Annotated in this window: 16 protein-coding genes and 1 rRNA gene; 7 read left to right on the forward strand and 10 right to left on the reverse strand. The window is 60.4% G+C overall.

The annotated features are described in order from the left end of the window. Nucleotides 1-10 precede the first annotated feature (10 nt). The 6 genes from ACWIKB_RS28360 to ACWIKB_RS28385 all read right to left on the reverse strand — a co-directional run bounded on the left by ACWIKB_RS28360 (nt 11) and on the right by ACWIKB_RS28385 (nt 8,022). Complete coding sequence (locus ACWIKB_RS28360; RefSeq protein ID WP_475270811.1) at nt 11-874, reverse strand: ABC transporter ATP-binding protein; 864 nt, start codon at nt 872-874, stop codon at nt 11-13. Nucleotides 875-879: 5 nt separating this feature from the next. Next, a complete protein-coding gene (locus ACWIKB_RS28365) occupies nt 880-1,905 on the reverse strand; it encodes an ABC transporter substrate-binding protein (RefSeq protein ID WP_475270812.1) in 1,026 nt (341 codons plus the stop codon). A 17-nt stretch (nt 1,906-1,922) separates the two neighbouring features. Continuing rightward, on the reverse strand, nt 1,923-2,810 hold the full coding sequence (locus ACWIKB_RS28370; protein WP_475270813.1) for a TauD/TfdA dioxygenase family protein: 888 nt from the start codon (nt 2,808-2,810) through the stop codon (nt 1,923-1,925). Nucleotides 2,811-3,113: 303 nt separating this feature from the next. Further along, nucleotides 3,114-4,481, reverse strand: coding sequence for an HlyD family type I secretion periplasmic adaptor subunit (locus ACWIKB_RS28375; RefSeq protein WP_475270815.1), 1,368 nt, complete (start codon nt 4,479-4,481; stop codon nt 3,114-3,116). Continuing rightward, on the reverse strand, nt 4,471-6,627 hold the full coding sequence (locus ACWIKB_RS28380) for a type I secretion system permease/ATPase (protein WP_475270816.1): 2,157 nt from the start codon (nt 6,625-6,627) through the stop codon (nt 4,471-4,473). The genes ACWIKB_RS28375 and ACWIKB_RS28380 overlap by 11 nt, the downstream gene beginning before the upstream one ends. A 42-nt stretch (nt 6,628-6,669) precedes the next feature. Continuing rightward, nucleotides 6,670-8,022, reverse strand: a complete 1,353-nt coding sequence (locus ACWIKB_RS28385; RefSeq protein WP_475270829.1) for a TolC family outer membrane protein — start codon at nt 8,020-8,022, stop codon at nt 6,670-6,672. Between the two features lie 359 nt (nt 8,023-8,381). On the opposite strand from ACWIKB_RS28385, the gene ACWIKB_RS28390 reads away from it, so the two are divergent. Then, nucleotides 8,382-27,614 carry an immunoglobulin-like domain-containing protein gene (locus ACWIKB_RS28390; protein WP_475270817.1) on the forward strand — a complete coding sequence of 6,411 codons (19,233 nt, stop codon included), beginning with the start codon at nt 8,382-8,384 and terminating at the stop codon, nt 27,612-27,614. A gap of 148 nt (nt 27,615-27,762) precedes the next feature. Further along, the gene (locus ACWIKB_RS28395; RefSeq protein ID WP_054050336.1) at nt 27,763-28,101 is read left to right on the forward strand and encodes a hypothetical protein; all 339 of its coding nucleotides are present in this window, start codon (nt 27,763-27,765) and stop codon (nt 28,099-28,101) included. 368 nt (nt 28,102-28,469) lie between these two features. On the opposite strand, the gene lapD is transcribed toward ACWIKB_RS28395, so the two are convergent. After that, nucleotides 28,470-30,416, reverse strand: coding sequence for a cyclic di-GMP receptor LapD (gene lapD, locus ACWIKB_RS28400; protein WP_475270818.1), 1,947 nt, complete (start codon nt 30,414-30,416; stop codon nt 28,470-28,472). 14 nt (nt 30,417-30,430) lie between these two features. After that, on the reverse strand, nt 30,431-31,123 hold the full coding sequence (gene lapG, locus ACWIKB_RS28405; protein WP_475270819.1) for a cysteine protease LapG: 693 nt from the start codon (nt 31,121-31,123) through the stop codon (nt 30,431-30,433). Nucleotides 31,124-31,390: 267 nt separating this feature from the next. Between lapG and ACWIKB_RS28410 the strand changes: the two genes are divergently transcribed. The 5 genes from ACWIKB_RS28410 to ACWIKB_RS28430 all read left to right on the forward strand — a co-directional run bounded on the left by ACWIKB_RS28410 (nt 31,391) and on the right by ACWIKB_RS28430 (nt 38,503). Further along, nucleotides 31,391-32,101: a GntR family transcriptional regulator gene (locus ACWIKB_RS28410; RefSeq protein WP_475270820.1), complete on the forward strand. Its 711-nt coding sequence runs from the start codon at nt 31,391-31,393 to the stop codon at nt 32,099-32,101. Between the two features lie 785 nt (nt 32,102-32,886). Next, a complete protein-coding gene (locus ACWIKB_RS28415) occupies nt 32,887-33,663 on the forward strand; it encodes a DUF3050 domain-containing protein (RefSeq protein ID WP_054050343.1) in 777 nt (258 codons plus the stop codon). Then, entirely contained in the window at nt 33,660-34,589 is a 930-nt protein-coding gene (locus ACWIKB_RS28420) for a diiron oxygenase (RefSeq protein WP_475270821.1), read from the forward strand. The genes ACWIKB_RS28415 and ACWIKB_RS28420 overlap by 4 nt, the downstream gene beginning before the upstream one ends. Before the next feature lie 13 nt (nt 34,590-34,602). Beyond that, entirely contained in the window at nt 34,603-38,013 is a 3,411-nt protein-coding gene (locus ACWIKB_RS28425) for an amino acid adenylation domain-containing protein (protein ID WP_475270822.1), read from the forward strand. 22 nt (nt 38,014-38,035) lie between these two features. After that, the gene (locus tag ACWIKB_RS28430; RefSeq protein ID WP_475270823.1) at nt 38,036-38,503 is read left to right on the forward strand and encodes an SRPBCC family protein; all 468 of its coding nucleotides are present in this window, start codon (nt 38,036-38,038) and stop codon (nt 38,501-38,503) included. Nucleotides 38,504-38,562: 59 nt separating this feature from the next. Here ACWIKB_RS28430 and ACWIKB_RS28435 read toward each other — a convergent pair whose 3' ends face one another. Further along, the gene (locus tag ACWIKB_RS28435; protein WP_475270825.1) at nt 38,563-40,443 is read right to left on the reverse strand and encodes a methyl-accepting chemotaxis protein; all 1,881 of its coding nucleotides are present in this window, start codon (nt 40,441-40,443) and stop codon (nt 38,563-38,565) included. Between the two features lie 303 nt (nt 40,444-40,746). Beyond that, nucleotides 40,747-40,862, reverse strand: a 5S ribosomal RNA gene (gene rrf, locus ACWIKB_RS28440). Nucleotides 40,863-40,867: the final 5 nt, after the last annotated feature.

Raw genomic sequence — 40,867 nt, forward strand, 5'->3', positions numbered from 1 at the left:
TCTCAATGGCTCAATAAGCGATGCGAATGTCGGAGAAATCCAGCTCGCGCTCGGTTTCCGGGGACTGGCCTTCATCGAACAACAACCGATGAATGCGCCGCGCCGACTCCTGGAACGCCACGCCGCCGAGGCTGTGCAAATCGTATTGATGGCTATGGACTTCCGCCCGCACCCGCCCCGGATGCGGCGACAGCAGCAGGATGCGATTGCCCACCACCAGCGCTTCTTCGATGGAGTGGGTTACAAACAGCAGCGTGAACCGCACCTCCTCCCAAAGCAGTAGCAATTCCTCCTGCATCTTGCGTCGGGTCAGGGCATCGAGGGCGGCGAAGGGTTCGTCCATCAAGAGGATTTTCGGTTGCATGGCCAACGCGCGGGCAATCGCCACCCGCGCCTTCATGCCGCCGGACAAGGTGTGCGGATAGGCATCGGCAAACGCCGCCAACCCGACCTTATCCAGATAGTGCAACGCCCGCTCTTCAGCCTCTTTGCGCTTGAGGGTTTTCGAGGCCAACAGTGGAAACATCACGTTCTGTTTGACGGTTTTCCACGGTGGCAGTTGATCGAACTCCTGGAACACCACGATCCGGTCCGGGCCCGGTGCGTGGACGGTTTGCCCCTGAAGACGAATCTCGCCCTCGCACGGCTGTATAAACCCGGCGACCGCTTTGAGCAGCGTCGATTTACCGCACCCCGACGGGCCGAGCAGCACAAAACGGTCCGCGGGATCGATCTCGAAACTGACTTGGTGGGTGGCCCGAACTACGCGCTGCGGCGTGCGGTATTCGAGGCTGACGTGATCGACCGACAGCAGCGCTTCGACTGCCGGTGCGATCGGGTTGCTGGCCGTGTGGCCTTGCAAGGGGGCGTTCATGTCGATCAGCTCCCTTGCAGCGGCTTGGCGTCCTGGAAGAAGTAGTCCTTCCACGAATCCGGTTTGTTTTTGATCGCGCCGACGCGGTAGAGGAATTCGGCCAGCGGGTAGGTATTTTTCGGCGTGACGCTGAATTCGAACTGCGGGTTATCGATGATTTTCAGCAGCGCAGCACGGTCGATTTTGGCCTTGGTTACGCGGATGTAGGTGTCAGCCGCCGCGCCTTTATCGTTCTGGGCGAACTCGGCCGCTTCGGTCAGGGCTTCGACGAAGGCCTTGTAGGTTTTCGGGTTCTCGTCGCGGAATTTCTCGGTGGCGAACAGCACCGTCGGCGAGTTCGGACCCAGCACGTCATAGGAGTTGAGCACCACGTGCACGTTCGGGTTTTCCAGCGCCTGATCCTGGAACGGAGGGTTGGAGAAGTGCCCGGTCAATTCGGTGCCGCCGGCAATCAGCGCAGCGGTTGCATCCGGGTGCGGAACGGCGATGGTGTACTTGTCGAGGCGATTGAATTCCTTGTCACCCCACTGCTTGGCCGCCGCGTATTGCAGGAAGCGCGACTGCACCGAGACGCCGACCGCCGGCACCGCGATGCGGTCCTTCTCGGTGAAGTCGGCGATGGTTTTGACCTTGGGATTGTTGCTCACCAGGTAGTACGGGAAGTTACCGAGGGACGCCACGGCTTTGACGTTCTGCTTGCCGTGGGTACGGTCCCAGATGGTCAGCAGCGGACCGACGCCGGCACCGGCAATGTCGATAGAGCCGGAGAGCAACGCATCGTTGACCGCCGCGCCGCCCGAGAGCTGAGTCCAGTCGACCTTGATGTCGATGCCTTCCTGCTTGCCGTACTTCTCGATCAGGTTTTGATCGCGCACTACGTTGAGCAATAAATAAACAATCCCGAACTGCTCGGCGATACGGATTTCACCTTCAGCGTGGGCCACGGTCGGCGCCACCAGGCTGCCGGCGATCAAGCTGAAACCCAGACCGATGGCCGCCGCCAACGGCGCGAATGGAAGACGTTTGGACATGATGGTTCTCCGGCAAATCAGAAAGGCGCGTCGCCCTGGATGGTGGTGCGATACAACTTGCGGCGCAGGTAGCTGGGGCAACCGGCGGCAAGGTGGATCAGCGAACGGTTGTCCCAGAACACCAGGTCGTGGGGCTGCCACTGATGGCGGTAGATGTTTTGCGGCAACACGCTGTGGGCGTAGAGCTCGTCGAGCAGTTGTTTGCTCTCGTCTTCCGGCAAGCCAACGATGCGCGTGGTGAAGCCTTCGCTGACGAACAACGCCTTGCGCCCGTTTTCCGGATGGGTGCGCACGATCGGGTGCACGACTTCGGCCACCTGAGCCAGTTGCTCCGGGGTCAGGGTCGGGCGCCAGTTGCCTTCGAATTTGGTTTCGCTGTAGCGCGCGGTGTAGGAATGCGCAGCGGACCGGCCCTCGACGGCTTTACGCAGCGCGTCGGGCAGGCCGTCCCAGGCCTTGTGCATGTCGGCGAACAGGGTGTCGCCGCCTTCGGACGGCAGCTCCTGGGCGTGCAGCATCGAGCCCAGGCTCGGCAACTCTTTATAAGAGAGGTCGGAGTGCCAGAACTTACCGGCGTCACCGAGGCCGACGGACACGCCGTTTTCGATGATGTTGGAAACGATGAGGATTTCCGGGTGCCCGGCCAGCAGGAACTGCTTAAGCACATGAATCTGCAACACGCCGAAGCGGCGGCTGAAGGCGATCTGCTGTTCGGGGGTTATGCGTTGGTCGCGAAATACAACGACGTGATGATCCAGGTGCGCGCGGTGGATGCGCGCGAAATCCTGGTCATTGATCGGGCGGGACAAGTCCAGGCCGATGATTTCGGCACCGACGGCGCCGCTGAATGGGCGGATGTCGAAGGTTTGCGGCGCGATGCTTTGAGATGCAGAGACTGCTGACATTTAAATCACTCCCACGCACGGCACGCTCAAGGGCGCGCGCGTCGATCAGAAACTCACGGAGGTCCCGTGTTGGTTCGTGTCGTGCGGCGCGCCGATTGGTCGGCAGGTACGCAGGAGAGTGACTTTATAGTCATAAGAATTGAAATTTAAATACCGTTAGCGAATAACGATATGGCTTTTGGGCTGTAGCGCATTTTAGGCCGCCATCGCGAGCAAGCTCGCTCCCACAGGGGTTATCTGTCGGACACAAAACCCTGTGGGAGCGAGCTTGCTCGCGATGAGGCCATCAGCCTCAGCCAAGATCTACCGCTCGTGCAAAGCCTCAGCCCGCGCCCGAATAATCGGTTTCAGTAGATAGCTGAGCACGGTCTTCTTGCCCGTGATGATATCCACCGACGCCACCATCCCCGGAATGATCAGCAACGGCTTCTCATCCGTCCCCAAATGGCTGCGATCCGTGCGCAGCTTGATGATGTAGTAGGTGGTCTTCTTGTCTTCATCGGTGATGGTGTCAGCACCGATCTGCTCAAGCTTGGCTTTGAGCCCACCATAAATGGTGTAGTCATACGCGGTGAATTTCACCGTCGCTTCCTGCCCAGGGTGCAGGAAGGCGATGTCTTGCGGGCGAACCTTGGCTTCCACCAGCAAGGTGTCGTCCAGCGGCACGATCTCTACCAGGTCGCTGCCCGGCTGGATTACGCCGCCGATGGTGTTCACCAGCAATTTGTTGACGATGCCGCGCACCGGCGATGTCACCAGCGTGCGGCTGACCCTGTCTTCCAGCGCCTTGCCGGTGGCTTGGGCCTTGTTCAGGTCGGTGCGCGCTTCGTTGAGTTGGGTCAGGGCTTCGCTGCGGAATTTGCCGCGAGTCTCGTCGATCTTGCGCTGCACTTCCTTGATCGCGGATTCAGCGCGGGGAATCGCCAGGGTGGTCGCGTCCAGTTGCCCGCGGGTTTCCACTTCGGCGCGTTTGAGTCGCAGCACTTCCACCGGCGATACCGCGCCCTGAGCCACCAGCGGCTCGGACATGTTGATTTCCTGGCGTTGCAACGCCAGGCCACTGCGGTATTGCGCCTGCTTCGAGGAAAATTCGCGCAGCTCTTGCTGACGCTGGATCAACTGCTCCTGCAAGCCGCCGATTTCATCGTGCAACTGCTGGCGACGGCTGGTGTACAGCGACTCTTCGCTGGCGGCCTGGCCAGGCACGGCTTTAAGCACGTCGGCCGGGAAATTCAGCGGACGGTCATCCACCTCGGCGCTCAAGCGCTCAACCCGCAGCAGCATCGACAGGCGATCGGCCTCGGTTTCGCCAACGTTGGAGGCAAACCGGGTGTCGTCCAGACGAATCAGCGGCGCGCCAGCCTCGACGATCTGCCCTTCCTTGACGAACAGTTCGGAGACGATACCGCCCTCAAGGTTCTGGATTTTCTGGATCTTCGACGATGGAATCGCCTTGCCGTCGCCCTTGGTCACTTCGTCGATCACCGCAAAGTTGGCCCAGAGCATCAGAAAGACGAAGAAGCCAATGATCGCCCAAATGGTCAGGCGCACCACACGCGGTGCGTCTTCGATCAGCGCCTTGTTCACTTCCGGCAACGGTTGGCCTTGCAGCGAGGCGGAGCCTTTGAAGTAACGGCGGATAGAGTCCTTGAAACCCGACTTAAGCAACACTGATCTGCCCCTTCTTCAACGCTTCCATCACAACGGCTTTCGGCCCATCGGCGAGAATCTGCCCACGGTCGATCACCAGCAAGCGATCCACCAGCGACAGCAGCGACGCCCGGTGCGTCACCAGCACTACGGTTTTGCTTTCGATCACCGCGGCAAGGCGTTGCTTGAGGCGTTCTTCGCCAGTGTTATCCATGGCGCTGGTCGGTTCGTCGAGCAGCAGGATCGGTGGGTTGAGCAGCAGCGCACGAGCGAGTGCCACGTTCTGCCGTTGGCCGCCGGACAGGTTCTGCCCACGCTCGCCGACTTGCAGCTCGTAACCTTGCGGGTGCAAACGGGCGAATTCGTGCACGCCGGCCAATTCGGCGGCTTGCAGCACCAGTTCGTCTTCTACATAACGCGCACCGGACACCAAATTGTCGCGCAGGGTGCCGGCGAGCAATTGGATGTCTTGAGGCACGTAGCCGATGTTGTGGCGCAATTCGCTGACATCGATCTGACGGATATCAACGCCATCCACCAGTAACGCGCCATCGTCCGGCTGATAGAGGCCCACCAGCAGTTTGGCCAGGGAGCTTTTGCCCGAGCCGCTGCGACCGATGATGCCGATTTTCTCGCCAGGCTTGATGATCAGGTTGATGTTCTTCAGCGCCGGGTTTTGCTGATTCGGGTAGGTGAAGTTCAGTTGACGGCACTCGATGGCGCCTTGCAGCACCTTGCGGCTCAGTGGTCGCTCGTCGAAATTGCGCTCTTGCGGCAATTCCATCATCTGGTCTACCGAAACCATCGTCACCTTCGCTTGCTGGTAGCGGGTCAGCAGGCCGGACAACGAAGCCAACGGGCTAAGCGCGCGACCGCTGAGCATATAGCAGGCAATCAGACCGCCCATGCTCAGGTGGCCGTCGATGATCTGGTACACGCCGAAGACGATCATGATCACCCCGGCCAGTTGCTGGATCAGCAGGGTGATGTTCATCGCCAGGCCGGAGAGCATTTTCACCCGCAGTTCGAGGCGGCTGAGGGTGCCGATGGTCTGTTCCCACTGGTACTGACGCTCGCTTTCGGCGTTGTTGACCTTCACCGCATCAAGACCGGCGAGGGTTTCGATCAGGCTCGACTGACGCTCGGCGGCAAGGGCCATGGTTCGTTCCATGGTCGCCACCAATGGCTTCTGCAGCGCGTAGCCGATCAGCAGGGCAATCGGGAACGCCAACACTGGAATCCACACCAGGTGGCCGCCAAGGATCGCGATGACCATAAAGATCAGCAGCGTAAACGGCAGGTCGATCAGGCTGGTCAGCGTCAGCGACGCGAGGAAGTCGCGCAGGCTCTGAAACTCGTGGATGTTCTGGGCAAAGCTGCCGACCCGGGCCGGGCGGTACTTCATCGCCATACCGACGATGCGCTCGAACAACGTAGCCGAGATGATCAGGTCGGTTTTCTTGCCGGCAAGGTCCAGGCACAGACTGCGCAGGCTCTTGAGGATCAGGTCGAACAGGTAGGCGCCGGTGATGCCGATTGCCAATACCCACAGGGTCGATTCAGCCTGGTTCGGCACGACGCGGTCGTAGACGTTCATCACGAACAGCGGCGCGGCCATGGCGATGATGTTGATCAGGAAGCTGGCGGCGATGGCATCGGCGTACAGCCAGCGCGAACGCTTGAGGGTGTCACGGAACCATGAACGCGCACGCGGGATCAGCGTGCCGTGGTTCACATCGAATTTGTGTTGAGGTTGTGCGAAGAAGACTTTGCCAATGTAGTCGTCGGCCAGCAGCTCACGACTGACGATACTTTCGCCACCATCGGTTTCGCTGAGTAGCACGCGGGCCTGGTCGTCACCGTGCCAGCCAAGCAGCACCGCACTGCGGCCATCCTTGAGCAGCAACAGCGCCGGCATCGCAATCGCCGGAATATCTTGCAGCTTGCGTTGCAGCACCCGACCTTGCAGACCGGCGCGAGCGGCGGCGCGGGGCAGCAACTCGATGCTCAGTCGCTGCTTGGGCAACGGCAGGCCGGTGGTGAGCATGGCGGCGCTGGCCGGTTTCTGGTGCAGGGTGCACAGGGCCAGCAGACCATCCAGTAACGGATCGTCATGCAGCGCGCGTGGATCATGAATGAGTTGAACTCGACTGACTTCTGATTCCACGCTCGGCACTCTTGGCTAACAATTGAACAATGAAGGTTCTGCTCAATTCATACCGGGCAGTTGGACCTTTGGCTTCACGTCGTTCTGCACAACGGATGCCAACGGCGCGACCACTCCCTGGCTCTTGAGCAACTCGCCCATGGTCGCCTTGATTCGGTACTGAGTAAATAACTGAATGTTTTTGATGTCCGCCAGACGACGGGACGCGGTGAACAGTTCGTTTTCACTGTCGAGCAAGTCGAGCAAAGTGCGCTGACCGAGGCTGAACTGCTTCTGATAAGCCGTGCGCACCGCGGTGCTGTGATCAACATATTGCTGGGCGATCGGCACTTGGGCATTCGCATTGTTCAGCGCGTTCCAGGCCAGACCCAGCTCTTCGTTCAATACACGCAAGGCGTTGTTGCGGATGTCCAGCGCCTGGTTGGACAGGTAGGACTTGGATTCCAGGTCAGCCTTGTTGCTGCCACCGGCAAACAGGTTGAAGCGCATGCGCAGCATGGCTTGCCACTCGTTGCTGTGACCGTTCTGACCGTCGAGGTCGTTGTCGGCGGTGCGGCCCAACTCAGCGTCGAAGCGCGGGTAGAACGTTGATTTTGCAGCTTCGTACTGCTTCTCGGCAGCGGCGATGTCGGATTCAGCGGAACGCAAGATCGGGCTGTTCTCCAGCATCTGCGTACGCGCTTCATTCAGGTTGGCCGGCAGCAGCGCCATGAAAGGCGCAGGACGCTCGAGCTGATCGGGCATCTGGCCCACGGCGCTGAGGAAGTTGGTTTCGGCGTCGGCCAGGTTGGTCTGTTCGGTGATCAGGTTGTTGCGGGCCTGGGCCATACGGGCTTCAGCCTGATCGAGGTCAGCACCGCTGCCCACGCCGCGCGAGGTGCGCAGTTTGATCTGGTCAAAGATCCGCTCGTGGCTCTTCAGGTTCTCTTCGGCCAGGCGCACGAATTCGCGGCGGGTCAGCACGTCGAGATAAACCTGGGCCACGGTCAGCGCGGTGCGTTCCGACGTCCCCAGCAAGGAGTAGGCGCGGGAGTTAACGGTGGCTTGTTGACGCCCCACTTCACTGGACGTCGCAAAACCGTCAAAAACCATTTGCGACAGACGCAAACTTGACTCGCTGCGGTTCAGGGTTTCCCAGTGATTGTTCCCGGTATCGGCACGAGTGGTGACGTTATCGGTGCCTTCGCGACCATAACCGCCCAGCAGATCGACCCTTGGCAGGTATCCACCTTTGGCGGCCTTTAACTGATAATCCGCAGCCAATCGGCTATTCACCGCAGCCTGGATTTCCGGATGGACATCCAGTGCCTGTTGCATGGCTTCAGGCAGGGATTGTGCCTGGACGAAACTGGCGGCGAGGGCGAAGGGTAAGGCCTTGAGCAAATACGAACGCATGTAGGAAATATCCCAGAACTTCTTGTCTTGAATCACAGCAAATAGTGGCGCTGCGTCGGATGATGGCAACCGGAATGACCGTATGTCGGAAAGTTCAAAACAGGAACTGGATCACACGCTGTAGGACAGGTCGCCGCTTAAATATCAATGTGACATTACTGGGGCGATTGTTTAGGATGGCACCCATAAGGTCAATAGTTTGGCATAAACTAAATAGCGAAAAAATATAGCCAAATTATTGACGAATCGTAGCGTCAAGCTTATGCGTTAATTTTTTAAAAGTACGTCCAGACTGCTTTGGCAAGTTCGCCATCAGGTCCATGGAAGTCAACTGAACGTGACACCCCGGAGAGTCTTCAATGAGCAGTGTTGTTGCCATCGTCAAAAGCATTGTTGGTCAGGTTTTCGCGGTGTCCCCAGAGGGCGTCCGCCGCGTACTCGTTGAAGGCGACCGGCTGTTTGTCGGCGATCAGGTAGACACCGGTGCCGCTGGCGCCGTCACGCTCGAATTGGCCGATGGCCGGACCCTGGACCTGGGGCGCGACACTCAATGGAGTGGCACCGACCCGGATTCCAGCACTGACCTGGCAGAAGCCACTGCACAAGCCGCGCCATCGGTTGAAGAATTGCAGCAAGCCATCGCTGCCGGCGCCGACCCGACCACCGATCTTGAAGCCACCGCAGCCGGCCCGACCGCTGCAGGTACTGGCGGCGCGGCCGGCGGCGGCCACAGCTTCGTGCTTCTGGACGCGACCGCTGGCCGGGTAGACCCGACCATTGGTTTCCCGACCGCGGGTATCGGCTCCGCAGGGGCCGCCACACAGAACACTATCGGCGGCCAGACCACCAACAACGCCAACATTGTGCAGGCGTCGACCCTGAGCCTGAGCGCCACGCCGACCATCACCGAAGCCGGTGGCGTACTGGTTTACACCGCGACCCTGACCCAGGCACCGACCAGCGACCTGACCATTACCCTGTCCAACGGCTCAGTGATCGTGATTCAGGCTGGTCAAACAACCGGCACCGTCAACGTACCATTGGCGCCGAACGACACCGTCTATAACGACCCGACCCAGATCGACGTTACCGTCACTGGCATCGCTGGCGGCGCCGGCATCGTGGTTACCACGCCGACCGTGCCGGCCACGACCCAGGTCACCGACACCATCGACACCACCACTGTCACTCTGACGGCTGGCGGCAGTGTCACTGAAGGCGGCCAGATCACTTACACCGCCACGCTGACCAACCCGGCGCAGACGCCCGTTACCGTCACGCTGTCCAATGGTTCGACAATCACCATTGACGCCGGCAAGACCACGGGCAGCGTGAACGTTCCGACGCCTGCCAACGACGTCTATAACAATGGCAGCACGGTCACCACGACCATTACTGGCGCAACGGGCGGCAACTTCGAACAGTTGACTCCGAACCCGACTCCGGCCGTGACAACCATCGTCGATTCTGTCGACACCACCACCGTCACTCTGACGGCGGGTTCCACCGTCACTGAAGGCGGCCAGATCACTTACACCGCGACCCTGACCAACCCGGCGCAGACGCCGGTGACCGTCACCCTGTCGAACGGTTCGACCATTACCATTGACGCCGGCAAGACCACGGGCAGCGTGAACGTTCCGACGCCTGCCAACGACGTCTATAACAATAGCAGCACCGTCAGCACCACGATCACCGGCACCACCGGCGGCAATTTCGAGAACCTGGCACCGAACCCGGCCCCGGCGGTCACGAACATTACCGACTCGGTCGACAACACCGGGCTGACCCTGACCGCGACTGGCAGCGTCACTGAAGGTGGCCAGATCACCTACACCGCAACCCTGACCAATCCGGCCCAGACGCCGGTAACCGTCACGCTGTCGAACGGCTCGACCATCACCATCGAAGCCGGTAAAACCACGGGGTCGGTGAACGTCGACACTCCGGCCAATGACGTTTATCAAAACGGCAGCACCGTTAGCACCACGATTACCGGCGCCACCGGCGGCAACTTTGAACAGTTGACCGCGAACCCGACTCCGGCCGTGACGACCATCACCGACTCGATCGACAATACCGGCCTGAGCCTCACCGCTACCGGCACGGTCGTCGAAGGCGGCCAGATCACCTACACCGCGACCCTGACCAACCCGGCGGGCACGCCGATGACCGTGACCTTGAGCAATGGCTCGGTCATTACCATCGAAGCGGGCAAAACCACGGGCAGCGTCACCGTCGATACCCCGCCGAACGACGTCTATAACAATGGCAGCACCGTCAGCACCACGATCACCGGCACCACTGGCGGTAATTTCGAGCAGCTGACCCCAAGCACCGAGCCGGCGCTGACCACCATCACCGACTCGAAAGACACCACCACGCTGAGCCTGTCGGCTACCGATTCGGTCGCCGAGGGCGGTTCGATTGTCTACACCGCCACCCTGACCAACCCGGCTGGCACGCCGGTAACCGTGACCCTGAGCAACGGCGCGGTAATCACCATCGCCGCCGGCGCCACCAGCGGTAATGTCACCGTCGCCGCTCCGGCCGATGACGTCTATAAAGACGCCGGCAAGGTTGAAGTCACCGTTAAAGATGCCACCGGTGGCAACTTCGAAAACCTGGCCACTGACCCGGCTCCAGCGGTGACCAACGTCACCGACACCATCGACACGTCGGTGGTGACTTTGACCGCGACGTCGACCGTTGCCGAAGGCGGCACGGTGGTTTACACCGCGTCCGTCGGCGCTCCAGTGACCGGTGCCCCGGTCATCGTGACCCTGGCCAACGGCCAGACCATCACCATCGACATCGGCAAAAGCTCCGGCACCGTCAACGCCGTGGCACCGAACGATGTGCTCAATGGCCACGCCCCGCTGAGCAACTCGATCACCGACGTGAGCGGTGGCAACTACGAGAACCTGGTCGCCAACAAGACCCCGGTTTCGACCGAAGTTACTGATACTGCCGACACCACTACCCTGAGCCTGAGCGCAACTGACTCCGTGGCTGAAGGCGGTTCAATTGTCTACACCGCTACCCTGACCAATCCGGCTGGCACGCCGGTAACCGTGACCCTGAGCAACGGCGCGGTGATTACCATCGCCGCCGGCGCCACCAGCGGTAACGTCACCGTCGCCGCCCCGGCCGATGACGTCTATAAAGACGCCGGCAAGGTCGAAGTCACCGTTAAAGATGCCACCGGTGGCAACTTCGAAAACCTGGCCACTGACCCGGCTCCAGCGGTGACCAACGTCACCGACACCATCGACACGTCGGTGGTGACCTTGACCGCGACGTCGACCGTTGCCGAAGGCGGCACGGTGGTTTACACCGCGTCCGTCGGCGCTCCAGTGACCGGCGCCCCGGTCATCGTGACCCTGGCCAACGGCCAGACCATCACCATCGACATCGGCAAAAGCTCCGGCACCGTCAACGCCGTGGCACCGAATGACGTGCTCAATGGCCACGCCCCGCTGAGCAACTCGATCACCGACGTGAGCGGTGGCAACTACGAGAACCTGGTCGCTAACAAGACCCCGGTTTCGACCACGGTCACTGATACCGCCGACACCACTACGCTGAGCCTGAGCGCTACTGACTCCGTGGCTGAAGGTGGTTCGATTGTCTACACCGCTACCCTGACCAACGCCGCTGGCACCCCAGTGACCGTGACCCTGAGCAATGGCGCGGTTATTACCATCGCCGCCGGCGCCACCAGTGGCAACGTCACCGTCGCCGCCCCAGCCGATGACGTCTACAAAGACGCCGGCAAGGTTGAAGTCACCGTTAAAGATGCCACCGGTGGCAACTTTGAAAACCTGGCCACTGATCCTGCTCCAGCGGTGACCAACGTCACCGACACCATCGACACCTCTACCGTGACCCTGACCGCCACCAGCAGCGTGGCCGAAGGCGGAACTGTCGTTTACACCGCATCCGTCGGCGCTCCAGTGACCGGCGCCCCGGTCATCGTGACCCTGGCCAACGGCCAGACCATCACCATCGACATCGGCAAAAGCTCCGGCACCGTCAACGCCGTGGCACCGAATGACGTGCTCAATGGCCACGCCCCGCTGAGCAACTCGATCACCGACGTGAGCGGTGGCAACTACGAGAACCTGGTCGCTAACAAGACCCCGGTTTCGACCACGGTCACTGATACCGCCGACACCACTACGCTGAGCCTGAGCGCTACTGACTCCGTGGCTGAAGGTGGTTCGATTGTCTACACCGCTACCCTGACCAACGCCGCTGGCACCCCAGTGACCGTGACCCTGAGCAATGGCGCGGTTATTACCATCGCCGCCGGCGCCACCAGTGGCAACGTCACCGTCGCCGCCCCAGCCGATGACGTCTACAAAGACGCCGGCAAGGTTGAAGTCACCGTTAAAGATGCCACCGGTGGCAACTTTGAAAACCTGGCCACTGATCCTGCTCCAGCGGTGACCAACGTCACCGACACCATCGACACCTCTACCGTGACCCTGACCGCCACCAGCAGGGTGGCCGAAGGCGGAACTGTCGTTTACACCGCATCCGTCGGCGCTCCAGTGACCGGCGCCCCGGTCATCGTGACCCTGGCCAACGGCCAGACCATCACCATCGACATCGGCAAAAGCAGCGGCGCCGTCAATGCCGTGGCCCCGAACGACGCGCTGACCGGTCACGCACCACTGACCAACTCGATCACCAACATCAGCGGCGGCAACTACGAAAACCTGGTTGCCGATAAAACACCGGTCAGCACCACTGTCACCGATACCCCGGACACCACGACCCTCAGCCTGAGCGCGACTGACTCCGTGGCTGAAGGCGGCTCGATCGTTTACACCGCCAGTTTGACCAACGCCGCCGGCACCCCGGTAACCGTGACCCTGAGCAACGGCGCGGTGATCACCATCGCCGCTGGCGCCACCAGCGGTTCCGTGACCGTCGCCGCACCGGCGGATGATGTCTATAAAGACGCCGGCAAAGTCGAAGTGACCGTCAAGGATGCAGCGGGCGGCAACTTCGAAAATCTGGTCACCAATCCAGCGCCAGCCGTCACAGATGTGACGGACACCATCGACACGTCGACCGTCAACCTGACGGCCACCAGCACAGTGGCTGAAGGCGGAACTGTCGTTTACACCGCTTCCGTTTCTGCACCGGTCACTGGCTCGCCAGTGGTCGTCACCCTGTCCAATGGCCAGACCATTACCATTCCAGTTGGCGCGAGCAGCGGTTCCGTCAACTTCGTGGCGCCGAACGACGCCTTGGCGGGCGGTGGTTCCCTGAGCGTCAAGATTGATGATGCGAAGGGCGGCAACTACGAGAAACTGGACGTTGACGGCAAACCAGCTGAAACCTCGGTTACAGACACGCCAGACACCACCACCCTTAGCCTGAGCGCAACTGACTCCGTGGCTGAAGGCGGCCAGATCACTTACACCGCGACCCTGACCAATGCGGCGGGCACTCCTGTGACTGTCACGCTGAGCAACGGCGCCGTGATCACCATCGACGCTGGCAAAACCACCGGCACCGTGACCGTCGCAGCGCCAGCCGATGACGTCTACAAAGACGCCGGCAAAGTTGAAGTCACCGTCAAAGATGCCGCTGGTGGCAACTTCGAAAACCTGGCCACGAACCCGGCGCCAGCAGTGACCACCGTCACCGACACCATCGACACCTCGACCGTGACTCTGACCGCCACCAGCAGCGTGGCTGAAGGCGGCACGGTGGTTTACACCGCATCGGTCGGCGCGCCTGTGACTGGCGCCCCAGTCATCGTGACCCTGGCAAACGGCCAGACCATCACCATCGACATCGGTAAAACCACTGGCACGGTCAACGCTGTTGCCCCGAACGATGCACTCAATGGCCACGCGCCGTTGACCACCTCGATCACCGACGTGAGCGGTGGCAACTACGAAAACCTGGTCGCTGACAAAACACCGGTCAGCACCACCGTCACCGACACCCCGGACACCACGACCCTCAGCCTGAGCGCGACTGACTCCGTAGCTGAAGGTGGTTCGATCGTTTACACCGCCAGCCTGACCAACGCCGCTGGCACGCCAGTGACCGTCACCCTGAGCAACGGTGCCGTCATCACTATCGCAGCTGGCGCCACCAGCGGCTCTGTCACCGTCGATGCACCGAAAGATGACGTCTACAAAGACGCTGGCAAAGTTGAAGTCACCGTCAAAGATGCCGCCGGTGGCAACTTCGAAAACCTGGCCACTGACCCGGCGCCAGCCGTGACCAACGTCACCGACACCATCGACACCAGCACTGTTTCGCTGACTGCTACATCTACCGTCGCTGAAGGCGGCACGGTGGTTTACACCGCGTCCGTCAGCGCTCCAGTGACCGACGCGCCTGTCGTCGTAACCCTGTCCAACGGTCAGACCATCACCATTCCGGTCGGCGCGAGCAGCGGTTCCGTCAACTTTGTAGCCCCGAACGACGCCTTGGCGGGCGGTGCTTCCCTGAGCGTCAAAATTGATGATGCGAAGGGCGGCAACTACGAGAAGCTGGACGTTGACGGCAAACCAGCGGAGACCTCGGTAACCGACACGCCAGACACCACCACCCTCAGCCTGAGCGCAACTGACTCGGTCGCTGAAGGCGGTTCGATTGTTTACACCGCGACCCTGACCAATGCGGCCGGCACACCAGTTACCGTGACCCTGAGCAATGGCGCGGTGATCACCATCGATGCCGGTAAAACCACTGGCACCGTGACCGTTCCAGCGCCAGCCGATGACGTCTACAAAGACGCCGGCAAAGTCGAAGCAACGATTTCTACCGCTACCGGTGGCAACTTCGAGAACCTGGTGCCGAGTACCGCTCCAGCGGTGACCAATGTCGCCGACACCATCGACACCTCGACCGTCACCCTGACCGCCACCAACAGCGTCGCTGAAGGTGGCACTGTGGTTTACACCGCGACTGTCGGCCAGCCAGTAACCGGCAGCCCAGTCACCGTGTCGTTGGCCAACGGCCAGACCATCACTATCGACATCGGCAAAACCACTGGCACCGTCAATGCAGTCGCGCCGAACGACGCGCTGACCGGTCACGCGCCACTGACCAACTCGATCACCAACGTCAGCGGCGGCAACTACGAAAACCTGGTCGCTGACAAAGCACCCGTCAGCACCACCGTTACCGATACAACCGACACCACCAACCTGTCGCTGACCGCGACCGGCGCAGTGGACGAAGGCGGCCAGATCACCTACACCGCAACCTTGACCAATGCTGCCGGCACACCTGTGACCGTGACGCTGAGCAACGGCGCCGTGATCACCATCGACGCCGGTAAAACTACCGGCACCGTAACCGTCGATGCACCGAAGGACGACGTCTACAAAGACGCCGGCACCGTTGAAGCGACCATCAAGGGCGCGACCGGTGGCAACTTCGAGAACCTGGTCAGCAGCGACACCCCGGCGGTCACCACCGTCAATGACACCATCGATACCAGCACCGTATCGCTGACCGCCACCGCGAACGTCGCCGAAGGCGAAACCGTGGTCTACACCGCGTCCGTCACCGCTCCGGTGACCGGCGCACCGGTTGTGGTGACCCTGTCCAACGGCCAGACCATCACCATCCCGGTGGGCGAAACCAGCGGCAGCGTGAACTTCATCGCGCCGAACAGTCCGCTGGCGGGCGGCACGTCCCTGAGCGTCAAGATCGACGGCGCCACCGGTGGCAACTACGAAAAACTGGAAGTGGACGGCAAGCCTGCGGACACGGCTGTCAGCGACACGCCTGACACCACGACCCTGAGCCTGAGCGCAACCGATACCGTGGCCGAGGGCGGCTCGATCGTCTACACCGCCACCCTGACCAACGCTGCCGGCACTCCGGTAACCGTGACCCTGAGCAATGGCGCCGTCATCACCATCGCCGCCGGCGCCACCAGCGGCACCGTGACCGTCGCCGCCCCGGCCGATGACGTCTACAAAGACGCCGGCAAGGTTGAAGCGACCATCAAGGACGCCAGCGGCGGCAACTTTGAAAACCTGGCGACCAATTCGACGGCGGCCGTGACCAACGTCACCGACACCATCGACACCTCGACGGTCAACCTGACCGCGACGTCGACCGTTGCCGAAGGCGGCACCGTGGTCTACACCGCGTCCGTCACCGCACCGGTGACCGGCGCGCCAGTCGTCGTCACCCTGTCGAATGGCCAGACCATCACCATCCCGGTCGGCGCGAGCAGCGGCAGCGTGAATTTCGTTGCTCCGAACGATGCGTTGGCGGGCGGCGGTTCCCTGAGCGTCAAGATTGATGATGCGAAGGGCGGCAACTACGAGAAACTGGACGTTGACGGCAAACCAGCAGAGACCTCGGTTACCGACACACCAGACACCACGAACCTGAGCCTGAGCGCGACTGACTCGGTAGCTGAAGGTGGTTCGATTGTTTACACCGCGACATTGACCAATGCGGCCGGCACTCCGGTGACCGTGACCCTGAGCAATGGCGCCGTGATCACTATCGACGCGGGCAAAATCACTGGCACCGTGACCGTTCCAGCTCCGGCTGATGACGTCTATAAAGACGCCGGCAAAGTCGAAGCGACGATCTCTACCGCTACCGGTGGCAACTTCGAGAACCTGGTACCGAGCACGGTTCCGGCAGTGACCAATGTCGCTGACACCATCGACACCTCGACCGTCAAACTGACTGCCACCGAGAGCACTGCTGAAGGCGGGACCGTCGTTTACACCGCGACTGTCGGCCAACCAGTAACCGGTTCGCCGGTCACCGTGACCTTGGCTAACGGCCAGACCATCACCATCGACATCGGCAAAACCAGCGGCACCGTTAACGCTGTCGCGCCGAACGATGCACTGACTGGTCATGCGCCACTGACCAACTCGATCACCAATGTCAGCGGCGGTAACTACGAAAATCTGGTTGCCGACAAAACCCCGGTCAGCACCACCGTCACTGACACTCCGGACACCACCAACCTGTCCTTGAGCGCTACCGATTCGGTCGCTGAGGGCGGTTCGATTATCTACACCGCGACACTGACCAACGCTGCTGGCTCGCCGGTCACCGTGACTCTGTCGAACGGCGCCGTGATCACCATCGATGCTGGTAAAACCACTGGCACCGTGACCGTTCCAGCTCCGGCTGATGACGTTTACAAAGACGCCGGCAAAGTCGAAGCAACCATTTCCACCGCTACTGGCGGCAATTTCGAGAACTTGGTACCGAGCACTGCTCCTGCGGTGACCAACGTCTCCGACACCATCGACACCTCAACCGTCAAACTGACTGCCACCGAGAGCGCTGCTGAAGGCGGGACCGTCGTTTACACCGCGACAGTCGGCCAGCCAGTCACTGGCTCGCCGGTCACCGTGACCTTGGCTAACGGCCAGACCATCACCATCGACATCGGCAAAACCAGCGGCACCGTCAACGCTGTCGCGCCGAACGATGCACTGACTGGTCATGCGCCACTGACCAACTCGATCACCGAAGTGAGCGGCGGTAACTACGAGAAACTGGTTGCCGACACGACACCTGTTTCGACCACTGTCACTGACACTGCTGACACCACCAACCTGACCTTGAGCGCTACCGATTCGGTCGCTGAGGGCGGTTCGATTATCTACACCGCGACACTGACCAACGCTGCTGGCTCGCCGGTCACCGTGACTCTGTCGAACGGCGCCGTGATCACCATCGATGCTGGTAAAACCACTGGCACCGTGACCGTTCCAGCTCCGGCTGATGACGTTTACAAAGACGCCGGCAAAGTCGAAGCAACCATTTCCACCGCTACTGGCGGCAATTTCGAGAACTTGGTACCGAGCACGGTTCCAGCGGTGACCAACGTCGCTGACACCATTGATACCTCGACCGTCAAACTGACTGCAACCGAGAGCGTTGCTGAAGGCGGAACCGTGGTTTACACCGCGACTGTCGGCCAGCCAGTCACTGGCAGCCCGGTCACTGTGACCCTGGCCAACGGCCAGACGATCACCATCGACATCGGCAAAACCAGCGGCACTGTCAACGCTGTTGCGCCGAACGATGCATTGACTGGTCATGCGCCACTGACCAACTCGATCACCGAAGTGAGCGGTGGTAACTACGAGAACCTGGTGGCTGATAAGACGCCGGTTTCGACCACGGTCACTGACACTGCGGACACCACCAACCTGTCCTTGAGCGCTACCGATTCGGTTGCTGAGGGCGGTTCGATTATCTACACCGCGACACTGACCAACGCTGCTGGCTCGCCGGTCACCGTGACTCTGTCGAATGGCGCCGTGATCACCATCGATGCCGGTAAAACCACTGGCACCGTGACTGTTCCAGCGCCAGCCGATGACGTTTACAAAGACGCCGGCAAAGTCGAAGCAACCATTTCCACCGCTACTGGCGGCAATTTCGAGAACTTGGTACCGAGCACGGTTCCGGCAGTGACCAATGTCGCTGACACCATCGACACCTCGACCGTCAAACTGACTGCCACCGAGAGCGCTGCTGAAGGCGGGACCGTGGTTTACACCGCAACTGTCGGCCAGCCAGTCACTGGCAGCCCGGTCACCGTGACCTTGGCCAACGGCCAATCGATCACCATCGACATCGGCAAAACCGCCGGCACCGTCAATGCTGTCGCACCTAATGACGCACTCAATGGCCATGCGCCGCTGACCAACTCGATCACTAACGTCAGCGGCGGCAACTACGAAAACCTCGTAGCCGACAAGACGCCGGTCAGCACCACCGTGACCGATACCCCGGACACCACGACCCTCAGCTTGAGCGCGACTGACTCCGTGGCTGAAGGCGGTTCGATTGTCTACACCGCGACCCTGACCAATGCGGCCGGCACTCCGGTGACCGTGACCTTAAGCAACGGCGCCGTCATCCTCATCGCCGCCGGCGCCACCAGCGGCAATGTGACCGTCGCGGCTCCGGCCGATGACGTCTACAAAGACGCCGGCAAGGTTGAAGCAACGATCAAGGACGCCACCGGCGGCAACTTCGAAAACCTGGTCAAAGACCCGTCGGCTGCCGTGACCAGCGTCACCGACACCATCGACACCAGCACCGTATCGCTGACCGCCACGTCGACCGTCGCTGAAGGCGGCACCGTCGTCTACACCGCGTCCGTGAGCGCGCCAGTGACCGGCGCCCCGGTTGTCGTGACGCTGTCCAACGGCCAAACCATTACCATCGACATCGGCAAAAGCAGCGGCACGGTCAATTTCGTCGCGCCAAACGATGCCCTGGCTGGCGGCGGCTCGCTGAGCACCACCATCAAGGACGCGACCGGCGGCAATTACGAAAAACTGGACGTCAACGGTGACCCGGCTAAAACCACCGTCACTGACACGGTGGATAACACCACCCTGTCGCTGACGGCGACCGACACCGTAGCTGAAGGTGGCCAGATCACCTACACCGCGACCCTGACCAATGCGGCCGGCACACCTGTGACCGTGACGTTGAGCAACGGCGCCGTGATCACCATCGACGCGGGCAAAACCACCGGCACCGTGACCGTCGCGGCCCCGGCTGATGACGTTTATAAAGATGCGGGCAAGGTTGAAGTTACCGTCAAAGATGCAACCGGCGGCAACTTCGAAAGCCTGGTGCCGAGTACTGTCCCGGCAGTAACCAACGTCACCGACACCATCGACACCTCGACCGTCAAACTGACGGCGACCGGCACTGCCGCTGAAGGTGGCACCGTCACCTACACCGCGACTGTTGGGCAGCCAGTAACTGGCTCGCCAGTGACCGTGACCTTGGCCAATGGCCAAAACATCACCATCGACATCGGTAAAACCACCGGTACCGTCACCACCATCGCGCCGAACGATGTACTCAATGGCCATGCGCCGTTGACCAACTCGATCACCAACGTGAGCGGCGGCAACTACGAAAACCTGGTCGCTGACAAAACCCCGGTCAGCACCACCGTGACCGATACTGTCGACACCACGAATCTCAGCCTTTCCGCTACCGGTTCTGTCGCTGAAGGCGGTTCGATCGTCTACACCGCGACACTGACTAACGCTGCTGGCACTCCGGTAACCGTGACGCTGAGCAACGGCGCCGTGATCACAATCGACGCCGGCAAAACCTCCGGCACCGTGACGGTTGATGCGCCGAAAGACGACGTCTACCTCGACGCCGGCAAGGTCAGCGCCACCATCAGCACCGCAACCGGCGGCAACTTCGAAAGCCTGGTGCCGAGTACTGTCCCGGCAGTGACCAACGTCACCGACACCATCGACACCTCGACCGTCAAACTGACCGCCACCGGCACTGCCGCTGAAGGTGGCACCGTCACCTACACCGCCACCGTCGGCCAGCCAGTGACTGGCTCTCCAGTGACCGTGACCTTGGCCAACGGCCAAAACATCACCATCGAAATCGGTAAAACCACCGGTACCGTCACCACCATCGCGCCGAACGATGTACTCAATGGCCATGCGCCGTTGACCAACTCGATCACCAACGTGAGCGGTGGCAACTACGAGAACCTGGTCGCTGACAAAACCCCGGTCAGCACCACCGTGACCGACACCGTCGACACCACCAACCTGTCGCTGAGCGCAACCAACTCGGTGGCCGAAGGTGGCCAGATCACTTACACCGCGACCCTGACCAACGCTGCTGGCACCCCGGTGACCGTGACGCTGAGCAACGGCTCGGTGATCACCATCGACGCGGGCAAGACCACTGGCACCGTGACCGTTCCCGCTCCGGCTGATGACGTCTACAAAGACGCCGGCACTGTTCAGGCAACGATCACCAAAGCCACCGGCGGCAACTTCGAGAATCTGGCTACCAGCAGCACGCCTGCTGTAACCAACGTTACCGATACCATCGATACCTCGACGGTGAAACTGACAGCCACCGGTACTGCGGCTGAAGGTGGCACCGTCACCTACACCGCCACCGTCGGCCAGCCAGTGACTGGCTCTCCAGTGACCGTGACTTTGGCCAACGGCCAAAACATCACCATCGAAATCGGTAAAACCACCGGTACCGTAACGACGATCGCGCCGAACGATGTGCTCACCGGTCACGCACCGTTGACCAACTCGATCACCAACGTGAGCGGCGGCAATTACGAGAACCTGGTCGCCGATAAAACACCGGTTTCGACTACCGTCACCGACACTGTCGACACCACAAACCTGTCGCTGAGCGCTACGGGCTCCGTCGCTGAAGGTGGTTCGATCGTTTACACCGCGACACTGACCAACGCTGCCGGCACTCCAGTGACCGTCACGCTGAGCAACGGCGCCGTGATCACTATCGACGCAGGCAAAACCACCGGTACCGTGACGGTTGATGCGCCGAAAGACGACGTCTACCTCGACGCCGGCAAAGTCAGCGCCACGATCAGCACCGCTACCGGCGGCAGTTTCGAGAAGCTGGTGTCTAGCGATAGCCCGGCAGTCACCAACGTTACTGACACCATCGACACCTCGACCGTCAAACTGACCGCCACCGGTACTGCGGCTGAAGGTGGCACTGTCACCTACACCGCCACTGTCGGCCAACCAGTGACTGGCTCGCCGGTCACCGTGTCCTTGGCCAACGGTCAGACGATCACCATCGACATCGGTAAAACCACCGGCACCGTGACCGCCATCGCGCCGAACGACGTGCTGACCGGTCACGCTCCGCTGACTAACTCGATCACCAACGTCACTGGCGGCAACTACGAAAACCTGGTTGCCGACAAGACGCCGGTTTCGACGACTGTCACCGATACCGTCGACACCACCAACCTGTCCTTGAGCGCTACCAACTCGGTGGCCGAAGGCGGTCAGATCACTTACACCGCGACCTTGACCAATGCCGCTGGCTCGCCAGTGACCGTCACCCTGAGCAATGGCTCGGTGATCACCATCGACGCGGGCAAAAACACTGGTACTGTCACCGTTCCGGCCCCGGCTGATGACGTGTACAAAGACGCCGGCACCGTTCAGGCGACGATCAAAACTGCGACTGGCGGTAGCTTCGAAAGCCTGGTGCCAAGCACGGCACCAGCGGTCACCAACGTTACTGACACCATCGACACTTCGACCGTCAAACTGACGGCGACCGGCACTGCCGCTGAAGGTGGCACCGTCACTTACACCGCGACTGTTGGGCAGCCAGTGACCGGTTCTCCAGTGACCGTATCCTTGGCTAACGGCCAGACGATCACTATCGACATCGGTAAAACCACCGGCACCGTGACGACTGTTGCGCCGAACGACGTGTTGACCGGTCACGCACCGCTGACCAACTCGATCACCAACGTCACTGGCGGTAACTACGAGAACTTGGTTGCCGACAAGACGCCGGTTTCGACGACTGTCACCGATACTGTCGACACCACTAACCTGTCGCTGAGTGCAACCAACTCCGTGGCCGAAGGTGGCCAGATCACCTACACCGCGACCCTGACCAACGCCGCTGGCACGCCAGTGACCGTAACCCTGAGCAACGGCTCGGTGATCACCATCGACACCGGCAAAACCACCGGCACCGTGACCGTTCCAGCTCCGGCTGATGACGTTTACAAAGATGCGGGTACCGTTCAGGCAACGATCACCACTGCAACCGGTGGCAACTTCGAGAGCCTGGTGCCGAGCACTGTTCCGGCCGTGACCAACGTGACCGACACAATCGACACCTCGACCGTCAAACTGACGGCGACCGGCACCGCAGCGGAAGGTGGCACCGTCACCTACACCGCGACTGTCGGCCAACCAGTGACTGGCAGCCCGGTCACCGTGACCTTGGCCAACGGCCAGAACATCACGATCGACATCGGCAAAACCACCGGCACCGTGACCACTATCGCGCCAAACGATGCGCTGACTGGCCACGCCCCGCTGACCAACTCGATCACCAACGTGAGTGGTGGTAACTACGAAAACCTGGTCGCCGATAAAACGCCGGTCAGCACCACCGTCACTGATACCGTCGACACCACCAACCTGTCGTTGAGCGCAACCGGCTCGGTCGCCGAGGGTGGCCAGATCACCTACACCGCGACCCTGACCAACGCCGCTGGCACGCCAGTGACCGTGACCCTGAGCAACGGCTCAGTGATCACCATCGATGCGGGTAAAACTACTGGCACCGTCACCGTCGCGGCGCCAGCCGATGACGTGTACAAGGATGCCGGCACCGTTCAAGCGACAATCACCAAAGCCACCGGTGGCAGCTTCGAAAACCTGGCCACCAGCAGCACGCCTGCCGTGACCAACGTGACCGACACCATCGACACGTCGACCGTCAAACTGACTGCAACCGGCAGCGCCGCTGAAGGTGGCACCGTCACTTACACCGCGACGGTCGGTCAACCAGTGACGGGCTCTGCGGTCACCGTGACCTTGGCCAACGGCCAAAACATCACGATCGACATTGGCAAAACCACCGGCACCGTCACCACCATCGCGCCAAACGACGCGTTGACCGGTCATGCACCGCTGACTAACTCGATCACCAACGTGAGCGGCGGTAACTACGAGAACCTCGTAGCCGACAAGACGCCGGTGAGCACCACCGTCACTGATACCGTCGACACCACCAACCTGTCGTTGAGCGCAACCGGCTCGGTCGCCGAGGGTGGCCAGATCACCTACACCGCAACCTTGACCAACGCCGCTGGCACGCCAGTGACCGTGACGCTCAGCAACGGCTCGGTGATCACCATCGACGCCGGCAAAACCACCGGCACCGTCACCGTTCCAGCTCCGGCTGATGACGTATACAAAGACGCCGGCACCGTCCAGGCGACGATCACCAACGCCACCGGCGGCGGCTTCGAGAATCTGGCGACCAACAACACGCCAGCCGTGACCAACGTCACTGACACCATCGACAAGACCGAAGTCAGCATCACCGGCAGCACCTCAGTGACCGAAGGCCAGACCGCCAGCTACACCGTCAGCCTGACGCACCCGGCGCAAACCGACGTGACGCTGAAAATCGTCTACAGCGGCACCGCCGCCGACGGGTCGGACTTCACCGGTGTGTACACCGTGAAAATCCCGGCCGGCGCCAGCAGCGCCAACTTCAACGTCGCGACCATTGACGACAAGATCACCGAAGGCACCGAAAACTTCGTGGTCAAGATCGACTCGGCCACTGGCGGCAACTTCGAGAACCTCGCGGTCAGCGCCACCAATGGCAGCGTCAGCACCTCGATCATCGACAACGATGCGCCGCCGGTCATCGACCTGGATGCCAACAATTCCAGCGGCGCCACCGGTGCCAATTACAACGTGACCTTCACCGAAAATACCCCGGGTGCGGGCGTGTCGATTGCCGACACCGACCTGAAAATCACCGACCCGGACAGCACCATGCTGACCGGCGCCACCGTGGTACTGACCAACCGTCAGGATGGCGATGCGCTGAACCTGGGCAACAGCGTCAACGGCATCACCATTAATGCCAACAGTACCAATGGCACCGTCACGCTGACCTTGTCGGGTAACGCGACGCTGGCCGACTACATGCAGGCGATCAAGAACATCAGCTTCACCAACAGCAGTGAAGACCCAAGCACCGTGCCGCGGATCATCACCGTGACCGTGACCGATGGCGGCAACTACTCCAACGTCGCGACCACCACCGTCAACGTGGTGGCCGTGAACGATGCGCCGACCGCTGCGCCGGTTAACGTCACCGGCACCGAAGACACCCCGCTGATCCTCGGCTGGTCGACCTTCGGCGTCAGCGATGTCGACAGTCCGGCAGCGAGCCTGGGCGTGAAAATCACCGGCCTGCCGGGCGAAGGCAAGTTGCAGTACCTGAACGGCTCGACCTGGACCGACGTCACCAACAACCAGACCTTCACCAAGGCTGACATCGACGCCGGCAAGCTGCGCTTCACCCCGGACGCCAACGAATCCGGCACCAATGGCTACGGCGGCACCGGGCTGGGCAACAATCAGGCGGACTACGCGCAGATCAAGTTCCAGCCAACCGACGGCCAACTGCTGGGCAACACCGGCACAGTGAAAATCGACATCACGCCAGTGGCCGATGCACCGTCCTTGACGGTTGCAGATAACAGCGTCAAATCCACCGGGTTGATCAAGGAAGTCTGGACCGGTCTGTCGGGCCTGGGCACCGATGGCAGTGGCGCACCGACCAGTACGCTCAAATCGGTTATCGACGCGGCGGGGACACCGAACTCCAGCAGCACCGTGACCAACGTACAGTCCGACGGCGGTGTCGCGGCTGGCACCGCCTCGAAAACCTCCGGCCTGATTTACCTCGAAGCCGGCAAGACCTACACCTTCAGCGGTTCGGGCGATGACAGCTTGCTGGTGACCATCGGCGGCAAGAACGTCGCGTCCGCCCTGTGGGGTTCGGGCGGCGGCCTGAGTGGTTCGTTCACCCCGACCACCAGTGGCTACTACACCCTGGACATCTACCACCACAACCAAAGTGGCCCGGGCAGCTATGACGTCAACCTGTCGGTCAATGGCGGCGCCGCCATCGACCTGAGCAGCGCCGGCGTGCCGCTCTATACCGGCGTGGCCGATCTGGCCGCATCCGGCGTGATCGTCTCCGACCTGCACGGTACCGGCGGTGAGGGTTACTACGACGGCTACAAACTCAATACCGGCTTCGAAGGCACCAGCGTTCACCTGTCCGCGATCAACACGGCACTGACCGACACCGACGGCTCCGAAAGCCTGAGCGTGAAAATCAGTGGGATCCCCGCAGGCTCGGTCCTGACTGACGGCGCGGGTCACACCTTCACCGCCACCGCGACGTCCGGCGAAGCCAACGTCACCGGCTGGAACCTTGGCACCCTGACCGTCACCCCGCCGACCTACTACAACGGCCAGTTCAACCTGACCGTGACCTCGACCTCCACCGAGGCACTGGGCGGTTCGGCGATCACCACGGCGCAGATCCCGGTCACCGTTTACCCGGCGACTTACAACGCGATCACCGCCACCTCGGCCAGTGACACCGTCACCGGTACCGACGGCAACGACATCATCGTCGCCGACATCGGCGGCCTGACCGTGGTGCCGGGCACCAACTACAACATCGCCTTCATGGTCGACAGTTCGGGCAGCATGAGTGCGTCATCGATCAGCGCCGCGAAAGACTCGCTGACGTCGGTGTTCAACACCCTCAAGCAAAGCATGGGTGGCAACTCGGGCACCGTGAACATCTTCCTGGTGGACTTCGATACCCAGGTCAACAAGTCGGTGTCGGTCAACCTGAACGATCCGAACGCGCTGACCTTGCTCAAATCGGTCCTGGACTCGATGTCGTCCGGCGGTGGCACCAACTATGAGGACGTGTTCAAGACCACGGCCAACTGGTTCCAGAGCGCTGATGCGGTGGCTAACACCGGGGCGAAGAACCTGACCTACTTCATCACCGACGGCCAGCCGACCTACTACCAGAATGGCGAGCAGACCAACCCGACGCTGTTCGGCAACGTGAAACTCGATGACGTGGTGAAAACCAGCAACTACAAACCGGGCGATACGTTCTCCACGACCATCGACAGCACGCACATTCTGAACATCAACAGTGCGGGCGTCGCGACGCTGCAAACCTACAATTCGTGGTGGGGCTGGAGTTCCAGCAACCTGGGCACCGTTCACGCACAGGGCGATGGCACCTACGAGTTGTCGAGCCTGGCGGGCAGCGGCAACAGCACCAGTTCGACCACCACCGACAACGCCAACAGCAGTTTCGCGCTGCTGGGTAACCTGTCGAATGTCGAGGCCATCGGTCTCAACAGCGGTGTGAGCCTCAACGACCTGAAGCCATACGACACGGACAAAACGCCGCAAACCAACATCGATCCGAAAGACCTGGCCAACTCGATCATCGGTCACACCGAAGCGACGCTGCCAGGTTCCGACACGGTCAGCGGCGGCGACGGCAACGACATCCTGTTCGGCGACCTGGTGAGCTTCAACGGCATCGCCGGCGAGGGTTACCAGGCCATGCAGGCGTTCGTCGCCCAGCAAACCGGCGTGGACGTCAGCAAAGTCACCACCAGCAACGTGCATCAGTTCATCACTGAGCACTACACCGCGTTCGACGTGTCCGGTGCCCACGATGGCAACGACACGCTGCTGGGCGGTGCAGGCAATGACATCCTCTTCGGCTCGGGCGGTAACGACACACTCGATGGCGGCAAGGGCAATGACATCCTGCTCGGTGGTACTGGCAACGACACGCTGATCGGCGGTTCGGGCAACGACATCCTGATTGGCGGCTCGGGCGCTGACACCTTTGTGTGGAAGGCGGGCGACACCGGCAGCGACGTGATCAAGGACTTCAAGGCCAGCGAAGGTGACCGTATCGACCTGCGCGATCTGCTGCAGGGCGAAACCGGCAGCACCATCGACAACTTCCTGAAGATCACCACCGTCGATGGCGTGTCGTCGTTGCAAGTCAGCTCTGCCGGCAAGTTCAACTCGGCAGATACCGCTGCGGCCACGCCGGATGTGACGATCAAGCTGGAAGGCAACAACTGGTCCACCGCCAACATTCACTCGTTGATTGCCGGCAGCGACCCGACCATCAAAGTCGATCACAACAACAGCTGATCCAACGCAAAACGGCCGCCCTTATGGGGCGGCCGTCACGTTTGCGCCTATCTCACCGGTGACGATTTCGTCGCCGCACCGCATACTCGCCTGCAGTTGGCCTATGCTGCTGACAGCATGACGCTGGTCCATTTCTGAGGGATGCTCAATGTTTTACGTGCAACGCGATGCGCAAGGCCAATTGGTGCGCGTGGAAGCCGCGGCCTACGCCGAGGCCACGGAAACACTGCCGGCCGACAACCATGAAATCCAGGCCTGGTACGCCAACGAAGTGATGGAAACCAGCCTCAAGCAGCTCAAGCAGAGCGACCTGGAAATGATCCGGGTACTCGACGACTTGATCCAGGTACTGACCAGCAAAGGAGTGATTCGTGTCACCGACCTGCCGGCTGCTGCTCAGGCCAAACTGATGGACCGGACCCAGGCCCGGGAAGCGTTGGGTGGGTTGAGTCATTTGATCGATGATGATGAGACGGGGTTGATTTAGTCCGCGGCGAGTGGCTTGCTCCCTCTGCGCAATGTTTCTTTGCTTGAACCTAAATCTCCCTTGGCCTGAAGAGCCACCCCTCACCCCAACCCTCTCCCCAGAGGGGAGAGGGGGAAAGGGGGCAGATCTCCATGGCTTTCAAATCCTGAGTTCAACGCGATATTTCAGGTCTATGTAGCTCGAAGAACAACACGGTCAGTCCCCTCAACCCTCTGGGGAGAGGGGAAAGGGAAAGGGAGCAGATCTTCATGCTTTTCAGGACCTGAGTTCGGCTCGATATTTCAGGTCGATGTAACTCTAAGAACAACTCGGTCAGTCCCCTCGCCCCTCTGGGGAGAGGGTTAGGGTGAGGGGTGGATCTCAATGACTCACTGCCAAGGCTTGGGCTCACCAAACAACTGCCCCTGAACCCCATACAGCCCCATCTCGCGAATCACCGACAGCTCCCCTTCGGTCTCGACCCGCTCGGCAATCAGCGGCAGGTCAATGCTGTGCGCCGCTCGCTGGATGGCCTCGATGAACAGGCGCTTGTCGCTCTCCTGATCGATCGCCCGGATGTAGCTGCCATCGATCTTCAGATACGCCAACCCAAGCCGCGCCAGATTGCCGATCATGCTGAACCGCCCGCCAAAGCGTTGCAGGCTCAGGGAGAATCCAAGCTCGCGCAGACGCCGCGTCAACTGCTCCAGCACCGCTTGCTCAGGCAACTGCTCTTCACCGATTTCCAGGGTCAGGCGCTCGCCCAGATTCGAATGCTGACGCAAGATCTCGAAGACTCGATTCAGCGCCTGCGGGTCCGCCAACGTCGCCGAAGACAGGTTCAACGCCAGGGATTCTTCATGCCCGGCCATTTGCCCAAGCACTAGTTCCAACATCAGCCGGTCCAGCCGCGCCGTCCAGCCGAAGCGCTCCAGCCACGGCAGGAAACGTCCGGCGGGAATGGTCTGGCCCTGATCGTCGATCAAGCGCGACAGCACCTTGTAATGCAGCACCAGCGCGGTGTCCTGACTCGCCACCACCGGTTGGAAGTACAACTCGAACCGCTGCTGATTCAACGCCTGATCCAACAGTGTGTGCCACGCATGATGGTCATCGCCCACGCTGGCCGAGGCGCTGTGATCCAGGCACGCCCAGCTCGATTCGCCCTGACCTTCGGCCTGCGCCAACGCCTGATCTGCCAGGCCGAGCACCGCTTGCGGCGAGTCGCCGTGAACAAACGGCGCCAGCCCGATGGACGCCACCGAGGCCACGTCGGTCGCACCGGTCGCATGCAAACTCGCCAGCGCACTGTCGAGGTTCTGCGCCAGTTGCAGTGCTTCTTCGCGCACCAACCCCGGCGCCAGCACGGCGAATTCACCGCCGCGAATCCGCGTGACGAGATTCTGGGTTTCCGGGTATTTGGCGCACTCGCGGGACAACTGCTCGCCCACCGCTTTCAATAAATCATCGGTACGTTGCCCGCCCAGGCGCTGGTTCAAGCCCGCCAGGTCCTTGACTCGCAACAGCAGCAGGTAACCGGAACTGGCCTGCTCCGGGTTGCTCACCCGGGCATTCAATTGCATTTCGAAATAACGCCGGTTAGCCAGGCCCGTGAGGTTGTCCTGATAGGACTCGACCCGCAGTTTTTCACTGCGCTCGGCCTGTTCCTGGAACAACGCCTTGAGCTTCTCGACCATCTGATTCATGGCCTGCACCACCCGGCGAAGTTCCGGGGTGCGCGGCAGTTCCGGCAGGCTGAGGAATTCCCGGCGCGCGATGGCGTGGGATTGCTTGACCATGTAGTCCAGCGGCTTCAATTGCCGACGCAGCAATAGCGCGCCCAGCACCGCACTCACCGCGCCGCAAATCAGCAACCAGCCCAGGCTCCCGAGCGCGCTCTGCCACAGCTTGGCCAGGGCGAACATCGGATGGCTGACCACCTCGACCCGCGCCGCCTGCTCCCAGCCACGGCTGACCAGTGCATCGCCGCCGGCCGCCTCCAGCCCGATCATTTTGACGAACCAATCGGGTACGTTGTTCACCGCCGGAATGCCGCTGCGCTCGACGATGGTCTGATCGGTCTTGAGGTCGACCACGCGGATGCTCGCGTAGTAGCCGCTGTCGAAGATCGAGCTGACCAGCAACTCAACCATCGCGGGGTCGTCGATGTTTGGCGTCAGGGACAGCGCCAGCGCCGTGGCGGCGTCCTGAGCGTGGGAGCGCAACTGGTTGACGTACTGGGTGCGCGAGCTCTCCAGGCTGACCATGAAGCTGCCGGTGAAGGCGACGACAAGGAACAGACAGATAGCGATCAACAGCTGTTTGAACAAGGACATCTGAGCGCGTGCTCCTAGTTAGTCGTCTCGACCGGAAATCCTTCGGCCTGCATTTTTTTCAACACATCCTGCCAACGGGACAGGCGCTTGGTGTCACCGACTTTCTTGTTGCCCTTGGCACCGGGCAGGTACAAGCCTTCGGCATTGAAAGAGTAGACCGGCAGCAAATCGTTTCGTTGGCTGGCCGGCTTGATCTCGTTGATCAGGCTGTCGAGCACCAGCGGCATGGCCTCGGGCGTTGAATAGTAGGTCAACACCATGTGCGCCCGGTTCAGGCGCAACGCCTTGACGTAGGTGATGCGCAGCTTGTCACTGGAAACACTGAGGTGGCGCAGGCTGAAATATTTGGCGATGGCGTAGTCTTCGCAGTCGCCGGCGCCTTTCCACAAGGCTTCGATGGGGGTTGCCCAGTAATCTTCCTGATGCCACAGGTCGATGTCTTCTTCGTAACGCATCTGCTTGTTGAAGAACTGGTTGACCACTTTGAGCTGATCCAGCTCGCTGACCTGCTTTTGTGTCGCCAGCAAATGCTGCCAGGCATCGATGCGTTGTTGCCCCTCGCCCAACGGCCCGTAGATGGCCTGGGCACGACGGCTGATCAGGGAAAAATCCCAATCGGCATGCAACCCGCCCAGCATGACACCGGCCAGCAGCAGCGCGCAGCACAGCCAGCGCATCATCCGAGGGATTGCGAAACGTACCGCCAATGCGAGGCATCCAGGGTAGGCAGGTGGAAATCGGTTGATGGTGCAGGTTAGCCCGATAAAAGACAATGGCACGGTGAGATCACTTCCCGCGCGCTAGACTTGGTATGAGGGTAATCATAGAAAGTTTGCAGCCTGCGATAGATCCTGCAAAGTGGCGGACTTGCGTTATTGTCGCAGCGATCTTTTACAAGGTTTGACAACCTGTACAACAGTCACTAGTGTCCATTTGGATCCAAAAACAACTTCAGTCATTCAGGGTGCGTAGTAGTGACACAGAAGCCCAATCCTCTGAACAGCATCAAGGTCAACGGGCCGATTCCCGCTCATCTGGCGCGTTCAGTGATCGAAGAAACCTTGCGGTCAGCCATTCTCGACGGGCGCATCCCGTGCGGCACCGCCCTGCGCCAGCAAGACCTGGCGGACCTGTTCGGCGTTAGCCGGATGCCGGTGCGCGAAGCCTTGCGCCAGCTTGAAGCGCAAGCCTTGCTCAATGTCGTCGCCCACAAAGGCGCCGTAGTCGCTGCGCTGGTGCAGGGTGATGCCACCGAAACCTATGAGCTGCGGATCCTGCTGGAATCCGAAGCGTTGCGTCGCTCGATTCCTTTGCTCAAAACCGACGATTTCGAACTGGCTGCCCGCTACATCGACGAATTGGAAACCGAACACAACTACACCGAGATCGGCCGGCTCAATCGCCTGTTCCACATGGCGCTGTACAGCAAGGCGCCCAATCGCCGACTGCTACGACTGGTCGAGGACGGGTTGAACGAAGAGGAGCGCTTTCTGCGCTTCAACCTTGAGGCGATGGGCCTCGGCAAACTGTCCCAGGAAGATCACCGAAATTTGTTGCGCGCCGTTGAAGACCGGAACATCGAGCTCTCGGTCGAACTGCTTGAGCATCACCTCAATCGCGGTGTCGAGGTCATTACGCGCTACCTCGAAAGCACCACCGCCCAAGGCAAGAAAACCTCGAAGTAATCTGTAACTCCCAGCCTGCGCGAGCACATCGAATGTGCTCGCCTGCGCTTACCACCCCTTACAGCTGAGCCCGTCCCTTTTTTTCGGCGAATAATCCTCTTACAAATCCCTCGTTCGCTCATACCTGCCTGGTAGAGCGATGCCGTTCCTGCCGGTCCTGAGCCCTGCCTTCAACTACTCCCCTCAAGCTCGATAATTGCAGCCTACGAATGACGCAGCAACGATAGCGGCTGCCTTGATTTACGCTCACTCTTGGGTGCCAACCAACAATGAACGCAAACGCACCGCACTTGCGGGGGCCGTCTGCGCACCAAGAACCTACGGAAGGAGTCTTGCCACGGGAAAGGAAGTAAATGGCGTATTCCCGGCCAGCTTCCATCCCCTCAGATCACACCAACGATTGCAGTTTGAAAGTTGCTCTGAGTGAGGCATTCACTCTCTTATTTGATTCTGACTTATATAAGCCGGAAGGAGTAACTTCATCCTAATAAAACTTAAACCTAAAGTTTTATCGGAACTTGTCGCGCCCGACAAAGTTAAACTTTCAAATAAAATAAAAATAACTTGCAGGGAACTTTATTCATGTATTAGTTTTTCTCCGCCGCCATTGGATCCAGGCTCACAAGGCTTAAACCCTCTATCCAGTGGGCGTCACTAATAACTGCCTTATTACTCACACACATCAATTCGCTTGAGGCCTTCGCTCGCCAACAGAAAATTTCAACCCACTGTCGCTTATTCATAACGTTACTTAACGGTATTCCAAATCATTTATAGGCTCGCCCATGAAACCGACTAAAGACCGTCTCAACCAAAAGAAAGCAGAACTTAGCGCTCACCCGATCTTTGGCGAAATACATTCGTTGTCGATCCTGCAACGCTTCATGGAAACCCATGTGTTTGCCGTCTGGGACTTTATGTCGCTGACCAAGCGCCTGCAGCAGGAACTGACGTGCGTGCAGTTGCCCTGGTTGCCACCGCGAGATCCGCAAGCGGCGCGGCTGATCAACGAGATTGTGCTCGGTGAAGAGTCCGATGACCGTCCCGCCAATGGTCACTACAGCCATTTCGAGTTGTACCTCGATGCGATGCGCGAAGTCGGTGCAAGTACCGTCGCAGTGGAACGCTTCGTGGCCCTGCAAAAAGAAGGCGTGAGCTACGACGTGGCGCTGCAAAGCGTGGACATCGACCCCGCCGCGGCGCAGTTCGTGCGCCATACCTTGCACACCGCGCTGCATGCGCCGGGTCATAGCGTTGCAGCGGTGTTTCTGCACGGCAGGGAAAGCGTGATCCCGCAGATGTTCCAGCGGATTCTCGACGACTGGGGCATCGGCCTCGATCAAGCCCCGACCTTCCGTTACTACCTGGAACGCCACATCGAAGTCGATTCCGAAGACCACGGCCCGGCCGCAGAAAAACTCCTCGCCCGACTGGTCGACGGCGACCCGCAACGCCAGGAAGACGTCTACGCCAGCGCCATCGCTGCCGTGGAAAGCCGCATCGCGCTGTGGGATGGCTTGCGCGTCAGCATGAGCGAAACCGTCGGCGAGGTGAGCGCATGAACGCTGCCGACTATCAATCCTTTGCCGACGCCTGGGAGAGCCGCGCGACCATCCGCACCCGGCCCCGACGCGTGCTGGAGAACGACGACAAACTGATCTACCCGTTAAGCCGCCAACCCTTGGTACTGAGCGAAACCTTCCTGCGCGAATGCCCAGAACAAAGGGACTTCGCCCTGGTGCAGACGCTTTACAAGTTCATCAACGACGTGGTGATTTTCGAAACCGAGATCGTCGACAAGACCGCCCGCAGCATCGCCAAGAACCGCTTCGCCGTGGCCTTCCCGTTCGCTTGCCGCTACGACGCCATGACCGTGGTGGTGGACGAGGATTACCACGCCCTGGTGGCGATGGATTTCATGCAGCAGACCGTGGCCATGACCGGCATCACGCCGATCGAACTGCCGGATGAAATCGAGTTGAGCCGGGCGATACCCGCCGCTGTGGCACTCGCACCGGAACACCTGCGCAGCGCTGTGGAATTGATCTGCGTGGCCATCGCCGAGAACACCGTGACCGGCGATGTGGCTGCGTTCGCCAAGGACGACACGGTCAAGCAGTCGATCAAGGGGCTGATGGCCGATCACTTGCTGGACGAAGGCCGCCACTCCAGTTTCTGGGCGCGACTGGTGCGTATCTACTGGCACACGGCGAGCGAAGCCGACCGCCAGTGCATCGCGCAGATCCTGCCAGTGTTCATCGGCCACTACCTGACCAACGACATTCAGAAGTCGTTCGACTTTCGCCTGATCGATTCCTTGCAGGTCAGTGACGCTGCGCGCCGGGCACTCAAGAGCGAAGTCTCGGGCCTCGCCTTCCCGATCAATCGCCATCACCCGTTGGTCGCCAACATCGTGCGGTTTTTCCGTAGCAGTTCGCTGCTCGATTCGCCGTGCGTTCAAGAAGCCCTGAGCGACTACCTGGTTTAACGAGGAGAACATCATGAGACGTCTCGACATTGTGCTTATAGGGCAGAGCCAGGCCTTGACCGACCTGGCGCTGGAGCTAGAACAACACGGACATTCACTGGTACGGCTGGCGGTAGTCGGCGAACCAGCGTTGGGCAACGTCGACTTACTCATCGACGATGCCAGCCTCTCTTTTGCCGACTTCGGCGATGTGCCGCGACTGACGCTCAAGTTGGGTGTTGGGGAGTCTGCGGGGCTGCCCGCCCTGGACCTGCTGTGCACGTATGGCTCAACGCTGTTCACACGCGTGCCGATTGCCGAAGAACCGTCCGGCAATGGCCAGGCTTTGCGCCTGCGAGCGGTGGCGGAACTGGTGGACCACGTGGCACTGCTGGTCAGCCGTTTTTCCCGGGATGACGAGTATTTCCAGCTCACCGAACCAACGGCGCCCGCGCACTTCGAGCGGGTAGAAAACCTGCTGTTTCTGGAACACCTGGCCTTCGTCCATCAGCTCAACATGACCGCGCACGACGGGTTACTACAACTAGGCCAGATCCCGATGATCGAGCGGCTTGAACAGCGCTTTATCCAATGCGCCGAACGACCTGCACTGAACATCGCCGGCACGTCCCTCAGCTATCGCCAGTTGCATGCCCTCAGCCGGGCGATCCAACAGCGTTTGCAGCCGTTGCTCGATCAGCATCAAGGCTCGTTGGTGGTCGGTATCTGCCTGCCGAAGTGCAGCGCGTTGTATGCGGGGATTCTGGCGATTCTCGGCAGCGGCGCAGTGTACCTGCCGCTGGAGCCGAGCCATCCGCTGCAGCGTCAACAGTACATTCTGGAGAACGCCGGTGCGGTGTTGTTGCTGCATGACGGCGAGCATCCGCTGGCCGACCAGATGCCGGGTTTGGACATCAGCCGTATCAACTGCGATGACGTGGATTTCGATCTACCGTTGATGCGTCAGCGGCCGGCGCTCGATGCGCCGTGCATGGCGCTCTACACCTCGGGCACCACCGGGCACCCGAAAGGCGTGTTGCTCAGCCAGGCCAACCTCGCGCATTTCACCGCGTGGTACGCCGACTATGTGCAGCTGACAGAACAGAGCCGGGTGCTGCAGTTTTCGTCGCTGAGTTTCGACTCATCGCTGATCGATATTTTCCCGACGCTGCTGCAAGGCGCCGAGCTGATCGTGCCCAGCGACGACCAGCGCCGCGATCCATTGCAACTGGTGGCGCTGATCCGCAATCAACAACTGAGCCACGCGTTCTTGCCGCCGGCGCTGTTGAGCATTTTGCCGCTGGATCAGTTGCAGGTGCTGGATCACGTGATGACCGGCGGCGACGTTTGCGAACCCTACGTCATCGAGCAACTGACGCGTCAGGGCAACCTCTACAACCTCTACGGCCCGACCGAAGCCACGGTGCTGATCACCGCGCGGCAACTGCGGCCCGGCGACAACAACCGCACCCTTGGCGGCCCGATCGCCAACAGCCAGGTGCTGATTCTCGACGAGGATTTTCAACCGGTGGCCGAGCAGACCGTCGGTGAGTTGTACATCGTCGGCCCGGGGGTGTGCCTGGGTTACTTGAACAACCCGCAGCAGACCGCCGAGCGCTACCTGGACCTAAGCCAGCCGAACGGTGAACGCCTGCGCGCCTACCGTACCGGCGACATGGCGAAGTGGACCCGCGACGGTATCGAACTGTGCGGGCGGCGGGACAATCAGGTGAAGATCCGCGGTTTCCGGGTCGAGCCGGAGGAAATCGAACGTTGCCTGCGGGACAGCCAGCTCTATCGGCAAGTGGCGGTGGTCATCGACAGTCAGCGACGGATTCTGGCGTTCCTCGCCCAGCCCCAGGAACACCAACCCGGCGCCGCTCGCGAAGCGCTGAAGGCCCACGCCGTGCAGTTCCTGCCGGACTACATGCAGCCAGGCGCGTGGACTGAGCTCGAAAGCATGCCGTTCGCCAGTAACGGCAAGGTTGATCGCAAGGCACTGCTCTCGCTGCCGGTGAACGTGCTGGAGAATAGTGCTCGGCGCTTGCCCACCAGTGCCGATGAAGCGCTGTTGCTGGAGATCTGGGCCGAGTTGCTGGAGTTGCCGGCGAGCGATATTTCCACCGATGAAAGCTTTTTCAATCTGGGCGGTCACTCGATCCTGCTGTCGCGCATGTTGCTGCGGTTGCGTGAGGAGTTCGGCCGAAGCATCTCGATCAACCGCTTTATCGAGTTGCCGACGATCGCGAAATTGGCGACGTTGGTGCGCGGCTCGGGCACCGAAGAAGTGTTGAGCGCGCAGGCCATGGCCGATGCCTTCCGCGAATTGGATATACAGCCGCTGCCGGTCAGCCGCATGGGCGATGTGCACAAGGTGATCGTCACCGGGGCCAACAGTTTTGTTGGCGTGCACATCGTCGAAGCGTTGCTGGCCTGGGGCGCCACTGAAGTAGCCTGTCTGGTGCGCGATGGTGGCGGGCAATCGGCGGTGGAGCGCTTCGCCCAGGCCTTGAGCGAGAATCGTCTGGAGCATCTGGACCTGCATCGGGTGCGGGTTTATGCGGCGGATATCACGCGCCCTTCCTTGGGGCTCGCGCAGGACATCTACGAGCGACTGGATCGGGAGTTCGGTGCGTTGGTGCACAACGCGGCCAACGTTAATCACGTGCTCGATTACGAGTCGCTGGCGCGGGATAACGTCGAACCGATTTTCGAGTGCCTGCGCCTGTGTGAAGGGCGCAGCAAGAAGATCTTCAACTTCGTCTCGACGCTCTCGGCCTCCAGCACGATTTCTGACGATGGCCGGGTGCTGGAACTGCCCGCCGCGCAGACCCCGCCGATCTACATCAAGAACGGCTACAACCTGTCCAAATGGGTTGGCGAGCGGATCCTTGAGCGGGCTCGGGAGCGCGGTGTGCGGGTCAATCTTTATCGCCCCGGCAATATCAGTTTCAACAGCCTCACCGGCGTGTGCCAGCCGCACAAAAATCGCTTGATGCTGATGCTCAAGGGTTCGATCCAGCTCGGCCAGGTGCCGGAGTTCTCTCTGAACTTCGACCTGATGCCGGTGGACTTCCTCGCCCGTTTTATCGCCTTCCATGCCAGCCGTTATCAGCCGGAACACGCGGTGTTCAACCTGCACAACCCCGAGCCGCTCAGTTGGGACGCTTACGTGGAATCGTTTCGCGAAGCCGGTCGGGAATTCTCGATGGTCAGCGTCGCCGACTGGCAGCAACAACTGGGCCGGGTCGACAGCGACAACGCGCTGTTCGGCGTGCTGGGTTTCTACCTCAACGGCTTTGAAGAAGACATCGGCGACATCTCGATGATCGGCCACGACAACGCCCAGGCCGGCGTCCAGCAGATGGGCGCGCACTACCCACAAAAATCCCCGGCGCTGCTGCGGCGCGGCTGCGACTACCTCAAAGAAATCAACTTCATCTGAACCACCCAACTGGAGCAAGACCATGAAAACCCTACAACCCGATACCCTGATCAAAAACCCTCACGGCTGCCACGTAGCCTCTTCGGTGGATGTGCCTGCGCACGCCTCGGAAGTCTGGAAGGTGGTCGGCAACTTTGCCGGCTTTGATAAATTCATCCCGGCGCTGTCGCACATCGAGATGACCGGCGAAGGTGTGTCGTCCCTGCGCAAGAAATTCTTCAAGGACGGCAACCTGGTGGTCGAGCAACTCAACTCCTGGGACGACCAGGCCCTGAGCATGACCTGGACGACGATCTACAACACCTTGGGCGTGGCCAATTTGTGGGCAGCGATGAATGTGGAATCTCTGGGCGCGGGCAAGTCTCGAGCGACCTGGACCATCATCGCCGAACCTGCCCAAGGCGGCGCCGAAGCGTTGCCGGGGTTCAAGGACTTCGTGCAGGGGTTCGCCGATGATGCGATGAACAACGTGCTGAAGCTATTTGCGTAAGGCATGAAAAAGCCCGCTGTGGATCAACTCCACAGCGGGCTTTTATTTACATCGATGGATCAGATTTTGAAGCTGTCGACCAACTGCTTCAAGCGATTGGCCTGCAACGACAACGCATCGCAATCCTTCAACGTTTCATTGAGGTTGGCCACGCTTTGCTGGTTCAGCAGGTTGATCTGGTTGACGTCGACGTTCAGGGTTTCCACCACGGCAGTCTGCTCTTCGGTCGCCGCAGCCACCGATTGGTTCATGCCATCGATTTCGCCGATGCGCTGGGTCACGCTGACCAGTCGCAAGCCGGCCTGGTTCGCCACTTCAACGCTCTCTTCGCTGGAAACCTGACTGGCGTTCATGGTGGTCACCGCTTCGCGAGAACCGATCTGCAGCGAAGTGATCATCTTGTGGATTTCTTCCGCCGACTCCTGGGTGCGATGGGCGAGGTTACGTACTTCGTCCGCCACCACCGCAAAACCACGACCGGCTTCACCCGCACGGGCGGCTTCGATGGCCGCGTTCAGCGCCAGCAGGTTGGTCTGTTGGGAGATGCCTTTGATCACGTCCAGAATGTGCCCGATGTTGTCGGTGCTGGCATTCAGGGTTTCGATCTGGGTGCAGGACAGGCTGATTTTCTGCGACAACTCGGTCATGGCCAGGATGGTTTTTTCCACCACCTGACGACCGTCATCGGCCTGCTCGCTCGCGCCGCTGGCGTGTTGCGAAGCATCGGCAGCGTTGCGGGCGATTTCCTGGGTTGCGGCACCGAGTTGGTTGATCGCGGCAGCCACACTGTTGGTGCGCGCGCTTTGTTCGTCGGAACCAATGATCGAGGCGTTGGACGACGCCATTACCCGTTGCGACAGGTCATGGACCTGGCGGGTCGCCGAGGACACCTCGGAAATCGACGCGTGAATCCGCTCCACGAACTGGTTGAAAGCACCACCCAGTTCACCGAACTCATCTTTGCTTTCCACGGCCAGACGACGGGTCAGGTCACCTTCACCCTGGGCAATGTCTTTCATCGCGCGACCCATGGTGGTCAACGGACGCATCAGCACGTTGATCAGCAGGCTGAGCAGCACTGCAATAGCGCTCACGGCGATAAACATCGCGATCAGTGCCGAGGTGCGGAATTGGCTCAGCGGCGCGTAGGCCTTGTCCTTATCGATCGACAGACCGATGTACCACTCGGCGTTCGGCAAGCCGGTTACCGGGGTGAACGAGAGGATACGATCCTGCTTGTTCAGTGTGACTTCCTGATTACCCTTCTCGATGCGTACGCTGGAACCCGGGTAGATGTCTTTCAGGTTCTTCATCACCTGATCTTTGTCCGGGCTGACGATCACCTGACCGTCAGCGCTGACCAGGAATGCGTGGCCGATGCCGCCGAAATCCACCGAGTTGATGATCTTCACCAGGGTTTCCAGGCTCAAGTCACCGCCGACAACGCCGAGCAATTCGCCGTTCTTTTTCACGGGCAGGGCGATGGTCACTACCAGGCCACCGACCGCGGCCATGTAAGGCGGCGTCAGCATGGTTTTGTCAGCAGCGACGGCTTGTTTGTACCAAGGGCGCTGACGTGGATCGTAGCCATCCGGCATCTTCGCGTCCGGGCGCTGGGTGAATACACCATTGGACTGCCCGACGTAAGTGAACTGGAAGTTCGAGGTGAAAGCGGGTTGATCCACCAAGCCTGGTAGATCGGCATTCGCGCCTTGGTGGGCGACGTTCTGTGCGAGGTTCTCCAACACCAGCACGCGGCCACTCATCCAGTTCTGCACGCTACTGGCGGTCAAGTCGCCGGCTTGCTGGACGGAGGATTCGAGATTTTGCCGAATGGTGTTTCGCTGCAAATAGTCGTTGTACAAAGTGAACAACGCAAAAGCCAGCACCACGACGCCTGAAGCGGCCAGCAAGATTTTATGGCTGAACTTGAGATTCATTTCATGGGACTTCTATGCAGAAAGTGGGGATGCGTTCCGGATTGCAACATTCCATGTAACAGCGCAGACGGCTTTTTGAGGCCGCTCTACTTTGGTGCACGCATGTCTCACCAGTCTTTCGGCACGAGCGGGAGAAATCTTAGGGGTTTGTATGAAATGTATGGGATTCGTCGCGGATTCCCGCCGAACGGCGTGCTAGAGCTTCTGGGCTAGCTTTAAGCCCTTGCTGCCACTTGAAGATTTATCTGCTCTAAAACGACAAAACCCCTGTCTGCGTTAGCAGACAGGGGTTTCGGAATTCAATCTTGACGATGACCTACTCTCACATGGGGAAACCCCACACTACCATCGGCGATGCATCGTTTCACTGCTGAGTTCGGGATGGGATCAGGTGGTTCCAATGCTCTATGGTCGTCAAGAAATT

This window comes from Pseudomonas sp. 5Vm1k (genome assembly GCF_056161485.1).

What these genes read in the sequence shown, in the direction of transcription:
- ACWIKB_RS28395 (WP_054050336.1), top strand. Translation starts at nt 27,763, where the DNA reads ATGTTTTACGTGCAACGCGATGCGCAAGGCCAATTGGTGCGCGTGGAA.
- ACWIKB_RS28420 (WP_475270821.1), top strand. Translation starts at nt 33,660, where the DNA reads ATGAACGCTGCCGACTATCAATCCTTTGCCGACGCCTGGGAGAGCCGC.
- ACWIKB_RS28370 (WP_475270813.1), bottom strand. Translation starts at nt 2,810, where the DNA reads ATGTCAGCAGTCTCTGCATCTCAAAGCATCGCGCCGCAAACCTTCGAC.
- ACWIKB_RS28390 (WP_475270817.1), top strand. Translation starts at nt 8,382, where the DNA reads ATGAGCAGTGTTGTTGCCATCGTCAAAAGCATTGTTGGTCAGGTTTTC.
- ACWIKB_RS28430 (WP_475270823.1), top strand. Translation starts at nt 38,036, where the DNA reads ATGAAAACCCTACAACCCGATACCCTGATCAAAAACCCTCACGGCTGC.
- ACWIKB_RS28415 (WP_054050343.1), top strand. Translation starts at nt 32,887, where the DNA reads ATGAAACCGACTAAAGACCGTCTCAACCAAAAGAAAGCAGAACTTAGC.
- lapD (WP_475270818.1), bottom strand. Translation starts at nt 30,416, where the DNA reads ATGTCCTTGTTCAAACAGCTGTTGATCGCTATCTGTCTGTTCCTTGTC.
- ACWIKB_RS28435 (WP_475270825.1), bottom strand. Translation starts at nt 40,443, where the DNA reads ATGAATCTCAAGTTCAGCCATAAAATCTTGCTGGCCGCTTCAGGCGTC.
- ACWIKB_RS28385 (WP_475270829.1), bottom strand. Translation starts at nt 8,022, where the DNA reads ATGCGTTCGTATTTGCTCAAGGCCTTACCCTTCGCCCTCGCCGCCAGT.
- ACWIKB_RS28425 (WP_475270822.1), top strand. Translation starts at nt 34,603, where the DNA reads ATGAGACGTCTCGACATTGTGCTTATAGGGCAGAGCCAGGCCTTGACC.
- ACWIKB_RS28360 (WP_475270811.1), bottom strand. Translation starts at nt 874, where the DNA reads ATGAACGCCCCCTTGCAAGGCCACACGGCCAGCAACCCGATCGCACCG.
- ACWIKB_RS28365 (WP_475270812.1), bottom strand. Translation starts at nt 1,905, where the DNA reads ATGTCCAAACGTCTTCCATTCGCGCCGTTGGCGGCGGCCATCGGTCTG.